The organism is Shimazuella kribbensis DSM 45090 (assembly GCF_000428065.1).
In the GTDB taxonomy this organism is placed as follows: Bacteria; Bacillota; Bacilli; order Thermoactinomycetales; family Thermoactinomycetaceae; genus Shimazuella; species Shimazuella kribbensis.
Genome location: NZ_KE386621.1, coordinates 1 through 57,671 on the forward strand (window position 1 = coordinate 1; position 57,671 = coordinate 57,671).

58 protein-coding genes and 1 pseudogene (1 of these 59 running past the window's edge) are annotated in these 57,671 nt (G+C 37.6%); 23 read left to right on the plus strand and 36 right to left on the minus strand.

Annotated elements, in window-relative coordinates; genetic code table 11:
• The first annotated feature begins 211 nt into the window (after window positions 1-211).
• Entirely contained in the window at window positions 212-415 is a 204-nt protein-coding gene (locus A3GQ_RS27540; RefSeq protein WP_245596888.1) for an ATP-binding protein, read from the plus strand.
• Window positions 416-595: 180 nt separating this feature from the next.
• Here A3GQ_RS27540 and asnB read toward each other — a convergent pair whose 3' ends face one another.
• Entirely contained in the window at window positions 596-2,488 is a 1,893-nt protein-coding gene (gene asnB, locus A3GQ_RS0121770) for an asparagine synthase (glutamine-hydrolyzing) (protein ID WP_028778808.1), read from the minus strand.
• 724 nt (window positions 2,489-3,212) lie between these two features.
• Here asnB and A3GQ_RS0121775 point away from each other — a divergent pair.
• The gene (locus A3GQ_RS0121775; protein WP_028778809.1) at window positions 3,213-3,395 is read left to right on the plus strand and encodes a hypothetical protein; all 183 of its coding nucleotides are present in this window, start codon (window positions 3,213-3,215) and stop codon (window positions 3,393-3,395) included.
• Window positions 3,396-3,674: 279 nt separating this feature from the next.
• On the plus strand, window positions 3,675-4,280 hold the full coding sequence (locus A3GQ_RS25345) for a hypothetical protein (RefSeq protein ID WP_037465889.1): 606 nt from the start codon (window positions 3,675-3,677) through the stop codon (window positions 4,278-4,280).
• Between the two features lie 35 nt (window positions 4,281-4,315).
• Here the strand turns inward: A3GQ_RS25345 and A3GQ_RS0121785 are convergent, their stop codons facing one another.
• The 7 genes from A3GQ_RS0121785 to ppaX all read right to left on the minus strand — a co-directional run bounded on the left by A3GQ_RS0121785 (window position 4,316) and on the right by ppaX (window position 10,289).
• A complete protein-coding gene (locus A3GQ_RS0121785; protein WP_028778810.1) occupies window positions 4,316-5,464 on the minus strand; it encodes an epoxide hydrolase family protein in 1,149 nt (382 codons plus the stop codon).
• 130 nt (window positions 5,465-5,594) lie between these two features.
• Window positions 5,595-5,780 carry a hypothetical protein gene (locus tag A3GQ_RS0121790; RefSeq protein ID WP_028778811.1) on the minus strand — a complete coding sequence of 62 codons (186 nt, stop codon included), beginning with the start codon at window positions 5,778-5,780 and terminating at the stop codon, window positions 5,595-5,597.
• Between the two features lie 78 nt (window positions 5,781-5,858).
• Window positions 5,859-6,971, minus strand: a complete 1,113-nt coding sequence (locus tag A3GQ_RS0121795; protein WP_028778812.1) for a hypothetical protein — start codon at window positions 6,969-6,971, stop codon at window positions 5,859-5,861.
• 73 nt (window positions 6,972-7,044) lie between these two features.
• Entirely contained in the window at window positions 7,045-7,965 is a 921-nt protein-coding gene (locus tag A3GQ_RS0121800) for a COG2958 family protein (RefSeq protein WP_211227755.1), read from the minus strand.
• A 176-nt stretch (window positions 7,966-8,141) separates the two neighbouring features.
• On the minus strand, window positions 8,142-9,173 hold the full coding sequence (fni, locus tag A3GQ_RS0121805; RefSeq protein WP_028778814.1) for a type 2 isopentenyl-diphosphate Delta-isomerase: 1,032 nt from the start codon (window positions 9,171-9,173) through the stop codon (window positions 8,142-8,144).
• A gap of 59 nt (window positions 9,174-9,232) precedes the next feature.
• Entirely contained in the window at window positions 9,233-9,613 is a 381-nt protein-coding gene (locus A3GQ_RS0121810) for a globin domain-containing protein (RefSeq protein WP_037465939.1), read from the minus strand.
• Window positions 9,614-9,635: 22 nt separating this feature from the next.
• The gene (gene ppaX, locus A3GQ_RS0121815) at window positions 9,636-10,289 is read right to left on the minus strand and encodes a pyrophosphatase PpaX (protein WP_028778816.1); all 654 of its coding nucleotides are present in this window, start codon (window positions 10,287-10,289) and stop codon (window positions 9,636-9,638) included.
• Window positions 10,290-10,811: 522 nt separating this feature from the next.
• Here ppaX and A3GQ_RS0121820 point away from each other — a divergent pair.
• A complete protein-coding gene (locus tag A3GQ_RS0121820; protein WP_028778817.1) occupies window positions 10,812-11,177 on the plus strand; it encodes a hypothetical protein in 366 nt (121 codons plus the stop codon).
• 378 nt (window positions 11,178-11,555) lie between these two features.
• The gene (locus A3GQ_RS0121825) at window positions 11,556-12,665 is read left to right on the plus strand and encodes an ABC transporter ATP-binding protein (protein ID WP_028778818.1); all 1,110 of its coding nucleotides are present in this window, start codon (window positions 11,556-11,558) and stop codon (window positions 12,663-12,665) included.
• A 221-nt stretch (window positions 12,666-12,886) separates the two neighbouring features.
• Here A3GQ_RS0121825 and A3GQ_RS0121830 read toward each other — a convergent pair whose 3' ends face one another.
• Window positions 12,887-13,471 (minus strand): LysE family transporter, encoded by a 585-nt coding sequence (locus tag A3GQ_RS0121830; RefSeq protein ID WP_028778819.1) that lies wholly within the window; start codon window positions 13,469-13,471, stop codon window positions 12,887-12,889.
• 111 nt (window positions 13,472-13,582) lie between these two features.
• Between A3GQ_RS0121830 and A3GQ_RS0121835 the strand changes: the two genes are divergently transcribed.
• Window positions 13,583-14,137, plus strand: a complete 555-nt coding sequence (locus A3GQ_RS0121835; protein ID WP_028778820.1) for a helix-turn-helix domain-containing protein — start codon at window positions 13,583-13,585, stop codon at window positions 14,135-14,137.
• 37 nt (window positions 14,138-14,174) lie between these two features.
• Here A3GQ_RS0121835 and A3GQ_RS0121840 read toward each other — a convergent pair whose 3' ends face one another.
• The 5 genes from A3GQ_RS0121840 to A3GQ_RS0121860 all read right to left on the minus strand — a co-directional run bounded on the left by A3GQ_RS0121840 (window position 14,175) and on the right by A3GQ_RS0121860 (window position 19,674).
• Window positions 14,175-15,002, minus strand: a complete 828-nt coding sequence (locus A3GQ_RS0121840; RefSeq protein ID WP_028778821.1) for a carbohydrate ABC transporter permease — start codon at window positions 15,000-15,002, stop codon at window positions 14,175-14,177.
• Between the two features lie 13 nt (window positions 15,003-15,015).
• The gene (locus A3GQ_RS0121845; protein ID WP_028778822.1) at window positions 15,016-16,311 is read right to left on the minus strand and encodes a carbohydrate ABC transporter permease; all 1,296 of its coding nucleotides are present in this window, start codon (window positions 16,309-16,311) and stop codon (window positions 15,016-15,018) included.
• Between the two features lie 68 nt (window positions 16,312-16,379).
• Window positions 16,380-17,654 carry an ABC transporter substrate-binding protein gene (locus tag A3GQ_RS0121850; protein ID WP_028778823.1) on the minus strand — a complete coding sequence of 425 codons (1,275 nt, stop codon included), beginning with the start codon at window positions 17,652-17,654 and terminating at the stop codon, window positions 16,380-16,382.
• A 17-nt stretch (window positions 17,655-17,671) separates the two neighbouring features.
• Entirely contained in the window at window positions 17,672-18,694 is a 1,023-nt protein-coding gene (locus tag A3GQ_RS0121855) for a Gfo/Idh/MocA family protein (RefSeq protein WP_028778824.1), read from the minus strand.
• Between the two features lie 11 nt (window positions 18,695-18,705).
• Window positions 18,706-19,674 (minus strand): sugar phosphate isomerase/epimerase family protein, encoded by a 969-nt coding sequence (locus A3GQ_RS0121860; protein ID WP_028778825.1) that lies wholly within the window; start codon window positions 19,672-19,674, stop codon window positions 18,706-18,708.
• A 313-nt stretch (window positions 19,675-19,987) separates the two neighbouring features.
• On the opposite strand from A3GQ_RS0121860, the gene A3GQ_RS0121865 reads away from it, so the two are divergent.
• Complete coding sequence (locus A3GQ_RS0121865; RefSeq protein ID WP_037465894.1) at window positions 19,988-21,001, plus strand: LacI family DNA-binding transcriptional regulator; 1,014 nt, start codon at window positions 19,988-19,990, stop codon at window positions 20,999-21,001.
• Between the two features lie 125 nt (window positions 21,002-21,126).
• On the plus strand, window positions 21,127-21,264 hold the full coding sequence (locus tag A3GQ_RS28575) for a DUF3885 domain-containing protein (protein ID WP_156877898.1): 138 nt from the start codon (window positions 21,127-21,129) through the stop codon (window positions 21,262-21,264).
• Window positions 21,265-21,518: 254 nt separating this feature from the next.
• Here the strand turns inward: A3GQ_RS28575 and A3GQ_RS0121875 are convergent, their stop codons facing one another.
• The 7 genes from A3GQ_RS0121875 to A3GQ_RS25940 all read right to left on the minus strand — a co-directional run bounded on the left by A3GQ_RS0121875 (window position 21,519) and on the right by A3GQ_RS25940 (window position 29,328).
• Window positions 21,519-21,896 carry a hypothetical protein gene (locus tag A3GQ_RS0121875; RefSeq protein ID WP_028778827.1) on the minus strand — a complete coding sequence of 126 codons (378 nt, stop codon included), beginning with the start codon at window positions 21,894-21,896 and terminating at the stop codon, window positions 21,519-21,521.
• 430 nt (window positions 21,897-22,326) lie between these two features.
• Window positions 22,327-22,680 carry a hypothetical protein gene (locus A3GQ_RS0121880; RefSeq protein ID WP_028778828.1) on the minus strand — a complete coding sequence of 118 codons (354 nt, stop codon included), beginning with the start codon at window positions 22,678-22,680 and terminating at the stop codon, window positions 22,327-22,329.
• Window positions 22,681-23,019: 339 nt separating this feature from the next.
• Window positions 23,020-24,318 (minus strand): MFS transporter, encoded by a 1,299-nt coding sequence (locus A3GQ_RS0121885; RefSeq protein WP_028778829.1) that lies wholly within the window; start codon window positions 24,316-24,318, stop codon window positions 23,020-23,022.
• Between the two features lie 217 nt (window positions 24,319-24,535).
• The gene (sdhB, locus tag A3GQ_RS0121890; protein WP_028778830.1) at window positions 24,536-25,309 is read right to left on the minus strand and encodes a succinate dehydrogenase iron-sulfur subunit; all 774 of its coding nucleotides are present in this window, start codon (window positions 25,307-25,309) and stop codon (window positions 24,536-24,538) included.
• Complete coding sequence (sdhA, locus tag A3GQ_RS0121895) at window positions 25,306-27,063, minus strand: succinate dehydrogenase flavoprotein subunit (protein WP_037465898.1); 1,758 nt, start codon at window positions 27,061-27,063, stop codon at window positions 25,306-25,308. The genes sdhB and sdhA overlap by 4 nt, the downstream gene beginning before the upstream one ends.
• A 16-nt stretch (window positions 27,064-27,079) precedes the next feature.
• Entirely contained in the window at window positions 27,080-27,736 is a 657-nt protein-coding gene (locus A3GQ_RS0121900; protein WP_028778832.1) for a succinate dehydrogenase cytochrome b558 subunit, read from the minus strand.
• A 422-nt stretch (window positions 27,737-28,158) separates the two neighbouring features.
• Window positions 28,159-29,328 carry a D-glucuronyl C5-epimerase family protein gene (locus A3GQ_RS25940; RefSeq protein ID WP_028778833.1) on the minus strand — a complete coding sequence of 390 codons (1,170 nt, stop codon included), beginning with the start codon at window positions 29,326-29,328 and terminating at the stop codon, window positions 28,159-28,161.
• Window positions 29,329-29,572: 244 nt separating this feature from the next.
• Between A3GQ_RS25940 and A3GQ_RS0121910 the strand changes: the two genes are divergently transcribed.
• Window positions 29,573-30,214, plus strand: coding sequence for a GNAT family N-acetyltransferase (locus A3GQ_RS0121910; RefSeq protein WP_028778834.1), 642 nt, complete (start codon window positions 29,573-29,575; stop codon window positions 30,212-30,214).
• Between the two features lie 64 nt (window positions 30,215-30,278).
• On the opposite strand, the gene A3GQ_RS0121915 is transcribed toward A3GQ_RS0121910, so the two are convergent.
• The 5 genes from A3GQ_RS0121915 to A3GQ_RS0121935 form a co-directional block, all read right to left on the minus strand.
• Window positions 30,279-33,410 carry an MMPL family transporter gene (locus tag A3GQ_RS0121915; protein ID WP_051272251.1) on the minus strand — a complete coding sequence of 1,044 codons (3,132 nt, stop codon included), beginning with the start codon at window positions 33,408-33,410 and terminating at the stop codon, window positions 30,279-30,281.
• A 612-nt stretch (window positions 33,411-34,022) separates the two neighbouring features.
• Complete coding sequence (locus A3GQ_RS0121920) at window positions 34,023-34,601, minus strand: NAD(P)H-dependent oxidoreductase (protein WP_028778836.1); 579 nt, start codon at window positions 34,599-34,601, stop codon at window positions 34,023-34,025.
• Window positions 34,602-34,673: 72 nt separating this feature from the next.
• A complete protein-coding gene (locus A3GQ_RS25355) occupies window positions 34,674-35,216 on the minus strand; it encodes an anthrone oxygenase family protein (RefSeq protein ID WP_051272254.1) in 543 nt (180 codons plus the stop codon).
• A 93-nt stretch (window positions 35,217-35,309) separates the two neighbouring features.
• Window positions 35,310-35,735 carry a MarR family winged helix-turn-helix transcriptional regulator gene (locus A3GQ_RS0121930; protein WP_028778837.1) on the minus strand — a complete coding sequence of 142 codons (426 nt, stop codon included), beginning with the start codon at window positions 35,733-35,735 and terminating at the stop codon, window positions 35,310-35,312.
• 174 nt (window positions 35,736-35,909) lie between these two features.
• Window positions 35,910-37,268 (minus strand): aminotransferase-like domain-containing protein, encoded by a 1,359-nt coding sequence (locus A3GQ_RS0121935; RefSeq protein WP_028778838.1) that lies wholly within the window; start codon window positions 37,266-37,268, stop codon window positions 35,910-35,912.
• A 121-nt stretch (window positions 37,269-37,389) separates the two neighbouring features.
• Here A3GQ_RS0121935 and A3GQ_RS0121940 point away from each other — a divergent pair, with 121 nt between their 5' ends.
• Window positions 37,390-38,355: a DMT family transporter gene (locus A3GQ_RS0121940; RefSeq protein ID WP_028778839.1), complete on the plus strand. Its 966-nt coding sequence runs from the start codon at window positions 37,390-37,392 to the stop codon at window positions 38,353-38,355.
• 20 nt (window positions 38,356-38,375) lie between these two features.
• Window positions 38,376-39,008, plus strand: a complete 633-nt coding sequence (locus A3GQ_RS0121945) for a nitroreductase family protein (RefSeq protein WP_028778840.1) — start codon at window positions 38,376-38,378, stop codon at window positions 39,006-39,008.
• Window positions 39,009-39,222: 214 nt separating this feature from the next.
• Here A3GQ_RS0121945 and A3GQ_RS0121950 read toward each other — a convergent pair whose 3' ends face one another.
• The 6 genes from A3GQ_RS0121950 to A3GQ_RS0121975 form a co-directional block, all read right to left on the minus strand.
• Window positions 39,223-40,137, minus strand: a complete 915-nt coding sequence (locus A3GQ_RS0121950; RefSeq protein WP_028778841.1) for a DUF1002 domain-containing protein — start codon at window positions 40,135-40,137, stop codon at window positions 39,223-39,225.
• Between the two features lie 101 nt (window positions 40,138-40,238).
• Complete coding sequence (locus tag A3GQ_RS0121955) at window positions 40,239-41,771, minus strand: fumarate hydratase (protein ID WP_028778842.1); 1,533 nt, start codon at window positions 41,769-41,771, stop codon at window positions 40,239-40,241.
• 275 nt (window positions 41,772-42,046) lie between these two features.
• Complete coding sequence (locus A3GQ_RS0121960; RefSeq protein WP_028778843.1) at window positions 42,047-42,589, minus strand: dihydrofolate reductase family protein; 543 nt, start codon at window positions 42,587-42,589, stop codon at window positions 42,047-42,049.
• 460 nt (window positions 42,590-43,049) lie between these two features.
• Complete coding sequence (locus A3GQ_RS0121965) at window positions 43,050-43,355, minus strand: winged helix-turn-helix transcriptional regulator (RefSeq protein WP_037465903.1); 306 nt, start codon at window positions 43,353-43,355, stop codon at window positions 43,050-43,052.
• A 24-nt stretch (window positions 43,356-43,379) separates the two neighbouring features.
• The gene (locus A3GQ_RS25945) at window positions 43,380-44,087 is read right to left on the minus strand and encodes a hypothetical protein (RefSeq protein WP_051272257.1); all 708 of its coding nucleotides are present in this window, start codon (window positions 44,085-44,087) and stop codon (window positions 43,380-43,382) included.
• Window positions 44,088-44,138: 51 nt separating this feature from the next.
• Window positions 44,139-45,554, minus strand: coding sequence for an alkaline phosphatase family protein (locus A3GQ_RS0121975; RefSeq protein ID WP_051272260.1), 1,416 nt, complete (start codon window positions 45,552-45,554; stop codon window positions 44,139-44,141).
• 106 nt (window positions 45,555-45,660) lie between these two features.
• Here A3GQ_RS0121975 and A3GQ_RS0121980 point away from each other — a divergent pair, with 106 nt between their 5' ends.
• From A3GQ_RS0121980 to A3GQ_RS0122000, 5 genes are all read left to right on the plus strand, one after another.
• Window positions 45,661-46,854 carry a M24 family metallopeptidase gene (locus A3GQ_RS0121980; RefSeq protein ID WP_051272263.1) on the plus strand — a complete coding sequence of 398 codons (1,194 nt, stop codon included), beginning with the start codon at window positions 45,661-45,663 and terminating at the stop codon, window positions 46,852-46,854.
• 73 nt (window positions 46,855-46,927) lie between these two features.
• The gene (locus tag A3GQ_RS0121985; protein WP_028778847.1) at window positions 46,928-47,308 is read left to right on the plus strand and encodes a hypothetical protein; all 381 of its coding nucleotides are present in this window, start codon (window positions 46,928-46,930) and stop codon (window positions 47,306-47,308) included.
• 208 nt (window positions 47,309-47,516) lie between these two features.
• Window positions 47,517-47,708 (plus strand): helix-turn-helix domain-containing protein, encoded by a 192-nt coding sequence (locus tag A3GQ_RS0121990; protein ID WP_028778848.1) that lies wholly within the window; start codon window positions 47,517-47,519, stop codon window positions 47,706-47,708.
• 451 nt (window positions 47,709-48,159) lie between these two features.
• Entirely contained in the window at window positions 48,160-48,396 is a 237-nt protein-coding gene (locus tag A3GQ_RS0121995; protein ID WP_028778849.1) for a hypothetical protein, read from the plus strand.
• Window positions 48,397-48,517: 121 nt separating this feature from the next.
• Window positions 48,518-49,258 (plus strand): polysaccharide deacetylase family protein, encoded by a 741-nt coding sequence (locus A3GQ_RS0122000; protein WP_028778850.1) that lies wholly within the window; start codon window positions 48,518-48,520, stop codon window positions 49,256-49,258.
• Between the two features lie 194 nt (window positions 49,259-49,452).
• Here the strand turns inward: A3GQ_RS0122000 and A3GQ_RS0122005 are convergent, their stop codons facing one another.
• The gene (locus A3GQ_RS0122005) at window positions 49,453-49,818 is read right to left on the minus strand and encodes a hypothetical protein (RefSeq protein WP_028778851.1); all 366 of its coding nucleotides are present in this window, start codon (window positions 49,816-49,818) and stop codon (window positions 49,453-49,455) included.
• A 953-nt stretch (window positions 49,819-50,771) separates the two neighbouring features.
• On the opposite strand from A3GQ_RS0122005, the gene A3GQ_RS25365 reads away from it, so the two are divergent.
• Entirely contained in the window at window positions 50,772-51,059 is a 288-nt protein-coding gene (locus A3GQ_RS25365) for a hypothetical protein (RefSeq protein ID WP_156877901.1), read from the plus strand.
• A 174-nt stretch (window positions 51,060-51,233) separates the two neighbouring features.
• Here A3GQ_RS25365 and A3GQ_RS0122015 read toward each other — a convergent pair whose 3' ends face one another.
• The gene (locus tag A3GQ_RS0122015; RefSeq protein WP_028778852.1) at window positions 51,234-51,821 is read right to left on the minus strand and encodes a DUF4309 domain-containing protein; all 588 of its coding nucleotides are present in this window, start codon (window positions 51,819-51,821) and stop codon (window positions 51,234-51,236) included.
• A gap of 290 nt (window positions 51,822-52,111) precedes the next feature.
• Window positions 52,112-52,325 (minus strand): annotated as a pseudogene (locus tag A3GQ_RS26485) (HTH domain-containing protein); the annotation flags it as partial.
• A gap of 99 nt (window positions 52,326-52,424) precedes the next feature.
• Between A3GQ_RS26485 and A3GQ_RS0122025 the strand changes: the two are divergent.
• The 5 genes from A3GQ_RS0122025 to A3GQ_RS0122045 all read left to right on the plus strand — a co-directional run bounded on the left by A3GQ_RS0122025 (window position 52,425) and on the right by A3GQ_RS0122045 (window position 55,688).
• Window positions 52,425-52,895, plus strand: a complete 471-nt coding sequence (locus A3GQ_RS0122025) for a GyrI-like domain-containing protein (protein WP_028778853.1) — start codon at window positions 52,425-52,427, stop codon at window positions 52,893-52,895.
• A gap of 16 nt (window positions 52,896-52,911) precedes the next feature.
• Window positions 52,912-53,382 (plus strand): phage tail protein, encoded by a 471-nt coding sequence (locus A3GQ_RS0122030; protein ID WP_425423393.1) that lies wholly within the window; start codon window positions 52,912-52,914, stop codon window positions 53,380-53,382.
• 211 nt (window positions 53,383-53,593) lie between these two features.
• The gene (locus tag A3GQ_RS25370) at window positions 53,594-54,055 is read left to right on the plus strand and encodes a DoxX family protein (RefSeq protein ID WP_083964363.1); all 462 of its coding nucleotides are present in this window, start codon (window positions 53,594-53,596) and stop codon (window positions 54,053-54,055) included.
• A 255-nt stretch (window positions 54,056-54,310) separates the two neighbouring features.
• Entirely contained in the window at window positions 54,311-55,171 is an 861-nt protein-coding gene (locus A3GQ_RS25950) for an RHS repeat-associated core domain-containing protein (protein ID WP_245596889.1), read from the plus strand.
• A gap of 34 nt (window positions 55,172-55,205) precedes the next feature.
• Window positions 55,206-55,688: a hypothetical protein gene (locus A3GQ_RS0122045; RefSeq protein ID WP_028778855.1), complete on the plus strand. Its 483-nt coding sequence runs from the start codon at window positions 55,206-55,208 to the stop codon at window positions 55,686-55,688.
• 220 nt (window positions 55,689-55,908) lie between these two features.
• On the opposite strand, the gene A3GQ_RS28580 is transcribed toward A3GQ_RS0122045, so the two are convergent.
• Window positions 55,909-56,040 carry a Tn3 family transposase gene (locus tag A3GQ_RS28580; protein ID WP_156877902.1) on the minus strand — a complete coding sequence of 44 codons (132 nt, stop codon included), beginning with the start codon at window positions 56,038-56,040 and terminating at the stop codon, window positions 55,909-55,911.
• 599 nt (window positions 56,041-56,639) lie between these two features.
• Between A3GQ_RS28580 and A3GQ_RS0122060 the strand changes: the two genes are divergently transcribed.
• Window positions 56,640-57,671 carry the 5' portion of a HEAT repeat domain-containing protein gene (locus A3GQ_RS0122060; protein ID WP_028778856.1) on the plus strand. It continues 84 nt past the right edge of the window, so only the first 1,032 of its 1,116 coding nucleotides appear in the window; it begins with the start codon at window positions 56,640-56,642; the stop codon falls past the right edge of the window.

Here is a 57,671-nt window from a genome sequence, read left to right on the forward strand (position 1 = left end):
CTTCTAACTGCATGGGACGGGCTGATGAGACAGCCCTGAACTTGGGAGTTGCACAAAGCAGAAATGGAGTGAGTGCGCTAACTACCTAAGAATCCCACGACTTTAGTCGTGTGGAGTCTCAATAGAATGGAACCATGATCAAGATCATGTTCATGCGTTGTTCCAAGCACACCCTAAAACAGAGCTTTCTCTGACGGATCATCCTTCATTGGTGCATGATGCTTACGAATGTGCCATAACTTATCATGATAGTTTTTCTGATATCCGAAAGGAAAGGCAAAATAGTATTGTTTTGCTTGGTGCTCCTGGAAGTGGAAAAACACACCTACTTACTTCTATTGCAAATGGCTTTCTAGATCAGGGGATCGGAGTGATCTATTTTTCGTGGGTTGAGGGAGTTTTGCAATACCTGTGAAAACAAATGAAGTTTTTCTTTGGTGGTTATCTGCACAGAAAACACGCCATCCTTTCTTTTTTATAATCTCAAAGAAAGAATAGCGTGTTTTTTCTGTTTGGGGGATTTTTTTGTTTTTCGCTTGATGGATATGTGTCACTACCCCTATAAGTAAGTAGAAAATTTATATATTAAGACCAACTAATTTAAAACAAGTTCTTTTTTCGTTATTTCTTGGAAGCTATATTTGTTTTCCATATAGACTTGATGCCAGATCATAAAAATCAAAATAGTCCAAATTTTTCGGCTATTATCCATTTTCCCCTTACAATGTTCTTCAAGAAGTTTAATGATTGCATCTTTGTTAATTAAATGATCCACTTGACTTTCTTTAATGATGTTTAATGCCCAATCATGCATCTCATTTTTTAACCAGTGGCGGATCGGAACAGGAAAGCCAAGTTTTTTACGGTTTAATACGTGATCTGGAACAATTCCTTCTGCAGCTTTACGTAAAATGTATTTTGTCGTGTTGTTTGATGTTTTAAAATCAGTTCCAATTTTAGAAGCCACTTTAAATACTTCTTTATCTAAAAATGGAACGCGCAGTTCCAAGGAATGAGCCATCGTCATTTTATCTGCTTTTAAAAGAATATCTCCCCTGAGCCATGTGTGAATATCAATATATTGCATGCGATTAACTGGTTCATAGTTCTTTATTTCTGCATAGAGTGGTTTTGTAATGTCAAGATAATTCATGTCATTTTTATACCATTTATAGATGTTTTCTTTTTCTTTTTCATTGAACATTTTGGCGTTGCCTATATAGCGATCTTCCATAGGTGTACATCCGCGTTCGATAAAACTTTTTCCTGTTACACCTTCTGGGACAATATTCGAAATCTCTTTTAATGCAGCTTTGAAATATGTTGGAATTTTGTTAAAAATAGCTAGATCTTGTGGTTCACGATAAATGTTATAACCACCAAATAATTCATCTGCACCTTCACCTGAGAGAACAACTTTTACATGTTTTCTTGCTTCACGAGCAACGAAATACAGAGGAACAGCTGCGGGATCAGCCAGTGGGTCATCAAAATGCCATATGATCTTTGGTAGTTCCTTCATATACTCTTCTGGGGATATCACATAGTTAATGTTTTCAATTCCTAATTTTTCTGCCGTTTCTTTTGCCACATCAATTTCACTAAATCCGTTTTGTTCGAAACCAACAGAAAATGTTTTTATAGTTGGATTAAACTCTTTTGCAATAGATGTAATAATAGATGAATCAATTCCTCCTGATAAGAAAGAGCCAACTGGTACATCACTTCGCATATGAATTTTCACCGAATCAATCAATACATCACGGATTTCCTTTACAAGCTTATCTTCTGTTGATTTTACAGGGATAAAGGAAGCTTTCCAATAACGATTGAGTACTATTTTTTCACCGGCTTTTTTGGTGAAATAATGACCAGGTAAAAGCTTTTTAATTCCATCGGACATTGTTTCTGGCTCCGGTACATATTGATATGTTAAGTAGTGCTGTAATGATTCATCGTTAATAATGTCATTTTTTATTGACAAAATAATGCTTTTCTTTTCCGAAGCAAAATACGTTCTATCTGGGTTTTCCATATAAAAGAAAGGTTTAATCCCGAATGGATCTCTTGCCCCAAATAAAACCTTTTCTTGCTTATCCCAGATTAGGAAAGCGAACATTCCCCGTAATTTTTCAGGAGTTTTTTCTTTTTGAACACTGTATAGAGCAATAATTACTTCTGTATCAGAGTTTGTCTTAAATTGAAAACCTTGCTCGACAAGTTCGTTTCTTAGCTCAACATGGTTATAAATTTCCCCATTAAAAATAATCCAGTAACGCTCATTTTCATAAGATATAGGCTGGTGGCCACTTTCAATATCAATAATACTTAAACGTCTAAATCCAAAGCTAATATCATCATCGTGAAAATAACCTGAATCATCCGGGCCCCTATGAATAATAATAGTATTCATATCTTCAAATAACTCTTGAAACTGAAAATCTCTACTTTCGACCTTTTCATGGAAACATCCTATAAATCCACACATAAAACTATCACCTGCTTTTGAATTTTCATAAATTCCAATATATGATTGCATTGCCCCTCAGGCTCCGTTTGCTGGTTCTAGGTCTGATAGGACATTTTTATTTTAAAGATCTGAAAAAAAAGAAAAAGGGTAAATATCTGCTAGGAAATTTCCTCTTTTTTGTTTTATTTCTTCTCTCTACTTAATTTATTGTATAAATCATTTGTTTCGAATATATAAACCGTGTGTTTCCTAAATGTAACTAAACTTTGGTCAATTGGTGAATAAGAGGTGGTGGAAACGGTTTGTGTTCTGATCCATTAGAAAGGGGATGTCCCAAGATAATTTCCATTGTGCCATTCCGAGTGGATGGGTAAAAAAGCAGTTACTTTGCGGTTTATGGTAAGAACCATGTCACCGACAGCACGAATGAAACATAAGAGCAATTATGTTTACTCATTGGCAAATCCAATCATCAAAACAGCCCATTTATGAAACATAATTTACTCTACTTGAACAAGTTCGCTTACAAATTTCACCAACATTGCTCGATATGTATGACGTCCTATCTTGTTGTAAAAAGCACAAAGGTCATTCCTCCCCTATATATACACTTTGAAAATAAAAATTTAATAATAACGAATTAAAACAATCCGATTATTCAGGATTGTTTTAATTTTTGAACTATAATGTTAATACGAAAAAGGTTTGAATCCGATGAACTCCCGATCAGAAGAGGGACGGCATGTCTCAGATGAACAGTGGCTCCCAGTCTGCGGAGTTGAGCACTGAAGAGCTCATCCTCATCGATGGGTTGAAGATGTACCTTTGCTACCTCATCACTGATAGGGAGCTGGAGAGCATTCCATTCGGCCAAATAAAACTTTATTTAAATGAATGGAAATGGATACACACAAATGAATTCTAAGTGCCAAAATTCCCTGTGATACCGGATGAGCATAGTCTTGGATTAGTGAATATGAAGCTTTGATTTTATTCTAGAATAGTAAGGTGAAGGTGATGGTTAACAGAAGCTTTCTGTCTCTGTTTTTTTATTGCTGGATTTTATCAAGGGGGATTTTTTTAGTAGATATTGATATGATAATATTAATATTAAGTATAGTTGTTGTATCATTATATTTGGATATATTGTAATATGGTGTTTATATGTGCTTATAAAAGTATAATGGAGGAGATTGTATTACATATGAGCAGTCTTACTAATCTATCTAAAAATGCAGTCCGTGGAGCGGCCAATGGTGTAATGTTTATGACTTTTTTTGGTGCTCTATGGGCATCGATTGGTATTGTTGGGTCGCGTAGTTTATGGGAACCATGGTTACTTATATTTTCTGGTATCATTACTTTGCTACTATTAATAGGATCGCTATTTTTATTTGGTAAAGGGCGTAATCTGACGAATTCAACAAATCCAGAAGAGAAGGAACATTGGAAAAAGGTAAATCGGAAATTTAGTTTGGTTTTTGGACTAGAGGGAGTAGCAATCCTCATTACAAGTGTTATTTGCAATGTAACAAACCATTTTGAAGTCTTCTTCCCTATTGTTGCAATCATTGTGGGAGTCCATTTCTTTCCCTTAGCGCAGTTGTTTCGGGTATCTTTTTATCATGTTACAGGTATCATTCTCTGCGTCTTAGGAATCATAACTTTCTTTTTACCAATGAACGCAACTATAAATGGCGTAACATTGGTTGCTTCATCTGTTTTTATCGGTTTTGGATCTGCTTTCACATTGTGGATGACAGGACTAACCATTTGGATAACTACAATGAAACAATTAAATACAAAATAACAAAAAGAGAGCAGATGGAATGCTCTCTTTTTGTTTTAACGGAGTTCCTGAAAAAAGGAAACTACATCATTTATCCATACATCTGGTATTTCTAATACGGCATAGTGACCGCCCATGTCATAATCTGTCCAACGGACGATGGTGTTTGTTTGTTCTGCATATCTACGTATTGCTACATCTTCACTAAATACTGCCACACCAGTTGGTACTCTAGAGTTTATTTTCGGTGCCCAAGCATTTGGATCATGTGAATTTTCATAATAGAGGCGAATAGATGAGGCCGCAGTACCTGTGAACCAATAAACCAAGAAATTCGTCAAAAATGAATCTCTGTCAACAGCATCTATGGCATCTCCAAAGCTAGTAAATAACTCACTTATCCAGGTGAGTAATCCTATTGGTGAATCTGAAATGCCATATGCTAATGTCTGGGGACGATGAGATTGAATAAAGTTAAAACCAAAGTGTTCAGACATAAACCTTTGCAATCGTTCTAGTCTTGTTTTTTCTACATTTGTGAAAGTAGCCAGATCGGTAGGATTCACAGGTCCCATAGGAATAAAACCCATGGTAGCAGCATTCACATGGAGACCAATTACTTTATTTGGAGCGATTCTCGCAAGTTCAGGTCCGATAATAGCACCAGCATCCCCACCTTGTACGCCATATTTTTCATAACCTAAACGATCCATAAGACCAATGAATGCTTTGGCTATCCGTGTATTATTCCATCCTGATTCTTTTGTTGGTCCTGAAAATCCGAATCCGGGTAAAGAAGGGATAACAAGATGAAATGCGTTTTCGGGTTTGCCACCATGTGCTCTCGGATTTGTTAATGGATCAATCACTTTAAGGAACTCGACAAACGATCCAGGCCAACCATGTAAGAGAAGTAGTGGTTTTGCTTGTTTTTCTTGCGATCTCACATGTAAGAAATGAATGTTTTGTCCATCTATTTCTGTCGTGAATTGCGGATATTGATTGATTTGTGCTTCATGTTTTCGCCAGTCATATTCATTTAGTAAATATTGGATATGATTTTTGGCATAATCTTGTGTGGGCCCTGAATGCCAGTCTGCGTTCTTCCATTCACTTGGAAAGATAGTTTTGTTTAAGCGCTCGAATAGATCTTCTATTTGTAATGATGGAATATCAATTTTAAATGGCTTGATTTGCATTTCCATTCCCATTCCCCTTCGCTTGTTGATATACCTATCATACAACGCTTCACCTGACAACAAGTGTCAGTGAAAAGAGGGAGTAGTTCTTCGATTTTTCACGAAAAGAACCAGCTAATAATAGCTGGTTCTTTTTTTATTCTTTCTCGTTCCAAGGCTCTTTCCCTTGTAAATTCTCTGGAAAGATGATCATACCATCATGAACTTCTAAAACAACTATTTCAGATTGCTGGTCTATGATGACTACCCGTGGATAAGATTGATGATGCATCCCTACATAATTAAATACTTCGGCTTCATCCTCTAAATCTACTGATATCATGCGTTCCCCATCTTCTGTAAAACAATATCCTGTAAAAATAGGAATCTCTCCTTATTTATTCATTTTGCATCCAATGTCTTATGCATTCATGGATCGAATATCAGCTATCATCTGTTGGATTTGGCTGTGAACTTGTTCCGGAGAAAAAACTTCAACTATCTCTATGCTTGGTTTTAATGCCTCGTGTACAGGAATACAGAAAGATACATCCCATGAACGGCCTCCCAGCATATTTTCACCTAAAAGGACAACAGGTACACCGTTATATTTAGGAACATGATGCAACGTTCCTTCTCCAAATAACCAATTACCAACAGGAACAGACTCCAGAAGCTGTCCTTCATCGTTCAATGCTCCATAGTCATAAAATCCAAAAAGAGCATGATCTTGTAGTTGTTGATTTTGTTCTGGCATTTCTTCGCCTTTTGCGATTTGAATTGCAGCTTCATTGCGTATAAATGACGTGAACGAAGGATGGAGACGAAATTGTTCTACAAATTGATCTTGTAGTAATGTGAAGAAATGAAAGTTATTTTGCACCATGTCTGCTTTTATTTTGAGTCCGGTTTGACTCTCTGGATGAAGGACAATCATTTCCAAGTCATCTACGCTATGAATGACCTGTCTTAAATAATAAAGGTTATCGACATCGTCCTCTAGCCGGATTACTTGCTGGATGAGTGGTCCGTTTTGACGCAATTCAAATCTTGCTTCTTTGACTCTACAGATGGAGGTCATGGTTGCTAGTACGACAAAAGATGCTGTAATACTTGCTTTTACAGCGTCTTGGTTACGATTAAACAGCAGATCCAGATCGTTTGAAGATAATGATTCTGAGTCTAGTCCTTCCTTTTCAATTAAAGCTAAAAAAGCCTCAGTTGCTGTTAAATGTTTTTCTAGTTGTTCCACAATTGCCTGAACGATTATTTTAGGATTTCCACCAAATTCAATGAGACTACCACAAATAAGAGTTGCGAGTCCCTTTTTATACACGTCTAGTTCTAATGGGAGAACTTGTGCAATATTAGCAAGTATTTCATCCAAATGGGTGGGGTTCTCAACCGCAAATCGAAGTAGCTGTTCCAGTGCTTGTTCCTGAAATGCCGTTTGATCTTGTTTTAGGTCTTTCCTATTTGTAATTGGTATATGTAAGTATTCGATAAAGCTATGTATAACCTCTTGGGCTGTCATAAACACTCTCCTAGGTGTCAGGAATAATCATTTATTGAAGGAATCGAATTTTGGATGAAATATGATGATTTTCCTATTTTTTGATCATAGATAAAAGTTGATCTCGTTCATAGATTTTATCATAAAGAGAGGTAATGATCTCCTTATTCGTTAAGTCATTTTTTACCCGAATCGTAAACTTTTTAAAATCCGGATTTTCTTTGCAAAGTTTGTTGATTGTTTCCCAGTCCATGTCTGCTTTGAATTTGGCAGCGAAGATTGTTTCTGAAGCGTCAGGATCATCAATATTCAACCGGATAATTCCTATTCCAAAAGCAGAAGAGAGACGCCGAAGCTCATTGTAAAATTCCTCATTTTCTGATATTTTTGCAGCGACCAAGTAACCTTCGTTTGCCCAAGAGGAATTGGAGACAGCTTGAAAAAATGATTGTCTTAGATTTGCAAAAGTGATTTCTTTTTTTATCTCAAAAGAATAGAGTTTTACAAGTGGACTTCCTAGTGCAGTGCCAAGATTAAGTGTTTCTTGTTCCCATTCATTGATGGGAAAAGAGACCCCCACAAGATCAGGATGTAACCATTGTGTATATGTTTTTTTGGCTGATTTTTCGTGATAGATTGTTTTGGTGTATATTCTCAAATAAGTGTGAGCGTAATAGGCAAGTAAAGGATGTAAATCTCGTTCGTTGTATTTGGTTTTCTGCGGTTGTTCTATTTCTTTTGAAAGATCAGAGATAGAAACCGAATCCATTAGTTCTTTTAAAAAGAATTTAGTAGGTTTGGAATCAATATGAACAAAAGGTGTGTTTTTTGGTTTATCTCGCATGCTGATATAGATTTGTGCTCCAATAGAAGCCCAAGGAGTTTTTCCTTTTGAATTCAAGTTTTGACTCCAACCGTTATTTTCTGCATAATGCCATATTTCTTCCGTTGTCATCGGTTTTTTTGTTTCGCTAAGGATACCTTCAGCTAATTGTAAGAAGGTTATATTTTTCATCATAAACCTCGCTTGTTTCTAGGTATAATAGTATATATTTCGCTTTCTTCTTATATTTCCTTTATTCAGGCTTCTAGAAGTCCTTATATTTGTTGCTTGAGTTTTATACCAAGAGAGGAAATCCGAGATTGGACAGCAAAAAATCCGTTACAAGAAGCAACGGATTTGCATGTTCGTTATTTTATTTTGTGAATGGATGTTTGTTGAAGAGCTTGAATCGAATTCACACCTACTCCAAACATGGCTAATTTTAATTCGAGCTCAACTTGTTCCATCTTTTCGATTAATTTAGCAGGATTATTTACAGCATCATCTAACAAGTACCGACCAAAGCCCGCTAAATCGGCTCCAAGTGCAATAGATTTAGCAACATCTACCCCATTTTTAAGGCCTCCACTTGCAATAAGTGTTCCTTTGGGTGCTTTATTGCGGATATCCACAATACAATCAGCAGTTGGAATACCCCAATCGAGAAACGCCTTTGCTGCGTTCTTTAAAATAGGAGTAGAACGAAAGCTTTCTACTTGGCTCCAGGATGTACCACCAGCACCAGCAACATCGATAAAGTGAACCCCACAATGATACAATTGCTTTGCTATCTCACCGTGTATACCCCATCCGACTTCTTTAACTCCAATCGGAATCTGCAAAGTGTTACAAACGGCTTCTATTTTGTGTAGAAGACCTGCAAAATTAGTGTCCCCACTTGGTTGGAAAGCTTCTTGCATGGAATTAAGATGGAGGATGAGTCCATCTGCTTCGGCAATTTCCACGATCTGACGACAATGATCAGAATCCAAGCCTCTGTTTAATTGGATGGCACCTAAATTTACAAGAATAGGTATATCTGGTGCATAGGATCGCATTTGAAAGGTAGAGTGCGTTTCCGGATTTTCAATAGCAACACGCATCGAACCCAGTGCTAGAGTCCATCCTCTTGCTTGGGCTGCTGTGGCAAGTATGCGATTGATCTCGCCTGTTTCTTGTGTTCCTCCAGTCATGGAACTAATGAGTAATGGGGTATTTGTATCTCTGTTTAGAAAATTGGTAGAGAGGGAGATGGAATCAAAATCAATATCTGGCAGAGCTTGATGTAAAAAACGATAGTCTTCAAAGCCAGTTGTTATCCCTTTCCCTTGTACATCTTCTTCTAGAACTATTTTTACATGCTCCGCTTTTCGTTGTTTTGTATTTTCCTGAGGTGTCATTGTATATTCCTTTCTCTTTCTATATTCACTTTTCGCTGTGATTTATTATTTTTGATTTATTATTTATCTGTGATTTCTTGATTGATCATATGATAAGCAGTCATTACAAGTCTAGACCACATTTCATCTCTAATTTGGTCATCTATTCCCACTTCTTGAAGGGCAGAAGCCATACAAGCTAACCAAGCCTCTGCTGTTTTGGGGTAGATCGGAAAGGGGAGGTGCCTTGCACGTAATCGTGGATGACCTCTTTTTTCGGTATAAAGGGGGGGGCCGCCAAAAAATTGACTTAGAAATAAAAATTGTTTCTCCATTGTATCTGAAAGATCTTCGGGAAATAAATGCCTCAGTTCTGGATGGGCTTGAACACGTGGATAAAAAGCTTCAACGATTTTTCGGATCGTTGATTCTCCACCTATTCTCTCATAAATCGTTTGCATTCCTTTGTTTCCTTTCTGATGCTTAATTATGTATAGGTTCATCCATTCCGATTATCTTCAAAATATCTTGCATATCCTCTATCCAATAGGTAGGCTGGTGGTTTTTCACATCTTCTACATGAAGACTCCAAGATACTCCGGCGGAGTCTATACCGGCACGTTGTGCTGCTAAAATATCATATCGACTATCTCCGACCATCAAGGTTTCTTCCGCTTTTACATTTAATTTTTCCAATGCGAGCAGAAGCATATCAGGGTGTGGTTTATTGTTTGGTGCTTCTCCTGCACAAATAACGGCTTCCATCCATTTATTTATTCCGAATCGCTCTAATCCTTGTTCCACTGCAACCCTTCGTTTGTTGGAAACAACACCCATTGTTATTCCATTTTGATGAAGCTTCTCCAAACAGGAGAAAACGTTTGGGAATTGTTCGACATAACGATCGTGTTCTTTCTCATTAAAAAGACGATAAGTAGCAACCATTTCATCTGCTTGGGTTGGATCAAAAAAATGCATTTGATCTCTAAGTGGTTCACCCATAATAGGCATGACATCTTCTCGCGTAAATTTGTTAGGGCAGTGAATAGTAAAGGTATGCTCAAAAGATACAAGTATCAGTTCATTTGTATCAATGAGCGTACCATCTAAATCAAAAAGTATCGTAGTATATCGCATGTGAAATCACCTCTTCCTTATGGTACTACAAATATAATGTGGTTTTCACATACCTTTGATACGATTGTCTTATTTCTTTTGGAATGATAGATACAGCCTTTAAACAGGATAAGAAGGAATTGAATGAATAGGGAGAGGGGAAGAGGTATTTATTGAATGGTAACACTATTCATTATCGGTTTATTATTTTGTGATTTATAAAAGGTGGCATGTGGCTAAGAAATCTCTCTGAAGCTGAAAAGCCTTGATTTATAAGGGTTTCGGGATATGGAAAAATACAACGTTACTTAGCAAATGCATAATACTTCGCTTACCATAAGTAGTAAGCAAATCACTTTACTTTAGGTTATAACTATTTGCAAGTGGAATTTGAAAGTCGTAATATCTAGCTTTTTTGTTTTATCTCAGGAGATGGGGAGCGAGTAAAAAAGGAGGATAAATACTTGTGTGAAATCATTTATAAACTTAAAATAGAATTAGTCGGTGAACAAACAAACACCGTTTAGAACGTAGGAGTTCTTCGTGAAGAAGCTTCTTTCCTTGCTTGCTTCTACCCCTTCCATCCTTGCGCTCTGTATCCAGGTGGCATTCGGGGTCGGTGACATACGTCTTCCACATGGACAATGTCTGGGCATTCACGGGAGTGTATATTCTCGTCATGGTGGGTCTGGTACTCGTTTCCCAGCTCGTCTCCAAGATGCGGAAGAAGCGGCGGATTCAGAAGAGCGAGCCCAAGTAATTTCGGCGTTCATAGGTGGCTTCTTTGGGACAGTGCAATCTTGCATTGTATCCAGAGGAGCCACCACTATTAATAAAATATCTTTTGAAGCAACAAACACTGGTTGGCTTGCCTCTGTACTTATGGACAAGAGAAACAGATTATATTGAAGTGCCGTATGGTGATTTTAAAAGAATAGATGCAATAGTTGACACTATTAAAGCGTTCAGAAAACAAAAGCAGCAGTAACTGCATAACTAATACTAAAATTCCCTTGCTGTTTAGATAGCAAGGGTTATTCTTTTTACATAACAAATAAAGGTCCCAAGCCTTAAGTTATCATACTGAGTCTTTAAGCTCCTTGTACGTAATTTTTTTCTATCTATCCCAATTCATACTCTTAAACGAATAGTAGATTATATCGTTTTAAAATATTTAATTACTAATAAAATTCTTGTGATATATGGCGTTTTTGTTTATGCTAGAGTTAGCGATAGTTATAGTTTTAAACAAAACTACCTTACGATAACAAAAAGGAGTATTCATCTATGTCAGGAGTACGTTTGAGCCATATTTACAAACGTTTTGGTGATATAACTACCATTAATAACCTGGATTTAGAAATAAGAGACAAGGAATTTCTTGTTTTAGTAGGACCTTCCGGATGTGGAAAGACAACTACCTTACGAATGATTGCTGGCTTAGAGGAGATTTCGGAAGGCGAACTATACATTGGTGATCGACTTGTAAATGACGTTCATCCCAAAGATAGAGATATAGCCATGGTTTTTCAAAGTTATGCTTTGTATCCTCATATGACTGTTTATGAGAATATGTCATTTGGATTGAGTCTGAAGAAAACTCCTAAAAATGAAATTGATACAAAAGTAAGAGAGGCTGCTAAAATTTTAGATATTGAGCATTTATTGGACCGTAAGCCGAAAGCGCTTTCAGGCGGGCAGCGTCAGCGTGTTGCGTTGGGGCGTGCGATCGTAAGGGAACCGGCAGTATTTTTGATGGATGAACCTTTGTCCAACTTAGATGCAAAACTACGTGTTCAAATGCGCACGGAAATTAGTAAACTTCACCAGCGACTCCAAACGACTGTTATTTACGTTACCCATGACCAAACAGAAGCAATGACAATGGGTACAAGGATTGTAGTAATGAAAGATGGAGTCATTCAACAAGTAGACACACCGCTAGAAATCTATCAGCGCCCAGCCAATCAGTTTGTTGCTAGTTTTATTGGTTCACCTGCGATGAATTTTGTGCATGGTAAACTTCGTGAAGAAGGACAACAAATATTTTTTGATACGTACAATGTAAGTGTGAAATTTCCAGAGGGACGAGCTACTGTACTTCGTGACCAAGGATATAATGGGAAAGAAGTAGTACTGGGTATTCGTCCAGAAGCATTACATGATGAACCTGTTGTGATGGATACATTGAAGGATAGTATTTTCCAGGCTAATATTGATGTAGTTGAATTTATGGGTTCTGAGATGTTTCTTTACGTAAGCGGTTTTGGTGACAGCTCACTGACAGCAAGAGTGAGTGCTCGTACCCCATTCGCTCCAAATACATCCATTCAACTGGCAATTGATATGAACAAAACCCATATCTTTGATAAAGAAACAGAAGAACGTGTCATTTAGGCAATAGACCTAGCATTAGAGTTAACTCTATTCTGTATAGTCTAATCATAATAAAAAAATGTAAATAAGAAAGTTCTCAAGCATCACTAATTTCAACCAAAATGAAGAAAGTCAGGATTGCTGGTTTTCGTTATCAAAGTACTACGGAAGAATGCACGAGAAAAATTATTGCATTTCAAAAAATAAGCTGACTCTATATTTCGTCAGCTTATTTTTGTTTGTTATTCTATAAAGATACGAATGGAAATTAACACGAGAGAAAGTGCCATAACTATATTAAAAGGAGTTCTGTATTTGGCTAAAAATGTTTGAAAAACGGAACCAAATAAACTCCAACTAAGCGTTGCTAAAAAACCAAACAGAGCAATAAGTGCTGCAAAAAATATAAGACTCAAATGAGAATGATAGTAAGGGAGGATAAATGTGGTTACTACAGTAATACCGGATAAGATACCTTTTGGGTTGATAAACTGTAATAATATAGCAGTGAAATAAATTCGATCTTGTTTTCTGTCTTTATCTTCTTCTGTAGCTTTACTAGTAATGATTTTATAGGCGAGATAGAGCATGTACAATCCGCCTAAAATGGTCAGGACAAATTGAACATTTGGCATGATGTCTTGTAAGAAAAGATTTAAATAGCAACAGGCTAACATTACAAAGAAATAACCTGTACCAACACCTAAGCAAAATCGAATGGATTTTTTGATACCATATTTGTTTCCGAAAATCATGCCCATGATGTTATTAGGTCCTGGAGTGAAGCTTGTTACAATCACATAGAGTAAGAAAGAAAAAACAGGCATGTAAAACTCTCCTCTAGAAGTATGTTATAATGTCCGACATAGTCACTATAACATATATTACTTTTTATTGTACATGTCGTGCGCAATATTGTATAAAAAGAGGTGCATATTTTGGAAGAATTACACCTGGTTATTGCTAAAAACTTAAAAGCCTTTCGAGAAGGTCGAAGGTTAAGTTTGGAGAAGGTTGCAGAGTTAACTGGTGTGAGTAAGACAATGATTGGTCAAATTGAGAGAGGAGAATCGAGTCCAACGATCAAAACGATTTGGAAAATAGCCAATGGACTAAAAATATCTTTTACTTCTCTCATTCATAATCCACAGCCGGAAACGAAAATAGTCAAAAAAGAGGAACGCAAAAAATTATTAGAATCAGAGGGGAAGTATCGTGCATTTTCTAATTTTCCATTTGAAGATGGTAGAAGATTCGAAATTTATACCATAGAGATTGATGAAGAGGGGAGCTTAGACTCTGAATCCCACCCAGAAGGTACGGAAGAGTATTTAACAGTTTTTGAAGGAGAATTAATTGTACAAGTGAATGATGAATCGTTTGTCATTCAGTCTGGAGATTCTATTCAATTTAAAGCTGATCGTCCGCATTCTTATCGTAATGTTGGGTCGAAGATGACGCGTTTGAGTATGATTTTGTATTATCCTAAATAAAAAATACCACTCCAATGATGAGTGGTATTTTTTATTTTTACTCTTTCACCGCTCCTGAGGTAAGACCTGCTACAATCCAACGTTGGAAGAAAAGTACCAAAACAATAAGTGGGATGGTTACAATGACGGTCGCTGCAGCAATATCCCCCCAAGGAATAATAAATTGACCTTGGAATAAAGCAATTCCAACGGGGATCGTTTTGTACATTTCTTCTGTGTTGATAGTTAGTGCAAATAAAAATTCGTTCCAGGCTGCGATAAAGACAAGGATAGCTGTGGTAAAAGTACCTGGTAATACAAGAGGTACAATTATTCGATAAAATCGCTGGAATGCGGATGCGCCATCTACTTTAGCCGATTCTTCAAGCTCCAGTGGTATCTGCTTATAGTAAGTGGTAAGGTTCCAAATGGCAAGCGGGAGCGCAAAAGTGGTATAAGGTAAGATCAACCCAAAGTAACTATTTGTCCAATCAAATTGTTGGAGAAACAAATAGACAGGTGCTATCGTTGCAATCTGAGGAAACATGGATACTGCTAAAATGACACCAAGTAAAATATTTTTCCCTCTAAATTGTAGACGAGCAATGGCATACGCTGTGAAAGATGCAATAATCAAGCTAAAAGCAGTGGTGATTGTAGAGACCACCGTACTGTTCCATAAATATCGTAGAAATGGTCTTTTCTCATCTGAAAACACATTAATATAACTTTGCAAACCCGGATTGGTCGTATAGAAAGAAAAGGCGTGTTTGCCAAATAACTCCGCAGGCGGTTTGATAGAAGTAATAAATTGCCAGAAGAATGGGAACAGAACAGCGAAGAGAAACAAGCCGACAAAAAGGTAAAAATATATTTTCCGACGCATGCTTGTCCCTCCTTTAATGAGACTGATTATTGTTCATGATGTTTGCACCAAGGAATCGAATATATATAATGCTGATGATCGCAATACAGATGAAACCGATTACAGAAAGAGCGGAACCCACACCAAAGTTCATTTGAGAGAACATAATTTTATATGTAAACAGCGATATGGTTTCGGTTGAATTGCTTCCTCCTGTGAGTACATATACCAAGTCGAAAATTTTGAATGCATCTAGTGTACGGAATAATAAAGTTACCAAAATAGTAGGTTTCAATAAAGGTAGGGTGATCTTGAAAAATTGTTGCATTCGCGTTGCGCCATCGACATGTGCTGCTTCATATAAAGAGCCTGAAATCGTCTGTAAACCAGCGAGTAACAGCAATGTTACAAACGGAGTGGTTTTCCATACATCTGCAAAAATAACCGAAAACATAGACCAAAATTTTGAAGTTAACAAAGTTCCCATATCAGGGATTAAGCCGATACTATGGAAGAACTTTGCCATGATCCCATTTTGTCCATCAAACATAAATTTCCACATTAATGCAGACACTACAGTCGGAATTGCCCAAGGTACCAAAACAGAGGCACGAACAATACCGCGACCGCGAAATTGTCTATTGATTAATAATGCAATAGCAAGACCTAAAACTAGTTCAATAAATACAGAAATAACGGTGAAAATGGTGGTATTCCATAAAGAAAACCAAAAACGAGATTGTTTCATTATGTCTGTATAGTGATCAAAACCAACGAAATTTGGCGTAATTACGGTCTTTTCTATACCATTTAATAATCCTAGTATTCCTTGTTTATCCGAGTCTTTCAGCTTTAATTTCTTTACTTCCGATTGAAGCGCTTCCAATTGTTTGAGTAAAGAGTCCGCTGAGCCTTTATTCATCGCGAAGGTAGCTAATTCTTCCGGTACATTACCATCATCTAGTTGAATGGTATCTACCTGATCATATTGTTTAGCAAAGTTAGGAACTTTTGAAAGACTATCTTTTACTTCCAGTACTTGTTCGTTTAATTGATGGAGCTTTGCTACACTAGGTTGATTTTCCGGCTTTTTGCTTGATCGATCTATTAAACTAACAAGGATTGGATATTTTTCAACAAACCGGTCCATATCCAGTTTATAGCTATTATAGATATCGTTTTTGGAGGGGTCATTCAGTCTGACATCATATAGACTTAACCAAAACGTACGGAGGACAGGATATAACGCGATCACAGTAATAATCAAAACGGCAGGAAAGATAAATAAATATGCTATATTTTTTTCACTGAAACCCCACTTTGGCTTCAAATCTACTCACCACCTATAGAATATGGAGAGTCATGAGGTGACTCCCCATAAACATTTCTATTCCTTCTTTATTTTTTCAGGATAGCATTCAATTTTGTCTCGATGTTTTTCACGGTTACTTCAGCTGTTTGTTGTCCGCCGATAGCTTTAGCAAGCTCAATTTGCATGGCGTCAGAAATAGCTGGGTAAACAGGTGATACTGGGCGAGGAATTGCTTTGCTAATTCCTTCAATAAAGTTTTTATTTGCATAAAGTGGGTTAGAATCTTGTACAGCTTTATCGTCAAAAGTCGGTAGGTAAGTAGGGGTAGAACCATACTGAGCTGAGATTTTTTGTCCCTCAGGACCGGTAATAAATTTTAAGAATTCCCAAGCTTCTTTTTTGTGTTTGGAGTATTTGTTAATACCAGCCATCCAACCGCCTAAAGCAGCAGCAGAGCCTTGATCTCCAGCAGGTAATGGAGCCACGCCAACTTTTCCAACGATCTTAGATTGTGCTTTATCTTCTGCAAGAGCGTATTGATATGGCCAGTTACGAATGAATGGAGATTGACCTTGAATAAAGGAAGTGTGTGATTCTACTTCCGTAAAGGTAGAAATGTTTTTAGGAACAACATCTAATTGGGCAATCTCCATCATTTTTTTCAACCCTTTGATTGTCTCAGGGCTATTTACCACAACATTACCTTTTGCATCCAAAATTCTACCACCATAAGAACCGGCGAATTCGATGAAATTACATACAAGCCCTTCGTATTGCTTAGCTTGCATAAGGTATCCAAACTGCGTACCGCCTTGCCCTTTTAATTGTTTTGATTGTGCGATCAATTCATCCCATGTTTTAGGAGGATTTTTTACTAAATCCGTGCGATAAAATAGGAGACCGGCATCAATAAAACGAGGCATTGCATATTGCTGACCGTTCACATTCCCAGCTTCAACATTACCTTGGACATATTTATCCATAGGAATGCTATCGCTTTGAATGTAGCGGTCTAAAGGTTGAAGATAACCAGCTTGTCCAAACTCAGCAGGCCAGATAACGTCTAGGTCAATTACATCGATTTCGCTAGACTTACTGCTGAGCATGGTGACGAGTTGATCATGATTTTGTCCAGAATCTGCAGGCATTTCTTTGAATTTTACTTTGATGTTAGGATGAGTGTTTTCGAATGCTTCGATCAATTTTGTCGTACTTCCATTTGCATCTTTTCCACGAGCAAAGGTGAGGGTTACAACTTCAGATGTTTTTTTATCTTCTGCTTTTGGAGTAGAACAAGCAGTTACACCAACAACCAAACTAGCAATAATACCAAGCGATAGAAGCTTTTTCCCTAATTTCATCATGTTTCCTCCATGTTCTAGTATGCGATAGGAATAGTTTTTCTCTCTTCACTTGATTGTAGTGCTGCTAAGACAACTTTAATCGAATTAAGGCCGTCTTGACCTGTAATAGGAACAGGTTGATTATTGATCAATGCTTCCACAAATGCATCAATCACTCCGCTATTTAGTTGTACTTCATTGGTAGACACAGCCTCTGCACCATGTTTTTCTACTGAACTGTCACGGTACTCGACAATCAGTGGAAATTCGGGATCGGAGATTAATCTCATTGTGCCATTTTCAAAATGAATCGTCGTACTATTGTCTTCTCCAGGGACATGGGTCCAACTGGTAGTAATCGTGCCAATTGCTCCAGAAGTAGTTTTAGCTACAATGGCGGCATTATCGTCCACATCGCCAGGTTTTTGTAATGTAGCAATAAGTGCACTTACCTCAACGATTTTCTCATCTAAAAGCCAAGTGATGAGATCGATTTTATGCACACCAAGGTCTCCCAAAGAACCAATAAATGCCTTCTTTTTCGAGAAAAACCATGAATTTTCTTTTTCTACACTCCATTGTTCTGGTCCACCATGAGCAAAAGTAGTACGGAAAGTTAAGACTTTCCCAAGTTTTCCACTTTGAATGACTTCTTTTGCGATAATGTGAGGAGAAAAATAACGTTGATTGTAGCCGATCATCAGTTGCACATTATTTTCTTCTGCGGTTTGGATCATTTCTTCTGCTTCTTCCAATGTAATGGACATTGGTTTTTCACAGAGCACATGTAAACCATGTTTCATTGCAGCGATAGAGATTGGTGCATGAAAAGCGTTTGGTGTACAGACACTTACTGCATCTAATTTTTCGTTAGCAAGTAGCTCTTGAAAGTCGTTATATGCGGTTCCGCCGTAGAGAGTAGAAAACTCTTGAGCTCTTTCGAGTACATCATCTGAAAATGCGACAAGTTTGACATTTGGATTTTGTGCGTATTCTGGAATATGGCGGTGTTTGGCAATGCTACCACAGCCGATGACTCCGATACGTAATGGTTCCATGGTATTCACTCCTAATTCCACCATAAGCTTGGTAAAGGTTCTTGTGGGATAACTTGTTTTAGATTGTCAACTGCTTTTTGGAATCCTTCTTCTGCTGAGAAGAATGCATCTTCATGTTCAATGCTTACGACATAATCATATCCGATTACACGAAGTGTGCTAAGGATATCAGCCCATGTTTTCATGTCATGGCCAAAGCCGACGGTACGGAACTGCCATGCACGTGTTTGCAAATTCTCAAAAGGTTGCATGTCGGTGACACCATACATGTTCACATGTTCTTGGTCGATGATGGTATCTTTAGCATGGAAGTGATAGATCGCATTTTCTCTACCTAAGATTTTAATTGCGGCTACTGGATCAATACCTTGCCACCACATATGACTTGGATCGAAATTAGCTCCGATCACCTCCCCCACAGCTTCGCGTAATTTCAATAAGGTTGCTGGGGTATGGACAGAGAAACCACCATGAAGTTCTAATGCGATTTTGACATTGTGATCTTGAGCAAATTTTCCTGCTTCTTTCCAATAAGGAATAATTTTCTCTTCCCATTGCCATTTTAAGACATCGCGGTTCTCGGTTGGCCAAGTAACGACAGGCCAGTTTGGATATTTTGCATTTTCGTGGTCACCAGGAGTGCCAGAAAAACAGTTGATTACTGGAACGTCTAACTTTTCTGCTAATAGAACGGTTTGAAGAAATGCATTGTGGGATTCCTCAGCGAAAGCACGATCTGGGGTAAGAGGATTACCATGACAACTGAAAGCACTAATGGTTAATCCTCTATCATCAATGGCTTTCTTGAAAGCTTGTAATTTGGATTCGTCCTCTAATAGCTCCCCGGGATTACAATGTGCATTACCAGGATAGCATCCAGTGCCAATCTCCACTGCTTCGATGCCTTTTGCTTTGACGTGATCTAGCATTTCCTCTAGATTCATTTTGCTAAATAGTACTGTAAAAGTACCGAGTTTCATGTAAATCATCCTTTATAAAATACTGGAAAACGTTTGCACGAAATGGGATAATAAAGCAATTTTCCGTGCAAAATATGTCCGATAACTTGACACAAAAAAAACATAAAGAAACCGCTTTCATATGTGGTAAATTATCAAGACTACGTTTGCCTTTATCCTACAATAAAAAAATCGATATGAAAACTATTTTTTTTATGCAATTTTAGGCAAAGTTGAAGAAATTATATTATAATACATAAAATTCTATATGATATTGCATATGTTTTCTTATCTGGTAATATAGTAATGGAAACGTTTGCACAGGAGGTTGAATATGGCTGCTGTAACAATTAAAGATGTGGCTCAGGTAGCAGGAGTTTCGCCTTCTACTGTATCACGGGTTATTTCCAATCACCCTAAGATAAGCCATGCTACTAGAAAAAAAGTACGAGATGCAATGACTAAGCTCGATTATCATCCTAATATTATGGCGAAAAGCCTTGTTTCAAAGAGTACCAATACGATTGGACTTGTCCTTCCGTACTCTTCTAATAATCTATTTATTAATCCATTTTTCTCTGAAGTTTTACGAGGAATGTTAGCATATGCCAATAATAAAAATTATGACCTGTTATTATCATCTGCTCGAAATCAAAGTGAAGAACTAGAGGCCGTTAATCGTATGGTATTAGGTAGACGGATCGATGGTGTAGTTTTAATGAGTCCCATCCGAGACGATGTAATTGTAAAAAAATTAATTGAATATGATTTTCCATTTGTATTATTAGGGAGATCGATGGAGTATCCAAACGTTCTCTCTGTTAATAACGATAATATAAAAGCTTCCTATGATCTAACCAATCTACTGATATCTCAAGGTCATCACAAAATTGGTATTGTTACGGGGAATCCAGAGTTGGTCGTTTCGCAAGATCGCTTAGATGGATTTAAAAAAGCACTGGAAAAAGCAGGGTGTATCTTGAATCCAGATTGGATTATCAGTGCGGAAATGTTAGAGAAAAATGGATATCACACGATTTCCATGTTAATGAATGCGGAAGATCGACCAACTGCAATTTTAGTTATTGATGATGTGATTGCGATTAGTTTGATTCGAGAATTGGTAGAAGTAGGATTTCAAATACCAAAAGATATATCCATTGTTGGGTTTAACAATATTTATATGTCCGAAATGAGTAATCCGTCGATCACTACCGTAGATGTAGGTATTTATCAGTTGGGATATCAAACGGTGCAACATCTCATACGCAAATTAACTGGAGAGAAGAATGTACCTACTCAAGTAATCGTACCTCATCGTCTTATCATACGTGAATCAACTAAATAGGCCTTTTGATCAACTTAGCCATTTATAAAATAGGATGAAAGAAAAATCGTAATTAGCACGAGTATACGATGGTATCTTTGAACCATATGTAACAGAAGAAATGAGTGTACCGATTGATAAATTCTGTGAAAGAGTTTCTAAATGCTTTTTTTCCTCAGTTGTCCCTTGAACCACCCCTTTTTTATAGTTGGAATACAGGGATTCGATTTCAACTAGGGGAAGATTATGATAGAGAGCAGATCGACAATACATTTAAATCTTAATTATATTTGTATTTTACATATTATTATGCTATAATAACAGCCGTGTTGAAACTTATATAAGATAGACAGAGAGAGTTCATGTGTTGGAAGCCCAATTCATTTGGCGCGGTCTTTGGAGCCGCAAAGATGAAAGAGAGGTAGGGCTTTTGTCGTTTTTGGTTTTCCATGCAAGTTTAAATAAGAAGTTTCTTTGTTTAACTAGAACAGTTCATCATATAAAAAACCGCACCGATGGTGCGGTTTTTCCATTCTTATCAAACAACATGATTTGTACCATCTAGTAGGGAGGTTTGCTCTATTCTGCTAAAGTTATTTTCATATCCTATAAACCAGTGAAATGTACATTTGCTGAAAGCAAGAAACTTTTCTATTAATTCCATGCTCAATGGTAATTTCATAGCAGCTTGCAATGTCTTTTCTGATGAATAGTGGATTTGGATTTGAAAGAAAAGATTACGAAGAGGAGTCCTGTCATAATCGTTATAGGGAGTAGATCTCAATTGGATACAATTGATTTTTTCTACACCTTGGATTTGCAATGTTTGTGGTGCTATTTCTTTTTCAAAGAAGTCAAATATCTGCAAGTGATCAGTATCTGGTTTTAGTTCCATAATAAGTGTGACAATGTACATAAAGACAACCCCTCTTATTAAGATGGAAACAGATTATTGCCCTAAAATGGTGGAAGCATGATTCATTTTCAAGAGTCTATTTTCAATACATAAAGGGTGGATGGAAAAGTATTCATTATGTTAAAAGTAGATATTTTTATATAATTAGACTAGTGGTTTACTTTCAATGTTGATGAAAACTCTAGATGAGCAAATTCACTAACATTTTGTTCTAAATCTGCTAATGCATTCAATAAGTATTACTTTTTAGAGACCTAGGAATATGTTTGCTTTCTGAGTCTGCTACAAAGAACACAGAGGATGCTCCAACCAGCAAAGTGAGACTAGGTGCACAGCGACACATAGTGAGACTTGTTCCCAAGGCTCAGGTGTATATCTTCGTTTGGTGTTATTTGTATCTATTTTTTCACTCGAAATAGCTAGTAATTCTTTATTTTATCGTAGGAGATTTTCTAGTAAAGGTTTTCTCATGTCCCACAAACCAGTGAAATTTACACTTACTAGAGATAATGAATTTTTTGATAAGTATCATAGTTTCAGGTATTTGGAGGGCTTCTTGTACTGCTTCTTCGGATTGGAATGAGATTTGAATCTGATAAAATAAGTTTCGAAGTGGTGTCCTATCGTACTCGTTAAATGGTGTTGATTTAAGCTGAATACAAGTAATTTTTTCTATTCCTGGTATTTTTAGGGATGGAAACGCAATCTTTTCTTCATAGAAATCAATGACTTGTTTGTAGTTTGTTTCAGGCGTGAGTTCCAATATAAGAGTTATAATATACATAAGAACAACCTTTCTTGTTGTAATCAAATATATATTTCAATCAACAAGGTATTCGATAGTTTAGGGTTATTTTCCTACTTGAACTATAGTTAATTTTATTAAATTAGAATTTTTTTTGCAATCGATTACAAGTGATCGATCATGATCTGTATGTATCGTTTTTTATTTTTAATAAAAGAAGTTACAGGGTGCATATATGAAAATTTTTCCATGATCATTGATTCTGGGTCAATTCCTGATGTGGTTCTCTGTATATCCCTTTGATTGGTAAATTATTGCAATAATATTATATCCCCCTCCAATTTTTGCTTGAAGGAGGGGGAATCCAGGTTTGTTTTTCTATTTGTTTTTAAACCTAGACATCATGGACAAAACGGAGCAGCAACTGATGAGGATGATGGATAGCAACCATACGAGTCGATATCCCAACCCAGTTGCAGCTATTCCTCCGAAGCCAGCAACACCGATGAAGGCGCCAAACTTTGAGAGGGCAGCATTGGTTGCTACACCAGTAGCTTGTTGATGGCCCTTCCGATAGGCTTTGATCCTCTCCACTTTGTCTCTCCTCTTATAGGCTGATTCTTCCCCGAGGTGGTTATAGCACATGATGTGTCCTCGATGTGCAAACCCACCTACAACCGCAACCGCTACCAATACACCTACTGGCATTGGTGATAGGGTGAGAATGAAGCTAACAAATCTGATGCTCAAAAAAGGAGCTTGCTGGAAGGAAAGATCCGCCCAGAGTAGGAGGGCTTTACCTGCAACTTCTTTGTATGCAACCAAACCCAAGCTCCAAATGAGCAGGATGTTGCACACATGAATTACACCTTTATCGCCTATCCTCTTGACCAAATAATTGAGAATAGGTGTGGAAATCATATTGGCTACACCATAGCACACCTGAAACAGGACGATTAGCAATCCTGATTCGAGGTATACAGGCATAAAAGCACCAATAGGACCATAGGCGCTAAAGCTCGCTAGGCTAACCCAACACGCTCCCAGGGAACTGCTGTTGATCCAGTTCCCCATGAATGTTTTGGGGTAATGCTCCGTCTCTTGTGTCTCTTTTTTATCTGACGGATTCGGGATGGAGTATAGCAAGCAGATGCAGACAATGCTCATTACTACACCAGCGATCACCATGAAACTAAGAGAAGTGTAGAGAACCATTGCTAGTCCTACCAAAGTTCCCGTTAGTTCACCAAATGTGCTAAAGGAGTTGCGAGTGGATCGCATTTTCCTACGCTGGTTCTCATTCTCAGGAAACATCTTTCTGAGAATACTCGCAATGAGGATTGAAGCTCCAGTCCCTGACACAGAGTTGAGTGCTCCATGGAGAAATGTAATGATGGATAGCTGTGTGAGATTAGTCCATCCCAGATAAGACAAGATGACTGGGATGGTCAACAAATATGTGATCAAGGTCACATACTTTGCATCCCATCTCGCTACAAGCCTACCACCCAACAGAGCACAGAAAACACCAGATAGATAGGAGCTTCCGACAACCCATCCACCAAAGTGGAATCCTCGCATTTCGGCCAAGACGATGATTGGAGCAAAGAAGCAGTTTTTTGAAAACAGCTCTAGGAACGCGATTATTGTACTTTTAATGTATGGACTTCGATGCATGGCGATCCCCTAGCGGGAGGAGCTACTGGCTTTGAATCTATGTTATCAGTTTATTTTTGAAAGATACAGTAATATCAAATTTCAAAGATGATTTTCTACTCTTTTCACATATGGAAAGGGTTTGTTGTATGTCTGACGCATGGGGTTATTCTATTATGAATTCTCTCCATATAAAAAACCGTTCCTCCCAATATAAATGAGAGGAACGGTTTTTGTTTTAGAAAGACAACCATTTTTTAAACATATGTTTTGTTGCTTCGCGGTTCATGGTAGCGATCGCAGTGGTAAGTGGGATACCTTTTGGACATGCTTGTACGCAGTTTTGGGAGTTTCCACATTGTTGCAATCCACCATCGGAGATCAATGCTTCGGTACGTTCTTCTTTGTTAAGCGCACCAGTTGGATGAGCATTAAATAAGGTTACTTGTCCGACTGCAAATGGCCCGATGAAAGCAGAATTGTCATTGACGTTTGGACATGCTTCTAGACAAACTCCACATGTCATGCATTTGGATAGCTCATAACGCCATTGTTGTTCTAAAGCAGATTGTCGAGGTGCTGGACCCAAATCGTGGGTACCATCAACAGGAATCCATGCTTTTACTTTTTTCAGTGCGTCGAACATTCGACCACGATCCACTACAAGGTCACGCAAGACAGGGAAGGTACTCATTGGACCGATGCGTATAGGTTGTTGTAGTTTATCTACAAGAGCTGTACATGCTTGTCGAGGTTTGCCATTTACGACCATCGAACATGCACCGCAAACTTCTTCCAGACAGTTGGATTCCCACTGAATAGGAGCTACCGTTTCACCCTTTGCATTCACCGGATTACGTTGGATTTCCATCATAGCAGAGATAATGTTCATGTTTTTCCGGTAAGGAACGTGAAATTCTTCATTGTATGGTTTGCTATCTGGACCGTCTTGTCGAGTAAAAATCAAGTGAACCGTTTGTTGTTGTTCCGCTACAGCTGTTTGTTCACTCATTTCTTGTCACTTCCTTTCGCCACATCGTAACGACGAGCGCGTGGCTTAATTAATGAGGTATCGACATCTTCATATGTTAATTCTGGTCCTTCTGGTGTAAAGCGAGCTTTGGTCGTTTTTAAGAAGTTTTCATCATCGCGTTCTGGGAATTCTGGTTTGTAGTGTGCGCCACGGCTCTCATTACGATTGAGTGCTCCGAGTGTTATCACACGAGATAGTTGCAACATATTCCATAGATGACGAGTAAATGGGGCAGCGGAGTTGCTCCATCTGCTAGTGTCCACCATGTTGATTTTTTTGTAACGCTCCATTAATTCTTGGATTTTTTCATCCGTTTTTTGGAGACGGTCATTGTAGCGTACCACTGTTACATTATCTGTCATCCATTCGCCAAGCTCACGGTGGATGACGTATGCATTTTCGGTACCTTCCATTTTAAGGGTATTCTCATATTTGTCTTCTTGTTCTTTACGTTGGGATTCAGAGAAAGTAGGATCAAAGTCATTCACGGATTTACCTAAACCACGAATATATTCAATCGCTTTTGGTCCCGTGATCAAACCTCCATAAATACAGGAAAGCAGGGAGTTTGCCCCAAGACGGTTTGCACCATGATATTGGTACTCACATTCTCCAGCAGCAAATAATCCAGGTATATTGGTCATTTGATCAAAGTCTACCCAAAGTCCCCCCATGGAATAGTGAACAGCAGGGAAGATCTTCATCGGAACTTTACGTGGGTCTTCACCAATAAATTTCTCATAAATCTCAATGATCCCGCCAAGTTTGATATCCAATTCTTTCGGGTCTTTGTGAGAAAGATCAAGATAAACCATGTTTTCTCCGTTAACCCCAAGTTTTAGGTCAACACAAACTTTAAAAATTTCACGTGTAGCAATGTCCCGTGGAACGAGGTTTCCATAAGCAGGATATTTTTCCTCTAGGAAATACCAAGGTTTTCCATCTTTATATGTCCAAACTCGTCCACCTTCACCACGAGCGGATTCCGACATGAGACGAAGTTTATCATCTCCAGGAATCGCTGTAGGATGTACTTGGATGAATTCACCGTTTGCATAATATGCACCTTGCTGATAAACCGCGCTAGCAGCAGTACCTGTATTGATCATAGAGTTGGTAGATTTACCAAAAATGATACCAGGGCCACCAGTTGCTAAGATAACAGCATCAGCCGAGAATGCTTTGATTTCATTGCTGCGCATATCTTGTGCAACAATTCCACGACATCTGCCTTCCTCATCTTGAACAATCGAAAGGAATTCCCATTGTTCATATTTTACTACTTTCCCTTCAACTTCATATCGACGAACTTGTTCATCTAGGGCATATAGTAATTGTTGGCCAGTAGTAGCACCAGCAAAAGCTGTCCGGTGATGTTTGGTACCACCAAAACGACGGAAATCAATTAGACCCTCAGGAGTACGGTTGAAAGGTACACCCATGCGGTCCATCAAGTAAATGATTCCAGGAGCTGCTTCACACATTGCTTTTACAGGTGGTTGGTTAGCAAGAAAATCTCCACCATAAATGGTGTCATCAAAGTGTTCCCAAGGAGAATCTCCCTCTCCTTTGGTATTAACTGCTCCATTAATCCCACCTTGTGCACAAACAGAGTGGGAGCGTTTCACTGGGACGATGGAGAATAAGTCAACAGAAGCACCTGCTTCAGCAGAGCGTAAGGCTGCTGCAAGTCCTGCCAGACCGCCTCCAACGATAATTATTTTTTCGTTCATCTGGTTTTGCTCCCTTCTATTGTAATGTTGCCACATTACTGGCAAAGTTTGGGTCGTTAAAAGCAGCTAAAGCGCTGAGACCAAAATAAGAAATGATAACAAATGCTACAATCCATACCCATGTGGAAACGAGTTGGGCACGTGGACCGACTGTAACTCCCCAACTTACGAGGAAAGACCACATGCCATTACAGAAATGGAAAACGGTAGAAATAACACCTATAGCATATAAGATAGCAGTTATATCATTGGATAAAATACTCGCTGTATCCATCGCTAATTCGTTCGCTGTTGGTGTAGGATCAAACAACAATTGAACGCGTGTTTGCCATACATGCCAAATGATAAAGACAAGCGTAATTACGCCAGTTATTCGTTGTAGCACAAACATGTAATTCCGAAATGTACCAAATTGACTTACATTATTCCGTGCACGGAATACGATGTAAAGTCCATAGAAAGCATGGTACATCAATGGAATAAAGATAAAAAAGATTTCAAGGACAGGCAGAAGGGGGATCCCCCAAAGAAAATTAACTGCTTCTACAAATGCTTCTTTACCTTGCGTTGCATGATAGTTCGTATAAAGGTGTTCAAGCAAAAAAAATCCAACCGGTATCACACCAAGTAGGGAGTGAAGCCGCCGGTTGAGAAAATCAGTCTGATTGCTCACAACTAAGCCTCCATTTCTCATTACCAAAGTGAATATTTCACTGGTTCTTTCAACGTTTCTTATTGTACTCCCAATATCTATAGAGCGTCAAGAAATCGACATCGATACTTGTCGGAATGGAAAAGCTTTCAAAAATAGAAAACCCACACAGACAAGAGAAATCTTTCTCTATATTTTCTTTTTGTGAAGAAGTATTTTTTTAGACAAATTGCTAAAAGTGTACTCATTTTGGGAGAGTGCGTGATGCTGTAATGGGATATGGGAGAGTCTAGTTTTGGTATTGAGAATTTTTTTGTTCTATTACAAAGTGACTCTCATCGTTATAGTGTCTGTATTTGTAAAAATTATGATAGAGAACAAATCCTATTTTTTATGTGATGTAAGAAGACCACTCCATCCATCTGAGTGGTCTTCTTTTTTATTTATTTTTTAGCAGGTACCGGTTTTTGATTTAGAAATGTTTCTATTTCATCCGATGTAAAGCCACTTTTCACTTTTGTATCTGGAGAAGCTGGTGCGAGTGAGCGGGAAGTGCTTGAAGTAGTACTGGATGTTGTTAGTTTGACAGTATCGTTGTAGAAGCGAGTGCTCATGTTGTTAAAACGAATATCGCCTGTCATTTTGTATAACTGTTTGAGTTGGCGAATGTGAATATTATGATAGGTGGAACTAGCTGCATTGTTGTATTTTAATCCATAGTAACTATAGTTATTGGGGAGACGGTAGCGATCTCCATAAGCCAATATAGTTGTCATTCCACCTTGAAGATACGTTTTTGCAATGGTATTTCCGGTTGCATTATAGTAGTCGTACAATCCATATAGAGCGAAGATAAATCCATTTAGTATGCGGTTGTGCGCTTTTGTTTCGGTAGGATATTCTTCTAACCACTCATATTGGTACCCATCAGATGTGGTTACCCATGGTTTTGCACCTGGCATCGTACGAACAAATTTTAGCATGGATTTTAGGGTACGATTCGCATAGGTTAAATATTTTGTCTCTTTTGTGACTTGATATATTCGAATGTATAAGGATAGAGCTTGTCCTTGTGACATTGCTGAAAACCAAGGTGATGTTAAGGTTTCAGTGGAACGACCTAAAACAGTGTACTTAAATTTATAAGCAAAAAAGAGGGAACCATCGGAATAGGAAGCAGATAACGTTGCTAAATGATTTGCGTATTGTTTTGCCTTTTCTAGGTATTCTGGTTTATTTAATTGTTTGTAAGCATTTAGATAATACAATCCATTTCCGGCAGTTCGAACAGGGTGATAGTAGGTAGAGCCGCCATATTGTATCATAGGCATCCCATTTTTATCCAACAGAAAAGGAGAAACTGGTTTTGTTAATTCTTCTACAGACTTTCCATTTACAAAGTCATAGTAGTAGGGATCATCAGTCTGAGCAGTTAAGTTTTTAATGGTGAATGGATAAACATATACACGATAGGTACTATTAAAGGTACCAACATTGGTATACGGTTTTACTATCGGGTTTGGTCTAGTTGTTACTGCATTTGCAATAGAATGAATGGATGTTCCTAATGCAAGAACACTGACAAGGGAAGAAACGATTATTTTTTTAAACAAGTATGTACCTCCTAAATAAATTTATTAGAACAGGCTTAATTATAAGTGATTTATAATTTAAATGTAAAATAATAAAATGTAAAATGTGTATATTATACGAACTAATTTGCGGTTTTTATTGTCTATTACATATAAAATTATATATATTTCGAATAGTTATTATTTGTTGTTTTAAATAGAATTTGTTTAGTATGATAGATACATGAAGTGCTAGATCCCGACTATTTACGCAAATGAGGGCATCATGAATACAAAACTCTCGTTCCCTGACAACTTGCATCGTCTTCAAATGTCAGCGGATGATGGGAGAGTCGTACTGAAAATCTACTCACCAGAGCACCTTTCAGACATCGGAAGGGTAATTATGGAAAGAGGAGAAAAGCCGACTTTTTCATTTTCAGGAGTGAGAGGAACGTTTTCAACAGAAGCTGAGGTCTGTCGTCATGTAGTGGAGTCACTGGAAGGGATGCAAAAGAAAGAGATCATTCCCTTCAGTATTTTCGTTGATGGGAAAATCAGAGGAGTTGTACATCTCGGAGGAATAGATCTCATCGATCGACGTGCAACGATTCAGAGGGTGCTCATTGACCCTGATTTTCAAGGTCAAGGAATAGCTCCAAACGCAGTGCAGACTTTGGTGCGTTGGGCAATGGAAGTTATACGATTTGACATCCTGCTGATAGATGTTGCCAAAGGAAACGAGTCAAGTCGTAAAATGATTCGAAGGTGTAATTTTCGATACAAAGGAGAAAAAGAACAGTTTTACTTGGATGTTTGTGGTAATAAAAATACTCTTTTGACCTACGCCATCAATCAAACAAACTGGAATAAGCATCCCACTTGGTTTGAGATTGTTTGGGAGCAACTTTCCGACCTTCTGATGTGAGAAGGTAAAAAATCAGGTCAGGCATGAAAAATGCCTGACCTGATCGCGTTTATTTTGGAAAATCTTATGAACTTTGTTTTTCAGGAACAATCTCTTCTCTCTCGCTTTTTGTAATCCTGTCAAGTAAGGAGATAGAAGCAGGTAATACCATTGGCAGTAGTACAAAGGCGAGTAGAAGAAGAGCAATAATAACTACGGTTGCTATTTGTACTAGTGTTGTAACACCAGATGGATACATCGCTGCAAAAGTACCTGCTAAGATGATTGCCGCGGATATTACTACGCTTCCAGTCCTTTCAACTGCTTTTAAAATGGCTACTACCATACCTTGATGCTTGTATTCTTTGTAACGCATCATCACAAATATACTATAGTCAACACCAAGAGCAATAACCATGATAAAAGAAAAGAATGGAATGGTCCAAGATAATCCTGGCACATCAAAGAAATGGATAAAGATATTTTCTGAGATGGTGAGTGAGAAATAATAGGCAAGGATCAAAATGCCCAATATCGTTACCGTAATCCAAACAGATCGATACAGGATGAGTAGCAAGACACCAATTCCAGCTAACATAAGAATGATCGTTAGTGAAAAATCTTCATCGGATACATTTTGCAAATCGTAGTTAGATGAAGATACTCCTCCTGTACCGATTTGAAGATTGGTATACGGAGTATGAGAGATCGTTTCCCGAATCGTAGTATCAATCTCATGTGCAACTTTCATCGCATCTTTGGAATATGGGTCTATCGATAATGGAATGGTCCAAGTAACAATCTTACGATCTTTGGACATGTACACATCTAGAGCTGTTTGGAATGCTTTGCCGTTACGTACTTCTTTTGGAACAAAGAAAGTACTATACGGTGATCCTTCGCCTGTTACTTCGGTGAGATAATTGTTTGCTGTTGACAGTCCGCTGTTAATTTTATCTAATCCTGAAGCACTTTGCGAAAGTCCCTTTTGGAGTTCTTTCATTTTGGATTCAAAGTCATTTAGTCCTGCTAATACTTGCCTTTGTCCATTGGTAATAGCATTTAAACCCTCATCCATAGAAGGAATGGAAGAAATAACTTGTGATTGTCCAGTTGCTCCTCGTTCGAGTCCTTTTTTTAATTTACCTGCACCCAATTTTAATTGGGCCGTACCATCAGCGATTTGTGTTTGAGCATTAGCAATTTGTGAAAGCCCTTTGCTAGCAGTTGCTAGACTTTTGTTTAAGGTGGCTAATGAACCATTCAGTTTCGTAATGTTTTGTTGAAGTGCAGGCAATGCTTGACTCATGCTGTCGCTTGTCTTTTTTAACGTTGTATAGTCAGCATCCTCTGCGAGATCTGGATTATTTTTACCAAGTGAATCAATTGCGGTTTGCATTGTTGCATTCATTGTTGCAAGGTTCGTTAAACCGGAAGCAATTCCTTGATAGCCTGGGGCGAGTTTTTCCAAACTATTGCTTATTTGGGTGAATCCAGATGCTAATTGTTTAGTGGATGTATTTACTTTCTTCATCGAACTTTCCAAGGTTGCCAATCCGGACTGGATTTGATCTGCTCCTTCAGCCCCTTGTTTGATTCCAGAATTGATTTTTGACAGAGCAGTTTGTACTTGACCAAGACCAGATCGCACAGAAACAGTGCCATCGATTAATTTGTTAATATCGCTCAAATCACCTGATGTAGAGGTTTTAATTTTGTCGGAAGCAGTGGATAAACCTTGAGAGATTTTTCCGAGCCCACTACTTGATTGTCCAATGCCTGAACTTACTCCTTTTGTTTGCTTCGTAAGATAGAGGTCATTGATATATTCTCCGTTTGGTCTTGTTGGTCCATATACATCTTTTACCTCTTTTATCTGAGTTAATTTTTCATGTACCTCATCCAAAAAGGCCAACCCATTAGCAGTATCCATTGGAGTTTTGGACTTTATGACTAACGTAGTAGGAAGGGTTTGACCTGCACCAAAAGATTGAGCGACGATATGGAATCCTTTGACAGATGGAGAGTCAGATCCGATTTCTTTTAAGTTATCAAAAGAAAGTTGATCTTTATAAAATAAAAAAACAGGTATACAAAGTACAACTACTAGAAGAATGCTGATGGATACTCGTATTACTGAGAAATGACCCAATCGTGACCAGAGGCGATTTTGACCATGTCCTTCGAATTTTTTTAGAGGCCAAAACAAACGATTCGCCATTAGGGACATAATGATGGGGTTAATGGTAAAGATAGCTCCGAGGAGAACGACAATACCAATGGCAACCGCAACCGCAGATTGATAGATCGAGAAGCTGGAAAAACCAATCATACTAAATCCAATAAGTACTGCTAATCCACTGAAAAATACTGTTTTCCCTGCGGTACGGTATGTTTCTACAATGGAAGTAAGGAGAGGCTTTCCAAGACCTAATTCTTCCTTAAAACGCATAAAGATAAGGATATTGTAGTCTGTCCCAACTCCAAATAAGACGAGAATAAGGAATATCTGTGTGGTATTAGCAAAAGGGAAATCAAAGTACTCTACAAGCAAACCAACTGCTCCTTGTGCAATCAAATAAGCAACTGCAACAATGAGGAGGGACAGAATTGGTGTAACAGGCGAACGAAATACCAAAATCAGAACTAGTACGATAAAAATGATCGTAAAGAATTCTGTCTTTTTTACACCGTCAATCGAGTTCTGAGCATAATCTTCTTCGATGTAACTATTACCAGTAAGGTAAGTTTGAATTCCATCCATTTTCATTTGCTGTTCGAATTGAGCACGTATTTGAGGAAGGCTTTGTGTTGTTTTTTCGACACTTGCAATTGCCATAATGGTTTTTTGATCAGCTGATAGCAGTCTTTTTTCTGCATCTTTACTATCAAATGGACTTAAAACAGATTGGATATGTAAACTTTTATTTTCTTTCATCTGTTTTAATTTCTGCTCTATGTGTTTCTTTTCTTCTGATTGAAATCCTTTTGGATCGTGGAAGACGAGGATCGTATCGAGATTTTTGCCACCCTTTTCACTCTTATGAAATTCAGCTAGTAATTTAGAGGCAATACTAGATGAATAGGTACCATCCATATTCGGTTGCCCTTTTTCTCGTATTAACGTATCCATGGATGGCATGGTCAGCAAGATGACAGCTAAAATAACGCTCCATATCACAAGCCAAAACCATTTCAATCGAATAATACTGCGCATAGCTCTCTATCACCACCAATAGATGAATTTTGTACACGAATAAAATTATTATATCATTGGTGGCAAATGCCAATCGAAAGGACACAAGAAGGGCACATTATGGAAATCATTGAATGGTCATTAGTAGTACAAATGCAGGCTACGTTTTGTGGAACCTAGAAGAAAATAAAAAAGCCGTCCAAGACGGCTGTAGCATAAATAGAAGTACTTCATTATAGTCTTGTGAGTGGGAAAACCCACGGTTTGAATCATGGGATGATAACGAGCGTTAGACAAGGGAGGTTTTTTCCTCCCACAAGTCTGACAAATTTTTCAGAAAACATCTTTTACAAATATATATTCCCCTGTTAAACTATCCGTTAGTTGCTCTTTCAAAACTGGATAGGATATAGGGCCCAGAAAACCAATCGTTTTGCACGTAAAATGCTATGCGTACCAAAAAATGGCTAGACTGAAATGCGAAAACCAAGCAGTAAGTCTATTCTATGACGTAGCAACAAAAACTTTTTTCAACCGTGGGGCTCACGGGGCTAGCTTGGTAAGAGAAGTAGTCATTAGACTACCGTCCCAAGAATCCCATGGCTTCAGCCATGTGGAATGTCAAATGGTATATCAAAATATGCGATGCAAGGAATTTTCTACGGTGTGTAAGTTCTTCTTCATTTCCAACTCTTCATCTGGAATGCTTCCGAACAGTAGATGTTCCATTGGTTCAATTCCCGTAAATTCAAATATTCCAGTACTAGAAGTCAGTTTTAATGCCTCTGTCATACTCATTTGATCATAAATTTCTTTTGGTGTTCCATGTGTATTGATAATTATGCCTTTTTTTTCTGTTAAATGTTGTTTAATCCCATTTCCTTCGTAGGAGTATGCAAAACCGTATGCAAAAACTCTGTCAATATAACCTTTTAAAATCGCAGGAAGTCCAGTCCACCAAATCGGATAGATGAGGATGATCGAATCTGCTTGTGTAATGTATTCCTGCTCCTGTTTAACATCTTCTAACGTCTCTCCTCTTCGAATGGATTCTAACTCGGATTGACGTAGCACAGGCTGAAAATCTAAGTCATATAGATTACGAACATTGACTTGATGTCCTTTTTTTTCTAATGTTTTAACGGTTGTTTCTAATATAGCATGATTAAAACTTTCAGTTTGTGGATGAGCATAAACGATTAAATGTTTCATTTGTATTCCTCCAGAATGATTCTTTTATTATTTATTCTTAAATATCATGGTATTTTTTATAAAATAAAATTTTTACTTTGTACTTACTGAGATGGTATTTCCATCGTCTTTTGGCGCCTCTTTTTTGGATTGAAATGTATTCATAGACATTCCTGCCATAATCGTAATGACAAAGGCAATAATAGTAGCAGTAGTACGAATGTTATGCCATAGATTCCATGGTTCAGCATAATTTGTTCGTGTTTGAGATATTTCTAACGGAGTGGCGGATGAAATGACAAATTTATCAAGTGTATTATTGAGAGGAACATTCATAAAAGAGGTTATTCCAAATACACCAATGAGATAAACACCGAAAGCGATGAAAAGTAGAATGGATGCTTCTTTGTTCTTTTGCATGTAAGCAGCAATTGGTGTGAAGATAACAGCACCCATAAAAGCAAAGAAGAAAGCCGGATTCTGAATTACTTTATTAATAGCTTGCATCGCTTGAATATATTGTGCATCTGATAATTGTTTAAAGGCTGGATTGATAGAAATAGAGAAAGCAAAAAATGTACCGGCGACTAAGCCTGTTGTGACGATGGACAATATAGTAATGATTTTTACTAGCATTATAAATCCCTACTTTTCTATGTTTATATTTAGTGAATAGTTTAAAAATGATATAATTTCATTTGGTATTAGTCAATTTCTTTTATATAAACTTTATAATATTTTCATTTTATTACTCGCTTCAAGAACAATTTGTGTGATCTTATCCCCTTTTTCTTTCCCGAAAATTAGGGAATATCGATCATACAGTTTTAACCAGCATCGGTTAATTTCTTCATGAAGGTCTTCTCCTTTCTCTGTTAAGAATATTTTAGTCAGTTTTCCTTCCGTTTTTCGTTCTACTACTCCCTTGGCAATAAGTTTATCTATAAATCGGGTTCCAGTAGAGGGAGCGATATGCAAGATAGCACATAAATCTGTCAGTGTAATCCCAGGTTCTGCTTTTACGATCAAAACAAGATAAGCATAAGTGGGTGATAGCCCAATCGACGCAAATTCTTCAGTGGCAATTTTTCCTGCTTCATGAGCAAGGTTGGAAACCGTGAAATAGAGACACTCATTGAGCAGTTTTTCAATCATTTGTTATCCACACTTCCTCCTCATTTGTTTGTACATACAAATATTAGCATGCACTTATTTTTCTGTCAACTAAAAAATACGTTTTTTGCGAAAATAAATATCATTGAATAAAATCTTGCTTAATTAAATGACAAAAACATCCCTATCAGAGCAAGGTGGAAAAATAAGGCGACATTAAAAAAATTGTCGCCGATAAAGGTTGGATATATGTTTCACTTCTTTCAAGACAGTGGTAACACCTTTCTCCATATTGCTTTCATGAACATTGGAAACATTGAGTCTCACTATATTTTTATGTGGATGATTTTCAAAGTAATTTTCTCTGATGTTTCCTACAATAATATGTTGAGTTGCTAATTTTTTTTGCAGTTTCTCCAGTGAAATAGGTTGATCAATCGTTAGGTGTGTATGTGCACCAGTCTGAATAGAAGGATAAGATATGTAATCTTCGATTGGAAGAGAGGTTAATAGTTCATGCAATTTTTGCATCCGTAATTGATAGGCTGTTCGTATTTTTTGTCTATGGTATTGATACATGCCATTTTGAATATAAATTTCTAGGCTTGCTTGGGATAGCATAGAGCTATCGATATCGTGAGTCCTCTTGTAATGTATAAAATCAGAAATTAATTTATTTGGAAGAATAACTACACCAACACGCAAACCGGGAAATAAAATTTTCGAGAAGCTTTTTAGATAGATAAGATATTCGTTTTGATAAGAAAAAATAGGATCAGCCTTCGCATTTCCTTCCAAATCCATTAAATAATCGTCTTCAACAATATATACTTGGTATCGTTTTGCTAGATTTGCCAAAGTTTTTTTCTCTTTTTGTGCGAGCGATGTTCCCAAGGGATTGTGAAAACGAGGCATGGTATAAAAAAACTTAATCGGTTTTGTTCGAAATAAATATTCTAATTGATTTAGATCAAGTCCATCAGCTGTTCGTTCTATTCCTAAGGTGGAGACCTTTCGTAGTTGTAGCATTCGCAGAAAGAGATGGTAACTTGGTTGTTCTACTAGAACCATATGTTTTTTATTTGGGAATGACATAGTTGTTAATACCGAAAGTGCCTGTTGAACACCAGATGTAACAACGATTTGTTTGGTCGAAGCAAATATTTGATGATTTGCTAGTTGTTGTTGTAAAACCTTAATAAGGGAAGGAAGCCCTTGGGGAGTACCATAAGTAAATAGATCGTTTTTATAACGGTCAATCGCTTGATTTAAGCAATGTTGAAAATCTCGATACGGAAATAGAGCAGGATCCGGTGTAGTAGAAGAAAAATTAATGGTTTGTACATTTGACTTTGTATTTTGTTTTTCTTGCTTCACAACATAGTACCCACTTTGAGGGATAGCATAAATAAGATGTTGACGTTCCAATTCAGCATAAGCACGAATAATGGTGCTTTTGCTACATTGATAAGTATCAGATAGTTGTCGTATGGAAGGTAAGTTTTGACCTTCTTTCCATGTTCCTTGAATTAATTTGGACTGTAGATCTTGTACTACCCATTCATATTTATACATAGAATGCCTCCTTTTTGTACCGGTACAGTTAGGGTATTTGAAGATAGTCAACGATATCAAACCAAGGTATATTTACGATAGTCGGTTGGCCAGCCAAATTACAGTTGAGGAGAAACACATTATGACACAACAAAAAGGAATCAAAATGGGCTATCTAGCTGCGATTTTGTATTCATTATTCATAGGACTCTCATTTATGTTTGTAAAATTAATTGTACCTATAGCAGCACCGCTTGATATTTTAGCAATTCGGTTTATGTTAGCATTTATATTTTTAACAATACCGGTTTTATTTGGTTGGGTAAAGTTGAATGTGAAATTAAAAGATTTTTATCGGTTTGTGCCATTTGCTCTGTTGTATCCTGTTCTTTTTTTCACTCTTCAAACATGGGGTTTACTTGAAGCCACATCTGCTGAAGGTGGAATCATTCAAGCAACTGCGCCGATATTTACGATTATATTAGCAACGTTATTTTTAAAAGAGAAAACAAATATATGGCAAAAATTATCACTATTGTTATCCGTATCAGGTGTCATTTTTATCTTTGCTATGCAAGGTTCTAGTTTTTCCTTGGGGCATATGAAGGGTATTTTATTATTACTTGCATCTACTTTGTCTTTTGCTGTATACACAATATTTGTTCGACGTTTGGGTTCCACTTTCAAACCTTATGATATGAGTTATATGGTTATCATGCTTAGTTTTATCAGCTTTTCAGGAGCAAGTATTACTCAGCATGTCACAGCCGGTACCATATCTACTTTGATAGCCACTATCAATCAACCCGTGTTCTGGTACAGTATTTTATATTTGTCTCTTTTTAGTACTGTTTTCGCGATCATTTTGTCTAATTTTGCGCTAGCGAAATTAGAGGCGTATAAAGTAAGTGTGTTTATGAATTTAAGTACATTGGTTTCGATAGTAGCCGGAGCAATTTTCCTTGGTGAGTTACTTACTTATGTTCATATCGTTGGAGCGATAATGATTATTGTAGGAGTGCTAGGGACGAATCTAGCAGGAAGATGGGGCAATAAATCTAGTGGGAAAACCAATCATATAACGAAAAATACGAATGTTGCATCATAAAAATTAGGGGGAAGTTCCAAATGCAAAAATCTACCACGCTACAATTTGATCAATTAGTAAGAGAAAGGAAATCTGTTCGTGAATTTCAGAAACATCACATGATCCCTCAAGAAGAATTGCATGAAATTATCCGTATGGCTCAAACTGCTCCATCTGCTTGGAATCTACAACATTGGAAAGTGATCGTAGTCCAAGATCCAGAACAGAAAAGGGCTCTTTTACCGATTGCTAACAATCAACAACAAGTTGTAGATGCTTCTGCTGTTTTTATCATTCTAGGTGATCTGGAAGCCAATAAAAATGTAGAGAAAGTACATCTTCCGTTGGTTCATTCTGGTGTGATGCCAAAAGAAGTTTATTCACAAATAGCAAAGGATACCGAGGAAGAATACAAACTAAGGAACTACAAATCTCGCGATAGTGCATTTCTCAATGCTTCCTTATTTTCCATGCAATTGATGTTGGCAGCAAAATCAATAGGATACGATACGGTTCCTATGGGTGGCTTTCAGGTTGATCCATTGATAGAGAAGCTTCACATACCAAAGCGATTTGTTCCAGTTATGATGATGACTATTGGTATTGCGAGCAGCTCAGCATATACAACTACGCGTTTGTCACTAGATGATGTGATCATACATGAATCATTCTAAAGCGCAAAGAATCTATCTGTTGTGATGCAAATAATAATCAACAAAGAGAAAAGCCGTGGGAGTGTCAAAAGTTAACTTTCATGAATGACATCACTTGAATAAGGTGCTGAAACTGTGATGCTGTGGTTCATACTAGAATGAAAAAGATATACTACGAAGCCTAACAAACATAAAAAACATCCCGCAATCGCGGGATGTTTTTTATGAGATAACACTATTTTTGTGAAGAAGAAGAGGTGAAGAAATCACCAATCGTACTAAAGAGACTTCCTAGCCATTCAAAGATAGTATCAAAAAATCCTTGAGGATCTACACTCAATACTTCACCAAGGCTTCCACGCAACTTGGAGATTTGATCGCTCAATTGGCTATAGTCAATATTTAGTCCAGCAAATGCTTGCCCATAAGTGACCAATTGATTGATGGTAGTTTGATTGAGGTTGATGTTTAAGTCTCCAGCTACATTGATAATAATATCTTTGTATTCTTGAGGAGTTTGTGGATTTTGGGTTGCAATTTCTTGTTTTAAGTTATTCATAAATTGTGCAGCTTGGTTACCAGCAGCTTGAGAATCCCCGCCAATATCTTTGGCGATATCTTGTGTACGAACAATCTCTTGGTTCGCTACTTGTTTTTGGTTTTCGCTAATTTGTTTACCTGTTGCTTTTTCAAACGCTTTGATAATCCCTGTAAGACCAGCAGTTCCCGAAACACGAATCGGGGCTGTTACATAAATATCTGCATCTCTTACACCAGCGGTAATTGCTGCATTGGCATACATGGCATCAGTAATCGTAGTGATATTATTGGTTTTAACGGAAATACCAGATCCAGGTGCAGCAATCGTAATCTTTGCTGAGGAAAGAGCACGGGTTCCAATGGTTGCAGCGGACATATATTTTCCAAGGTATTGATGTTCTTCTTGGTTTGTTACATAGATTTTATTTACATTGTTAGGTACTTTCATCTCAGCTAAAATGCTCTCTTGTTGTTGTAATGTAAGGTCTTTCCCTAATGTTACAACACTATCACCTTCAACTGCATCTGCGAATGCCCCAGTGGGTAAGGCAAGAGTCAATGCGGTTAGAAGTGAGAGTGATACCAATGAAATCTTTGATAAGAGTTTCAAAGTCAAACCTCCTTAAAAAGTAAAAAACAAGTACAAAGAGGGATTCGATTCGACAATCCCTCTCTATTTTACCGTTTTGTGAACCAGAAGTGAACAGAAATTTATTTGAAAACAGTTTCCTTATATTGAGCTAGTTTTTCGAGAGAGGTTTTGTCGACATCTGCATGCAAGCTGTTACCATGGGAGTCCATCGTTACAATGGCGGCAAAGTTTTCTACTTGAAGGTGCCACATTGCTTCAGGAACTCCAAAATTTAGAAAATCTACACTCTCTACGTCTTTGATACATTCTGCATAGTACTGGGCAGCACCACCAATTGCGTTGAGGTAGACAGCACCATGTTCTTGCAGTCCTTTTAACGTTTTTGCCCCCATACCGCCTTTTCCGATAACCACTTTCATGCCAAATTTTTTGATGATATCGGATTGATATGGTTCTTCCCGAATACTTGTTGTAGGCCCTGCTGCTTTTACATGCCATTTACCTGCTTCATCTTTGAGCATAACAGGACCACAGTGGTAAATAACACTTCCTTCCAGATCAACAGGAGATTCATGATCCATCAAGTATTTGTGAAGTGCATCACGGCCTGTATGAATCAGTCCATTAATTACCACTACATCTCCAACTTTTAGATCGCGAATTTGTTCTTCCGTGATAGGTGTTGTAAGTACAACTTGACGATTGGAGCTTTCATCTTCTGCTTCTTCTTTTGATTTGGTAGCTACTTTGGGTCTTTCTTCTTTGTACAACCAGCTTTGAATAGTTCCTGTGGCTGGATCGATTGTAACTCCTTGACGACGAAATGCCCAGCAGTTATAAGCTACAGACACGAAAAAGCTAGCAGGAAGACGATTATTTACCCCGATTTTGCAACCGAGTAGGGTAGTGTTTCCACCAAAGCCCATTGTCCCAATGCCCAGTGTATTTCCTTTTTCCAAAATATAAGCTTCTAATTTTGCTAGATCTTCATTTTGGTTTACATCATCCACATGACGGAATAATTGTTGTTTTGCTAATTCATAGCCAGTTGTTCGATCTCCACCGATACCAACACCAATAAAACCAGCACTACAACCTTGCCCTTGTGCTTGGTAAATACTGTGCAAAATACATTTGCGGATACCATCTAAATCTCGACCAGCACGTCCCAATCCTTCTAATTCAGTTGGAAGACTGTATTGGATGTTTTTATTTTCACAACCACCGCCTTTTAAGATAAGACGGACATCGATGTAATCTTTTTCCCATTGGTGAAAATGAATGACAGGAGTACCTTCTCCTAAGTTGTCCCCAGTATTTTCACCTGTAAGGGAATCAACGGAATTGGATCGTAATTTCCCTTGTTTCGTAGCCGTTGCAATCGCATTTTTAATTGCTTGTTCCATGATTAGTTGGTTGGCTCCAACAGGTACATGCACAATAAAGGTAGGCATACCTGTGTCCTGGCAAATAGGAGAAACTTTTTCCTTTGCCATTTGGATATTTTCTGTAATACGTGTGAGTGCAAGTGCAGCTCGTGTTCCGCTGTCTTCTTTTGCAGTTGCTTTGTCAATTGCTTCCCGAACATCAGGGGATAGTTGGGTAGAAGTATCCGTGATGAGAGTAAGCATTGATTGTTCAAATGATTGCATGTCAAAAACCTCTCTTTTTTGCCACAAAGTCAACTTTATTTTAACATATGGGTGCAAGGTACCTAAGGAGAAAAATAAGTGTGGAGTAAATAGATAATACATAATAGCATTTTATTTTATAATTATTTCTCGTTCGTGAAGGGAGGTAGAGAGTGTTTGTTTAGCCAATAACAATTAAAAACAAAAACATGACTTGAAGTGGCTCAAGTCATGAGGTTATTTTATTTTATTTTCAATCAATTTACTTCTATTATCTAAATGTTTTCGTTTTTTGGTTATTTGTATCTGATCTTATATTTTGGGAGAATTACTCCGTTTTGATAGTGTTTTAGGTCGATCAGTTCTAAATGGATTCGTTTTTTGCTAAGGCCAAAAAGCGGTATTCCTTCTCCAATCATCACAGGATTGACTTTTAAAATAAGGGTGTCAATCAATTCATGATCCAGAAGTGTTCCAGCTAATTGTCCTCCACCACAGAGCCATATTTTTTGATTTGTAGTCTCTTTTAGATTTCGAATAAAGTCAACTGCATTGTCCTTTACTAGTTCTACTTCTTCATTGGACTCAAAATCCATCGTTTTCGAAAATATATAATGCTTAATCCCGTCATATCCTGGCTCGCCTGGTTTTTTGCCAAATTGGAATCCAAATTCATATGTTTTTGTACCCATTAAAACTGCATCATATTGCTGGATAGCAGAGATAAAGTCTGGAACGTGTTCATCATCATAAAGAAAAATAGAATTGTCCGCCGTACCATTAAGATCTGCAATATAACCGTCCGCTGTTGTTGCTACATGATAGATTAATTCCGACATACTATTTGCTCCTTTAAAATACATTTTTGTCGTGTGTTTTATTTTATTATCAATAGAAACTAAAAAAATCCTGATCCATTTTCGGATAGGAGTAGGTGTTTACATAAAAAGACACAATTTCCCCTGTAAAGGCAAAAATCGTATTTTTATAGTATAAAAAAGCCTAGATTAACCACATCCAGAAAATGTTAATTTTTAAAATTATAAACATTTCTTTTTGAATAGAATTAGTTGATCATTGGCTTTTATCACTCTCTTCATTTTATTGAATTCATATTACAAAATAGCAGTCAACCAGTCAATGAATAATTTTATCTAATTTTTAAATGTTATTTATTATTTATCATATTTATCATATTTATAGTATCGAAAAGAAAAAATCCAAGAAAAGATGTTCGTTTTCTTGGATGGATATTTACCAGAATGTAAAAATGGATACTTCTGTACTACTAAGCATTCTCTAAATCCACTCCGTAGCCCAAGCTTCGATAGAATCCAAAACAGGTTGAAGCGCTTTACCTTTTTCTGTTAACGTATATTCGATACGTACAGGTGTCTCAGGGTACACTTGTCGATTGACTAGTCCAGAAGCCTCTAGATCTTTCAGGCGTTCGGCTAACATCCGTTCGCTCATTTGTGGAATTTGTTCCCGGATATCACGAAAACGACGTTTTTCTTCCATGAGAACCCGTAAGATAAGTCCCGTCCATTTTTTTGCTAATATTTCTACAGCAGCCTCAAACTTAGGACAAATGCAACTCTCCACAGAATTCCCTCCACTTCTTATCAGTTAGTCACTTATTTTATTTATTATAGCATAGTATGTACTTACCGTGTTTTGAAAACTCTCCCTAATTTGTGTCTTATTGCGTCCTTTTGAAAAATGGTATTTGTATTCATCCAAAAGAAGAGGTGACCAGTCTAGTCCAAGAGCTGTTTGGGTAAATGCATGTGCTGCGATTTCTCTAAGGCGATTAAGGGATCTTTTGACTAAAAAAGGGCCTCGCTGCTTGATGATCACAGTAGGAAAATGTAAATCTGTCCTTCCTATAGATGTTTCCTCTAAATGGTGAAACCATTCATGATAGGCATGTAGAGCAATTACATCTATATCTTTCACTATTGTCTTTTTGGTAGAGAGAAATGTTTGAACTTCTTGGATTGAATTTTTATAAATAAAGATCGTTTGTTTCTTTTTGTTATACTGAGCTCGAATATGGGGATGTTCGGGATGTTGCTGTCGAATATGAATCCGAATATCGTCTTTTAGCACATGGTTAAAAAAAGACAGATGATCCATTTGGATATAGGATTTTGCTGATTGAGACCCAATAGCTATCGCTTTTGTTATATAAGGTTCTATATCTTGGGCTGGGAGAAAATCATAGTGTGGATCACGTTCTAGTTCTAAAAAAGCAAGATGAAGAGGTGAGAGTGTTGGCCAGCTTACATCCCATTGAAGAACAGGATTAATTGTATTTGTAAGCAAAGTAGACAAAAAAATTCCCCGTTTCCTGTTTTTTTACATTTATGAACGGGGAGGCTTGGCTCATTCCTCTAAGAGTTGAAGAAGCCATTTTTTAAAGTTGATCAATCTTAAATGTTCAGGAGCTTGTTTTATACCAGTTACTATCATTGGGACAAGTGAGTCCAAATGATGCAGGGAGCCATGTGATGCTCCTTTGTGTTTTGGTGAACCTTGGCCAACAATTTCATATCCTGGAGAAACAGTGACTACTACAGATCGATCATTTGAAGTAAGTGTACCTGCTAATCGAGACAAAGCATCAGGATAGATGCCATACTGAATTTTTTGTTCATCAAGGGTTAAATCAAGTATAGAGATGTCTCCTTCTAAGTGCCATTTTTGTTCATATTCATCTAAATAGTCTCCATCCGGTCGGAAACTAAGTATTCCATCTGTCTGTCCACTTACGACATGAATCCAGCCATCTGATTCTTGCCAGGCGATTACATCTAATTTTTTTTCAGTTTTACATAAACGGACAACATCACGGTAAGATATCTCTTCATCTAAAATGTTTATATAGCTCATGCGTTCGTTAACACATAGGATGAGTTGATCTTGAGATTTTGCAATATCTCGAGACAATGGCATGATAGAATAGGGATGTAGTATTTTACGCAAGTCTACGTAGGTATCTTTCTGGACCATATTGGTCTGTCCGCTATCCCCAAGTACAATGAAGCTACATATTTGGATTGCTTCTTCCCAAGAACCAAATGCATCTAAAATGGATGCAATTTGATTATCTGCTTTCATGATTCCTTTTCCTTCTGAGGTTCCTTTTTTGTGTACAATGATGTCATTTCCTGGGAAATATACAAGTGAAAGAGAAGGTAATTTGTCTTTTTTTATCAGGGAAATAATCTCCATGGATGAAAATTGATCATTTACGCCAAATTGAGACAACATACTTTTTGGATTGGATCGCTTATCTAAGGTGTGAATAGAACCGTATGAAAAGATGGGAGGAGCCTCTGTGCGAATTTTTCTAGGCAACAATCCAGTTAACCATGTAATCCAAGGAGGACGTAATTCAGTATGGTCCTTTCCTCGATAGACCATGGCATTAATGGAAGCAGTAGGTTTGTTTGTTTCTTCGTGAATGGTTTTAACATCTTTGCTAATTAATTTTTGATTTAACTGCAACATTGCAGCTTGAAGAACTCGTTTTACTCCAAACAAAAAAATTTCTTTTGGACCAGTGCCGAAATTGACAACACGTTTCTCTTTTTGATTGTAATATGTAAGGCCATAGATACCATGTATATTAGGCGGTTCACCTGTTAACATGGTGGTATCAATCGAGACAGACATAGTAGGGAATGTACTGACAACCTTTGGGAAATATGTTCCATTATCACGTAGAAACTGCAAAGTAGGGGCTCGACCAGCTTGGATTTCTTCCTGTAAAGGAGCATCCATGAGAGAATCAATCAATAGGCATATAATTGGTTTATGTATAATGAATGTACCTCCTTCATCTGTTTATCCATATATTTTATCATTTCACTAAAAAATTCCTTCTATGTAAAGGATGATTCCGATGGATTTTCTTGCGAAAATTCCGAAAGAAGAAATAATAGCTCGAATAACCCTTTTGCAAACACAATTGAGATACCAATCTCTTTCAGCTGCCCTTCTTACGCAGAATGTTGATATTTTTTATTACACGGGGTCGATGCAAAATGGTTTACTTTATGTTCCACAAACAGGGGAACCTATTTTTTATGTAAAAAAAAGCGTAGTACGTGCGAAAGAAGAGAGCAAGGTAAAGGTTGAACCTTTAGGAAGAAGGAGAACTTTGGGAGAGCGAATGATCGAGACATTTGGCAAGCCTGTTTCGATCGGTTTGGAATTGGATGTATTGCCTTATCAATTGGCTGTTCGTTATCAAAACATGTTACAAGCACAAATTGTTGATCTTTCTCCAGTCATCCGACATCAACGGTCGATCAAATCTGAGTATGAACAAACACAAATTGAAGAAGCTGCTAAACTGGTGGATCAAGTCATTCAATTATTACCAACTTGGATTTCAACAGATCTTACAGAAGTAGAACTAGCTGCAAAAATAGAGTATTACTTACGTGTGAATGGCAATATCAATCTCAATCGCATGAGGGGATATAATCAAGAACTTTCACTTGGGATGATCACTTCGGGAGCTGCGGCTGCTACACCGACTTATTTTGATGGACCGGCTGGAGGACTAGGATTGACAGTAGCTAGTCCTCAAGGGGCAAGTCAGAAAAAATTAGCAAAAAATGAACCTATTTTACTCGATTTCAGTACAGTAGTTGAAGGGTATATGATCGATCAAACACGTATGGCAGTCATTGGATCATTGGATTCGGATTTGGAGCAAGCTTATCAAGTGAGCCAACATATTTTGAGAGAAGTCGAAAAAATCGGTGTACCAGGCACTCCTTGTGAAAATTTGTATCTACATGCGCTAAAAATGGTGAAAGAATCAGGCTTACAAGATTACTTTATGGGATTCGGAGACGATCAAGCGAAATTTTTGGGTCATGGAGTAGGATTGGAGATTGATGAATTACCTATCTTAGCAAATGGTTTCAAACAACCATTACAAGAAAATATGGTGATTGCAATAGAACCAAAGTTTACGTTTCCTGATAGAGGAGTAATTGGGATAGAGAATACATATGTGGTAAAGAAGGAAGGACTAAAATCACTATCCATCTCAAATGAGGACATTTTAAAAATAGGAGAATGATATATTCCTATTTTTCTAAAAACAAATTACAATATGATTATACACCGTTTTCTACTGGAGAAAAGGGAATCACATGTCTGCTCTGATGGGAATGTATGGAGGAAAGCTGCTCATCCTGTTCGACGAAAAGATCTCTCCTGGATGGCACGAGCTAAATGGTGTCTACGACGGGGAAATCCGGTTTCGTGGCAAGTCAGAAAGTTCCCCTCAGCTCGAAACGTCTGACGCTTCGCTGAGGGTCACCAGTTCGCTTCAGCTCTCTACGGGTGTCTGCATTTCCGGAACGATGTGTTTCGGTGATGCTGGTGTCCAGTTCGAGGACCCTGAGCCGAATGTCAAGATCATCGACCGTCAGGTGATCCTCAAGCAGGGAGTCTGTGTGCCGTGGGACGTCCTCTTCGGGCCGGATCTGGAGAAACTGATCCATACTCTCGTGGACACCTATTCCCAGTAGAACAAAGCTAGAGGTATCTCTAGCCTGCGCCCGTTTCAACCGGGCGCCCTGAATGTTTCCAGTGCTCCTATATATCCCTAATCCCCTATATATTCGCCTAATTTTTCTTTTTTGCTTTCACCCATAGGTATGTGGTCTCATAAGATAACTTGACTGAATCCCTGACCCTCATATCCAAATGCTCGAGCAAGGAAGGGTGGCATAGAAGTTGCACAATCAGAAGGGGAAAACCCTGCTTACCAATCGGGAGAGGGAAGTATTTGAGTTATTGGTTCAAGATAAAACCACCAAAGACATCGCAGGTCAATTGTTTATCAGTGAGAAAACCGTTCGTAACCACATCAGCAATGTGATATGTACCTTTTGCAAAATTTTTGAAGAAATAAAAATCCCAATGTAGAGGGTCCCTTTGCATTGGGATTTTGAATGTTTAATTATTATGTAGTGTTAACTAAGGTGAAATCAAGAGGGATGCGTAACTGCTATCAGCTACGATCCGTATTGGTTTTTTTCCTCAGGTAAAGAATTCGAAAGATAAGATTTTGAAATGGTTATGGGTACACCGTCTTTATATGAGTCGGAATATTCCTACTATTTTTATCGATGCAAATATTAAATAAGACATGCTTTTATGCATTGAATGTCTGCATACATTGAATGGGAGGGGTGATTAGTTTGAAGAAATCAAAACTAAGTGTAGGTAAATAAATATACGGAGCAAAAGATATCAAACAAGCTTTTTACGAAGCATTTGCACCGTATTTCGAACAAAACAATATGCACCCTGCAAGGTTTGTAAGTTGGATCACACAAGAGCCCAAAAAACATGTGGGGAGTAGTTAGCCCCTTTTTTGCTAGAGATTTGGACAAGCAGAGGAAAGGGGATAAAGTGGGGCAGGGTTGGAAAAATCACCCGACTACGTGTACAGCTCATTGAGGATACCCGCCGAGACCTTTTTGATGATGACGATTATAACAAACAAATTAACCAATCAATAGAAAGGGCTAACAAAGATAAAGAGAAAAAAGAAGAAAAGAAAAAAATGAAGGAGATGTATTCCATTCTTAACTCTAAAGTAACAGGATAGATAGGTTTATATCTTCCAATCGCTTTAATGGTCCAGTGACATGTCTCATGTGATGAGATTCATTATTTTGATCAGAATGGGCACACTTTTTACATAGACAATATGTAAAAAGTGGAGCAAAATGAAAATGAAAATGAAATGGTTATGGTTCGGTTTTTTTATGATTTTAGGAATAAGTAGTATAAGGCTTTTTAACCACCCTAATATCTATGCTGATGGTCCCCCTCATGATCGAAAATATTATGAGAAACACCATAAAATAACTTGGGAAAAACCAACACAAAAAAAATGGATTGCTCTTACATTTGATGATGGCCCTAGTTCAAACGTAACACAAGAAATTTTACAGGTCCTTCAACAATATCAAGCAAAAGCTACTTTTTTTTGTTTAGGCTACAAAGTACAACGGTATCCAGAGATAGCTAGACAAGTGGTTTCGGAAGGACATGAAATAGCAAACCATACATTCCATCATAAATCAATGAATAATTTGTCCAAAAGGAAACTGGAGAGCGAAATTGAGATGACTCAAAAGGTGATTTTTCAAACAACTGGAATGCAGCCAAAGTTATTTCGTCCTCCAGAAGGGGTATATACAAATCAATTGATTGAAACCGTGCAAAAACACCAACTTCAATTGATCATGTGGAGTTGGGATCAAGATACAAAAGACTGGAGTAAAAAACGAAGAAAATCAGTTATCGTAAATAAAGTGATCAAAAATGCAAGTAATGGAGATATTGTGTTGTTCCATGATACTCAAAGGAAGACCGTATTGGCTTTGAAAGAAATTCTTCCAGAATTAAAAAAACAAGGATATCAATTTGTGACTGTTTCTCAGTTATTGCACGCAAATGACTAAGGTATGGCGACTGATGAGGGCCACTCTGGAGGTATTTCCACTTTTGGAGTTACCTCGGCCTGCAAGGATTTGAGCCACTCTTTAGATGGCCTAGAACCAGCAACTCTCGCCTGAGGGGTAACGGAACCATATACTGGAATCTATCTGACGGACTAGGGCAGGAACCGTCCCACTACCCCGTTTAGTTAGATAAGTTATTCATTGGAAAGATCGTCAATCGCTTGAACAGCTAGTTCCAGTGCTTTCATTCTTCTTTCTAAAAGCGTTTTTTGGGGACTACCTGCCTTTGACTTAGCATAACTGTTCTCAATTGATGGAAATAAACCAGTAAGAACATTGCGAGCTTCCGCTAAATATTCCTGAGTGTAGTGATGAGGTTTTTGATTCCAAACGTTTTCTAGTATAGCTAAGCCGATGTAAATAGCTTTGAGTCGTTTCTTTACTAAGGTCGTATTTGCGCCTTTCTGAGTCATCTGGGACAAGGCATTTTCGAGTTTACTAATTGTCGATTGTAAAGATTTTATTGATTCCAATTTATCTACATTTGATACGTTTTCCATGTTAGCTGTCCTTTCGTCGTTTCTGATTATTTTTCTTGATATTTGATAAAATCGTTAAGAACCTGATTTTACTCGCAATATTTTAACACAAATAACCAACTAATCGGGATAGAACCAGCATCCAAACGGCGAACCCTAATTCCCCAACAATCGAAAAAGATCCTGTGGAAGAGAGCAGCAACCCTGTCTTCAATAACAAACCACATGATCTCTAAGTGTATAGAGATCATGTGGTTTGTTATTACTATTTATCTTAAAACAATATCGATCCAAGAGGCACCCATCCGGCCACCGCAATCGTACAACAAAACATAGATAACAAAACGAAACTTCTTTTCATTAAAACACCCCAATTTTAATATTTTGTTGATTCCGTCCCTTCTATTATCTTCTAAAAATTTTGAATTATCAACCGGATAAATTCAACTGTTGTCCAGAAATAATGAGCCAGAAAAAAAACCCTGATCGCGATCCAGATCACAGCTCAGATGGATTCAATGTCTGGGACGTGGATGACCATACCACCTATCAGGAGTTCCCTGACGGCAAACAATTCAAGGTGGAAAGTATTCGTTCACGAGACCGAGTGACGGATCTCAATAACGGAACAACAACTACGGGATACTGGGAAAACTTCTAGGTCCAAGGACCAGTTGCGAATTTCGAGACTGGTCCGCCTACTTTTACATCCCCAAATGGGACCATTCGATCAACTTCCTTTATGTAAAATGTTTAATATACGCCGTTCTGAACGAATTTTGTATATCTGATAATGTCATAGATATATAAAGTGTAAAAATAGCATTATTTCCACCTGTACGCTTGTATGAGTGATAACAACAAAAAAAGCGATCGATTGATCGCTTCCCTTTATGTCATCGAGGCTGCACATATTGTATGATTAAGTTCCTAGTATTGTAAAAAGGGTGATTACAACAATGACTAAATTCTTGATGCCCACTTCCGCCGAGACGCTAGATTTATTGAATGCGATTGTTGATGAGATGATCGCTCAGTTCTCAATCACGCGTGCAGAGGCTGTTGCCAGAATTAACAAGTGTTGGCACAGAACGGATCTATCCTCAGAGGATGACCTTATCCTCCATGAAGACGAATATTACTGGGCTCTTGGCATTTATTTCGGAGACGTAAAAGATTGGAGCCCGGATGCCGATCGTTCTACTTGGACTCCGCTGCCAAAGCCATCCCGTAACTCTGGCTATTGGACCATTGAAGAGTAGCCAAGTTCTTGCCCTTTGCTGAACTCGCTGGACTTAGCGACATTAATGTTACTCGTCGATACTCAAAATCCTCTGTTAACGAGTTAGAACAAGCTATTGAAAAAGTGTTTGGATAAAATATGGAAATATTTTCAGATGTGGCCCCTCAAAGTGCTTTTGATGGCCGAACCCCTACTATGGAGCTATATAACCTGGATCATTAACTGCTACATGCTTAAATTTGCCCTTTTTCCCATTTTTATCTGAGTAAAAGCAAAATTGGAGATCATAATGTTTCTTGCCAGCTACAACATAGGAAACATAATATTCAAACTCTCCTTCATCATTCTGTTCAAACCACTCTTCATTTGCTTTACCGAACGTTTTTTTTACTTCATCGTATGTAACAGCACTATATCGTTTATCGCTGGTTTCCACATTAAATGCTGATTTTTGTTTCTCATCATCAACAGAAAAATAAAAATTTGTAGAATGCTTGCTGTATTTTAAATCAAATTTCTTACTGTTTTTGTCAGGCTTTCCCCATTTTGCTTCAATGGCTCTACGAGAAGAACCAATACCCAAGTCCTTAGAAGTGATCACACGCCCTTGATCTGCCAATTTTTTGGTTTGAAGCAATAATTGTTTATGATTCTGTTTTTCTGATACTTGCATCGTATGTGTTTGTTCAGAAGCTTGTGCTCCATTTACATAGGAAAATCCAGTGATAAGTGTTCCAATCGCAAGTGTAGTAACCATGATTTTTTTTACTGTTTTTTTCATTCTTTGTTCCCCTTAACGAGTTGTTATTTTCATGCTTTCATTTCACTTGCATTTATTTTATTGATCGTTCGTTTCGAAAAGATAGATAATTTGTTTCCTAAATGTAAATTGGCAATGTCCAATTGATGAACAAAGGGTCGATAAAATCAACAGGAAATATATCGGTCTATTTTTCATTTGTTGGTCAAACTAAGGTTCGTCGTTTGGTTGGCTGGTTCTACCCTGTATATCGCAAAGCATCTTGCAAACTGGAACTATTTGCAAGATGCCTTTTTATTTCATGGATTATTTATTATGGTCAGGACAGGGTTGTGCATGACAGAATAACCCCCCATCCCTTCCAACTTCAGAGACGAGTGGCATCCCCATGGCCCCAATTTCTCTGATATCTCTAATTATTGTAGATCAAGGGATGTTAGATTCTCGCATGTTTTCAGAAATGGTAAAACGGGAGCGGTTGTTGATATATCTCACGATGATATTAATCCGTTCCACTTTTTTCATCGAGACTCCTAAACAGTATCATTTTTTGACATGATTTGAGGCTATGATATACCTATCAAGCAAAGAAAACAATTCATTAAAAAAAGGAAGGTTTTGAATATGGCAGATTATACCCTAGAAGAAAAAGACAGCTTTATCGTTGTAGGTATTGGAACGGAGCTTACAGACTATGCTGGTATGGACAAGGAAAAGGCAGACTTTTGGCAAGCCGTCAGCCGGAATGGAATACTGGATACGTTAAAAGCCATAGCCACAAATGACTACATTTTTGCTGTGAACGAAGCAGTGAATAACAAGATGATGCATTATGCCGGTGTTATGACAGATGCATCCGTATCAGCACCAGAAGAGGCTAGAATTATCCAATTTCCTAAAGGAGAATACCTCATTGTGAAGGGAGAAGGGAAGACAGCTGATGAATTGAATCAGAAACTTGAAGGCATTGCCTTTGGTCAAGTCTTGCCAGAAGCAAATTTTGCCTACGTTGGCGGGCCGAATGCAATGGTTGAGCTGGGACAGCGAAACGGCTTCATTTTTGGTGAAATGTGGATTCCTGTTGTTAGTCAATAAAGAAATAAAAGGAGAGATGGAAATGTCCTATATCGTTGATTTTAAAAATGTGACTACGAATGGTTTAGAATCTTCACCAGTAGTAGAAGCGCTTGCTGGTTTACGTGCTCATGAAGCCCGTTACTTTATGAATAAATACAAGCATGAATTTACGGTTGTACCAGCTAGCGAAAGCCAGGATACCCTTGATTATGTAAACCGAATTTTGAAAGAAGAACGTGATATTGAGTTTGCGGCCAAACCTTTAGAAACGTCGCGTTTTCAAGTGGAAAATATCCAATTTGCTTACGTCTTTTATGAAGATGGTCTTATGATCAACGTGATGTATCCCATTGACGACCCTAAGAAGCGGGCCGTTGGTTTTAAGCTTTCTGAAGAGATGGAAGTACCAAAGGAGTTAGAAGAGAAGTTTAAGTTTGCTAGGCAAAAGTCTAAACTAGCTGGAACCATTCGAGGCTCGTTCTTTATCATTAAAGGAGAATATTAAAGTAAGCAAAAGCGCAAGTGGAGGAATCGGTACTTGGTCATCCTTTTTCTCTGTTGAAATGAGTGAAAGCTATTTTCTCTCAAAGTATAAATAGCTTTCACTCGCTAAAACTTCTACTTTTTCAATAGAGTTTCGGCTATATTCCACGCTGCGCATAGTAAAGTATAAAACAATTCATACATCATAGACACATAAAGGAAGGGATCAAAAGATGAAAACAAAAGGAAAAATGATCGCTTATTGGACAGTCACATCACTACTGGCAGTATCCATTTTGTTAAGTGGTGCTGGTCAACTGATGAAATTGGGAGGAAATATCGAGCTAGTAAAGAATATTGGTTATCCATTATACATCATGAACATTCTTGGGATTTGGAAAATACTTGGAGTCATCGCTATCGTTGTGCCAGGTTTTCCTCGGCTTAAAGAATGGGCTTACGCTGGTATCTTCTTTTTAATGACTGGTGCGGCTTTCTCTCACGTGCTTGCTAACGATTATGGTGATTACGGGTTTCATATTATCCTTCCGCTTTTCTATGTTACACTCAATATCGTTTCATGGGCACTAAGACCACAAAGCCGTATCTTAGGGAATTTGCTTGATAAAACTGAAAAACGTGTGCAAAAACAAAGTCTAGTATTAAATGATTCGGTGACCCCAAATACAAAATAGGAGTTTCCAGTAATCAAATGAATAAAGTATTGGCCAAGATGAAATAGATCACTTCGGTGGTCTTTTTTTATTGCAAGCATGGGGTGGATAGGACTGTGACGTAAAGACTTAGAATAATGTGCTTTTAGAAAAAAAGGGGATTCCCGCTTTTGCTTTGAATAGATCTTTGTGGTATCACATATTGAATCACGGTTTTGTATGTTCGTATTTCATCGTATCACAACGTCTTCAATGTGGGTTTATCCGTTTTTGATAGTGTTGAGTGCGAGTGTCATCGCGTCATTCGCCTATGATTCCAAAGGTTTACGCAAGACGATGACGACAGTATCTGGTACCATTACTTTCCACTATGATGAAAATAACAACGTGGCTTATGAAACAGATAGTACCAATGCGATTGTGGCTAGTTACACATGGAATGGTATACAACCTGTAAGTATGACACGTGGAGGAAAAACCTATTACTACCAGTTAAATGGGCATGGAGATGTTGTTGCACTTACAGACGGTACTACAGGTGCTGTGGTAAACACCTATGACTATGATGCATTTGGGAATGTAGTAAAGCAAACAGGTACTGTGGAAAACCCCTATCTTTATGCGGGTTATCGGTATGATAAAGATACTGGGTTATATTATTTACAAGCAAGATACTATAATGCTAAGGTTGCAAGGTTTTTGACCCTTGATCCTGATCTTGGTAATGAAAATGAGCCGCTAACTCAAAATGGATATAACTATGCAAATAATAACCCTGTAATGTATATTGACCCTGATGGAAACTATCCCGCTGTCATTGGAGTTTTCTATATCCCCTATGTTGGTCAAGTATTGCTACTAGCCACAGGAGTTGTTGTAATGGTATATATTACCTATAGAGCCATTTCTTGGATCGCAAAAAAAGTTCGTGCATTATATAGTAAATCTAAAAAAAGTAAAGCAAGTAAAAAACAAAAAGCAACGGATGTTCCTTCTTGGGCAAAAGGAAAAAGACCACATCATGGAGAAAACGGGAATGAGTTTGCAAAAAGATTATGTGATGATCGTTTTGGCCCTGGAAACTATAAAAAAGGCCCTGGGAGCGATTTTAATAAAATAAAAAAATTGGGAGATTGAGGCTTTAAATAAAATGCATTAGGAGAGGGATATTTTGAGATGTCATTATATAGTTGAATTCTTGTTTGAGGAGAAAAAATATTACTGCATTTGGTATACGGATGATACCGACGGGATTCTTGTAGAATCAAACAAAATTAAATATTTTTCTACTGTTCATGAACTGCGAAGTTATAGTCTTAGTAAGCGGCTCACATTGGAAGACGAAGTGATAAAATACGATATTAACCAAATGATTGAATGGCTCTCAAGTGATCCGAGATCCGTTGATTGTAAAATGATTCTTGAGTTTTGGAATATATTTTCAGATGTAGCTCGTTCCATAGATGAGCATTTCTATGGTGAAGATGAAGTAGTTTCACCACTATATGAGAAATTATTTTATGGGAATAATTTAGATCCCATAAATAAAAGCGGCCATGTTTATATTCCGATATGGAACAATGAAGAAGTAGTAGCATTAACAAAGGTTGTAGAAAGCGGGTTAAATCTTTTTCGAAAATCGATTCTACAATAAAATGGAAAGCTCTAAAGATTTAGTGTGACAAGAGAACTAGCCCCTTGTCACACTTTTTTCTTGGAAGTAAAAGAAGTAATCGTAGCTTGTCATTGGGGTAGGACCAGCAGATCTTGTCATTAAAGAAAGTAAGAGTGTGGCGAGTTTTAAAGATTCGACCAAATTGACTGGTTGCTCTTCCGAGCATGCTTGGTTTTCCATTTCGCTGTAAGGTTTGAATCTATTGAGTAGCATTCACCGTTCCCAATTTAAGTGAACCTGCAACTAGCAACATATCTTCCCAGTTTTTCTGAATCAAATTTTTCCGAATCCGATTACGGATAATCCGTTCAACACTTGTTCTAATATGCATTCCTAGGTACAAAGTGGATTTTACCGGTAATCACCTCGCCCCTGCCAAAGTATTTCGGATTTGGACCAGAATAAACGGTCTTGACAGGAGTGACAAAGCGTAATCCATCCGCAGATTTCGCGTTACTGGCAGTATATCAGCACTATAGTGCCAGTAAATATTATTACTGGCATAAAAAGAAGTTTTAGAATCTAAAGAGGAAACAAAAGATAACCTCAAGATCTGTACGGTGATCACAATTACCCAGATTCACTGTATGGAAATAAAATCAATTTTCGAATAGGACAGATTACAATGACCAAACTCTGTTTTCATTCTTTTTCTTATGTCCATTTTAATGTGTTCTTGCTCGAAAAGAGACACCTCAAACTATACTTTAGCTGCTACACATAAGGAGATGGTTGATATTTCCATGTATAAACAATGCTTGGAAGAAGCAGGTATTGATTTTGAAGTGAGAAAACAAGGAGTCTTTATCCCGAAAATGAGGTTTATAATGCAATGGTAGCTTGTGATTGATCCTATTCTGGAGGCCCTTTGGGCTTCTTTTACTTTCACTAGAATAGGATGGTCCCTATTTATTTTTATGGAGGTACAGATTGAAAAATCGTGATTTAATTTCAAACATTATCTTTCAATCAGATAAGGAGATACATAACGATGTCAAGGCCTGTGCTTTACTCTTTCTTCATTGGATAGGAAGAGAACTATCCTTCCCCAAAAAAGTGATGGTTTGTCTATTAGACGTAGAAGAACTGATAACCACTAAAATGGAGGCTGCAAATGGTTCCTTTTTTGCACCATATGATGAATCGGAATTATCTAAAATAAAAGTAGCCGTGGGGAGTTTTGAGGAAGACTCAAAAGAATATGGTGCTGCCATTGTTCTTCAAAATTATATATACACATTGGCACATGAAATGGCACACTATGAACAGTGGATAGGTAAACGCCCATTTCGGGAGCGTTTAGCGATTAAAAGAGGAGCAGAGTTAGTCGATAAATTTATCGAAGATCAAATTGAGTATATTTCGAATGAGCTTTCTCCTGCTCATCAACTTCCTCATATGAAAGAGTATTATAACGTTTCCATTTTAAACGTTTGTTTAGAAATGATAGAGAGAATGGGAGAGTTAAATACAACAGAAACGATGGATTGGTTTCTATCACTGACTAAAGATAAGAATGAATGGATTCGGTATAAAGTAGTAATGGAGTTGCGCAACTTTGAGGGTAAAAAGGTAGTAGAAGCTCTTATCGAAAGACTATCTAATGACGTAAATCCTACTATTCAAGCATATGCCGCAGAATCATTACAATATCATAAAGATAAAAGTAGTGTGATGTCCCTTTTTCATGCATTGGATCATAAAGAGCCAGAGGTAAGAGGATGTGCAGCAGTTGCTTTAGGATGGATGGAGGAAAGAAGTGCGATAGCATCTATAAAAGAAAAATTAAAGAAAGAAAGATCACCTCGTGCAAAAATGCGCTTCTATGTCGCGCTTTATTTATTTGGAGAAAAAGAACATATCCATAACATTTGTTCCTTTCTAACGAATCGTTCTCCTTATATTCGAGAATCCGCAGCAGGATATATCTTTTTACTTCCGATAAATAGTGAAATAAAGAAA

Bases quoted from the DNA above. Each gene is read 5' to 3' on its own strand.
- asnB (WP_028778808.1), bottom strand. From the start codon at position 2,488: ATGTGTGGATTTATAGGATGTTTCCATGAAAAGGTCGAAAGTAGAGAT.
- A3GQ_RS0121775 (WP_028778809.1), top strand. From the start codon at position 3,213: ATGTCTCAGATGAACAGTGGCTCCCAGTCTGCGGAGTTGAGCACTGAA.
- A3GQ_RS25345 (WP_037465889.1), top strand. From the start codon at position 3,675: ATGAGCAGTCTTACTAATCTATCTAAAAATGCAGTCCGTGGAGCGGCC.
- A3GQ_RS0121785 (WP_028778810.1), bottom strand. From the start codon at position 5,464: ATGGAAATGCAAATCAAGCCATTTAAAATTGATATTCCATCATTACAA.
- A3GQ_RS0121790 (WP_028778811.1), bottom strand. From the start codon at position 5,780: ATGATATCAGTAGATTTAGAGGATGAAGCCGAAGTATTTAATTATGTA.
- A3GQ_RS0121795 (WP_028778812.1), bottom strand. From the start codon at position 6,971: ATGACAGCCCAAGAGGTTATACATAGCTTTATCGAATACTTACATATA.
- A3GQ_RS0121800 (WP_211227755.1), bottom strand. From the start codon at position 7,965: ATGAAAAATATAACCTTCTTACAATTAGCTGAAGGTATCCTTAGCGAA.
- fni (WP_028778814.1), bottom strand. From the start codon at position 9,173: ATGACACCTCAGGAAAATACAAAACAACGAAAAGCGGAGCATGTAAAA.
- A3GQ_RS0121810 (WP_037465939.1), bottom strand. From the start codon at position 9,613: ATGCAAACGATTTATGAGAGAATAGGTGGAGAATCAACGATCCGAAAA.
- ppaX (WP_028778816.1), bottom strand. From the start codon at position 10,289: ATGCGATATACTACGATACTTTTTGATTTAGATGGTACGCTCATTGAT.
- A3GQ_RS0121825 (WP_028778818.1), top strand. From the start codon at position 11,556: ATGTCAGGAGTACGTTTGAGCCATATTTACAAACGTTTTGGTGATATA.
- A3GQ_RS0121830 (WP_028778819.1), bottom strand. From the start codon at position 13,471: ATGCCTGTTTTTTCTTTCTTACTCTATGTGATTGTAACAAGCTTCACT.
- A3GQ_RS0121840 (WP_028778821.1), bottom strand. From the start codon at position 15,002: ATGCGTCGGAAAATATATTTTTACCTTTTTGTCGGCTTGTTTCTCTTC.
- A3GQ_RS0121850 (WP_028778823.1), bottom strand. From the start codon at position 17,654: ATGAAATTAGGGAAAAAGCTTCTATCGCTTGGTATTATTGCTAGTTTG.
- A3GQ_RS0121855 (WP_028778824.1), bottom strand. From the start codon at position 18,694: ATGGAACCATTACGTATCGGAGTCATCGGCTGTGGTAGCATTGCCAAA.
- A3GQ_RS0121860 (WP_028778825.1), bottom strand. From the start codon at position 19,674: ATGAAACTCGGTACTTTTACAGTACTATTTAGCAAAATGAATCTAGAG.
- A3GQ_RS0121865 (WP_037465894.1), top strand. From the start codon at position 19,988: ATGGCTGCTGTAACAATTAAAGATGTGGCTCAGGTAGCAGGAGTTTCG.
- A3GQ_RS0121875 (WP_028778827.1), bottom strand. From the start codon at position 21,896: ATGTACATTGTCACACTTATTATGGAACTAAAACCAGATACTGATCAC.
- A3GQ_RS0121880 (WP_028778828.1), bottom strand. From the start codon at position 22,680: ATGTATATTATAACTCTTATATTGGAACTCACGCCTGAAACAAACTAC.
- A3GQ_RS0121885 (WP_028778829.1), bottom strand. From the start codon at position 24,318: ATGCATCGAAGTCCATACATTAAAAGTACAATAATCGCGTTCCTAGAG.
- sdhB (WP_028778830.1), bottom strand. From the start codon at position 25,309: ATGAGTGAACAAACAGCTGTAGCGGAACAACAACAAACGGTTCACTTG.
- sdhA (WP_037465898.1), bottom strand. From the start codon at position 27,063: ATGAACGAAAAAATAATTATCGTTGGAGGCGGTCTGGCAGGACTTGCA.
- A3GQ_RS0121910 (WP_028778834.1), top strand. From the start codon at position 29,573: ATGAATACAAAACTCTCGTTCCCTGACAACTTGCATCGTCTTCAAATG.
- A3GQ_RS0121915 (WP_051272251.1), bottom strand. From the start codon at position 33,410: ATGCGCAGTATTATTCGATTGAAATGGTTTTGGCTTGTGATATGGAGC.
- A3GQ_RS0121920 (WP_028778836.1), bottom strand. From the start codon at position 34,601: ATGAAACATTTAATCGTTTATGCTCATCCACAAACTGAAAGTTTTAAT.
- A3GQ_RS25355 (WP_051272254.1), bottom strand. From the start codon at position 35,216: ATGCTAGTAAAAATCATTACTATATTGTCCATCGTCACAACAGGCTTA.
- A3GQ_RS0121930 (WP_028778837.1), bottom strand. From the start codon at position 35,735: ATGATTGAAAAACTGCTCAATGAGTGTCTCTATTTCACGGTTTCCAAC.
- A3GQ_RS0121935 (WP_028778838.1), bottom strand. From the start codon at position 37,268: ATGTATAAATATGAATGGGTAGTACAAGATCTACAGTCCAAATTAATT.
- A3GQ_RS0121940 (WP_028778839.1), top strand. From the start codon at position 37,390: ATGACACAACAAAAAGGAATCAAAATGGGCTATCTAGCTGCGATTTTG.
- A3GQ_RS0121945 (WP_028778840.1), top strand. From the start codon at position 38,376: ATGCAAAAATCTACCACGCTACAATTTGATCAATTAGTAAGAGAAAGG.
- A3GQ_RS0121955 (WP_028778842.1), bottom strand. From the start codon at position 41,771: ATGCAATCATTTGAACAATCAATGCTTACTCTCATCACGGATACTTCT.
- A3GQ_RS0121960 (WP_028778843.1), bottom strand. From the start codon at position 42,589: ATGTCGGAATTAATCTATCATGTAGCAACAACAGCGGACGGTTATATT.
- A3GQ_RS0121980 (WP_051272263.1), top strand. From the start codon at position 45,661: ATGGATTTTCTTGCGAAAATTCCGAAAGAAGAAATAATAGCTCGAATA.
- A3GQ_RS0121985 (WP_028778847.1), top strand. From the start codon at position 46,928: ATGTCTGCTCTGATGGGAATGTATGGAGGAAAGCTGCTCATCCTGTTC.
- A3GQ_RS0122000 (WP_028778850.1), top strand. From the start codon at position 48,518: ATGAAAATGAAAATGAAATGGTTATGGTTCGGTTTTTTTATGATTTTA.
- A3GQ_RS0122005 (WP_028778851.1), bottom strand. From the start codon at position 49,818: ATGGAAAACGTATCAAATGTAGATAAATTGGAATCAATAAAATCTTTA.
- A3GQ_RS25365 (WP_156877901.1), top strand. From the start codon at position 50,772: ATGCCCACTTCCGCCGAGACGCTAGATTTATTGAATGCGATTGTTGAT.
- A3GQ_RS0122015 (WP_028778852.1), bottom strand. From the start codon at position 51,821: ATGAAAAAAACAGTAAAAAAAATCATGGTTACTACACTTGCGATTGGA.
- A3GQ_RS0122025 (WP_028778853.1), top strand. From the start codon at position 52,425: ATGGCAGATTATACCCTAGAAGAAAAAGACAGCTTTATCGTTGTAGGT.
- A3GQ_RS0122030 (WP_425423393.1), top strand. From the start codon at position 52,912: ATGGAAATGTCCTATATCGTTGATTTTAAAAATGTGACTACGAATGGT.
- A3GQ_RS25370 (WP_083964363.1), top strand. From the start codon at position 53,594: ATGAAAACAAAAGGAAAAATGATCGCTTATTGGACAGTCACATCACTA.
- A3GQ_RS28580 (WP_156877902.1), bottom strand. From the start codon at position 56,040: ATGCATATTAGAACAAGTGTTGAACGGATTATCCGTAATCGGATTCGG.